Origin of the sequence: Kitasatospora sp. NPDC059327 (assembly GCF_042752535.1) — a bacterium.
Taxonomy (GTDB): domain Bacteria; phylum Actinomycetota; class Actinomycetes; order Streptomycetales; family Streptomycetaceae; genus Kitasatospora.
The window spans coordinates 57,672-99,557 of sequence record NZ_JBHYYB010000011.1 but is presented as its reverse complement, the minus strand read 5'-3'; the positions used below and the strand labels follow the sequence as shown (position 1 = coordinate 99,557).

The window sequence follows — 41,886 nt, the reverse complement described above, 5'->3', positions numbered from 1 at the left end:
AAAACCCCCGCCCCGGGGGGCCCCCCCCCCCCCGTCCCCCCCCCCCCCCCCGGGGGGGGGGGGCCCCCCCCCCCCCGCGGGCCCCCCCCGCCGCGTTCCTGTCGGCACCGACCCTTGAAGGTTGGATTATCAAACGCACTGACGCTAGGGTGAGTCGCGAAATCAAACCAACCCATTCGCCACCGCCCTGGAGTCCTCGTGCCCGTCCCCCGCCCCGCCGCGTCCCACACCCCGGAGGTGCCCGATGCCGCGCACTGACCGCAGCGGGACCGTCCTGCTCGCCGCCTGCCTCGGCCTGTTCACCGTGTTCGTCCAGACCACCCAGACCATCGGCACCCTGGGCGCGGTCCGTACGGATCTCGGCCTCGACTCCGCCGACCTGGTCTGGGTCCCGAGCATGTACACCCTGGTGGTGGCCTCCGTCGTGCTCGGCGCCGGCGCGTTCGCCGACCGCTGGGGGCGGCGCCGGATCTTCCTGCTGGGCACCCTCGCGATGGCCGCCGGCGGCGTGGTCCTGGTGTTCGCCGGGAGCCTGTCCACCGTCCTGGCCGGGCAGGCGGTCGCGGGCCTCGGCGGCGCGCTGATCACCCCCAGCTCGCTCGCCCTGGTGACCGACGCCTTCCCCGACCCGCGGCGGCGGGCCGGTGCGATCTCCGCCTGGGCCGCCGCCTCCGGCCTGGGCCTCGCCCTCGGGCCGCTCACGGCCGGGCTGGCGCTGCGCTGGTCGAGCTGGCACACCGCGTTCTGGCTGGGCCCGGTGATCGCGGCGCTCGCCGCCACCGCCGCGCTGTTCGGCGTGCCCGAGTCCCGGGCCGAGGGCGTCCGGCTCGACTGGGCCGGGCAGATCCTCGCCACCGCCGGACTCGCCCTGCTCATCTACTGGCTGATCGACGGCGGCCACCACAGCTACCTCGGCGGCGCTCCCCTGGCCGCCGCCCTCGGCGCGGCCGTGCTGCTCACCGTCTTCGCCGCAGTCGAACTCCGCCGCCGCCACCCACTGCTCGACCTGCGGCTGATGCGCGACCCCTCGTACAGCGCCGCGCTGCTGCTGGCCGGCACCGTCCTGTTCGGCTTCGTCGGCCTCTCCCTCCTCCAGGTGCTCTGGCTGCAGCAGGTACGCGGGCTGAGCGCGCTCCAGGTGGGCATCCAACTCCTCGCTGAGTTCGGCATGTTCATCCTCGCCTCGGTGGCCGCCGGGGTGCTCGGGCCACGCTTCGGGGCGGCGAAACTGATCGTCACCGGACTGCTGCTGGCGGCGGCGGGCGCCGCCCTGTTCGCCACCGTCGGGCCGTCCGACGGCTTCGGCGGCTACGCGCCGGCGCTGATGGCCTTCGGATTCGGCTGCGGCCTGGCCAACGCGCCCTCGACCGCCCTCGCGGTCGGCCATGTGCCGCGCGGCAAGGAGGGCGCGGCGGCCGGGACGGTCAACGCCGCCCGCCAGGTGGGCGCGGTGCTCGGCACCAGCATCCTCGGCACGCTGATGACCAGCCGCTTCGAGCAGCGCCTCGCCGCCCTCGGCCGCCCGCGACCGCAGGACGTGGCCCCGGCGTTCACCGACGCCGTCGGCCGCGCGGCCTCGGTGGGCGCGCTCGTCCTCCTCGTCGGCACGGCGACCGGCGGCCTGCTGCTCGCCCTCGCCCATCGACGCCGGGCCGAAGCCGTCGCACCGGGCACCACCCAGGGGGACGCGGAGGTCGTCACCCTGCCGGCCCGGACGCACTGATCATCTGACGCTCCCTCATTCGTCATTGCCCAGAACGCTGTTGTCGCCTCCGGTGCCACACCGGGCGCCGCACGCCGGCCGCCGCCCCCAGGGTGGCGACCGGCGTCAGGCCGGGACTACCGCAGGGCAGGCCGCAGGGTCCTCGCCCAGGCGAGCAGCGCGAGGAGGCTGAACGCGGCGCCGAGCAGGCAGACGGCGGACCAGCCGGCCGCCGCGTACACCGCCGTGGAGGTGATCGCGCCGAGCGCGCTGCCGAGCGAGTAGAACACCATGTAGCCGCCGATCAGCCGGCCGCCCGCGGTCGGATCCAGGGCCAGCACCACGCTCTGGTTGGTGACATGGACGGCCTGGACGGCGAAGTCCAACAGGACCGCGCCGAACCCGAGGGCCCAGAGCGACTGCCGGGTGAGCGCGAGCGGCAGCCAGGAGAGCGCCAGCAGGGCGAGGCCGGCGCCGACCGTCCACCGGCCGAACCCCCGGTCGAACAGCCGGCCGGCCGGAGCCGCGGCCGCCGCACCGGCCGCGCCGGCCAGACCGAACGCTCCGACGGCGGCGGACGGGAGCGACAGCGGCGCCTCGCTCAACGGGAGCGCGACACAGCTCCACAGCGTGCTGAAGGAGGCGAACACCAGTAGGGTGATCAACCCGCGCTGCCGGAAGACCGGCTCCCGCAGCGGCAACCGGGCGAGCGAACGCAGCGCCCGGCGGTAGTCGGCCGCCACCGAACGGCCCCCGGCCCAGGCTCCGCCGGTCCGGGGCGCAGCGACTCGGGGCGCAGCGGTCCGGGGCACATCGGCCCGGGGCGCAGCGGCCCCGGGAGTCGCCCGGGGCAGGGCGCGGCGCAGGGCCACCGCGAGGACCAGGGTGAGCACGGCCGACAGCGCGTACACGGCGCGCCACCCGGCGAGGCCGGCCAGTGCCCCGGCGACCGTCCGGGCCAGCAGGATGCCGAGGACGACGCCACTGGTCACCGTGCCGACCACCCGCCCGCGCTCACCGTCCGGGGCGAGGACGGAGGCGAACGCCACCAACGACTGGGTGAGCACCGCGAGCAGACCCACCCCCATCAGACCGGCCAGCAGGGCGGCCGCGCTGCCCGCCGTGGCCACCGCCGTCAGCGCGAGCGCCAGCAGCACGGCCTGCACGGTCACCAGCCGCCGCCGTTCCAGCAGGTCGCCGAGCGGCACCAGCAGGACCAGGCCCAGCCCGTACCCGATCTGCGTGCAGGTCACCACCGCGCCGACGGCGGCCCGGCCGATGTCGAGTTCGTCGGCGATCGCGTAGAGCAGGGGCTGGGCGGCGTAGACGTTCGCCACGGTGGCCCCACCGGCGAGGGCGAACAGCAGCGTGCGGGGACGGGTCAGGACCCGTGATGAATTCTGGTTGCATGATGCTACCGACATGGCAGCACGATAGGCTTGCGCGGTAGCATCATGCAACCAGCTACAACGGCGGTCGGTATCCAGGAGGCCGGAGATGGTGAAGCGAACCAGGTTGGACGACAGCTCCTGCCCCGTGGCGCGCTCGGTGGACGCGATCGGCGACTGGTGGTCGCTGCTGATCGTCCGCGACGCCTTCGACGGCAGTCGCCGGTTCGGCGAGTTCCAGCGCAGCCTCGGCGTCGCCAAGAACATCCTGAGCAATCGCCTGCGCGCCCTGGTCGACGCCGGGATCCTCGCCGTCGAACCGGCCTCCGACGGCAGCGCCTACCAGGCCTACGCGCTCACCCCGAAGGGCGAGGACCTCTTCCCCGTGATCGTGGCGCTCCGCCAGTGGGGCGAGCGGCACTTCTTCGACCCCGGCGAGCCGCACTCCGAACTCCTGGACCGGCGGGACGACCGACCGCTGCGGGACCTGGCCGTGCTGGCCGCCGACGGCCGACCGGTCCGGCCGGCGGACACCGCCGTGCACAAGGTGCCGGACTCCGAGAAGAACTGACGAGCGGTCAGCCGAGGTCGGGGCGGATCTTCGACAGCCCCCGGTACCGCTCCGGCTCGACGACGCCGGACAGGCCGTTGAGCAGCAGCCTGGTCCCGCCCCGGAGGTGGGCGGTGTCCTGGGTGCCGTCCCCGCTCAGCACCAGGTACGCGAACTGCTCGTTCCAGTCGAGCCGCGATCCGCCGCCCTCGGCGGCGAGTTCGACCGTCACCAGGGAGACCCAGCGGCGCAGGCCGTCCACATGGGCCTCGTAGACGTAGACGATGCGCTCGTCGGGAACGATGTCGTGGAACCGGGAGCGGTATTCGAGCCGCTCCTCGATGTCCCCGGAGACGAACAGGTTGGCCGCCACCTCGCTGCCGCCGACCCGGAAGTCCAGCGCGTGGGTGGCGTTCTTCGAGGAGCCGGGGAGGCGGAACCAACGGGTGCGCAGCGCGGGCTCGGCGAAGGCGGCGAAGACCCGCTCCGGGGGTGCCGAGAAGTCGACCCGCAAGGCGAACGAACCGTGGACGACCTGCGATGTTCCGCCGGTCGGGGAAGTGCCTTCACTGGTGTGATCAAGGCGGCCAGAGCTCACTCGGCGACACTACCACGCAGGCCGATCACCACTCGGCCGGTCGGCCGGGGACCACCTCGGGTCGCCGCCCGACCGACCTGAATGACCGTCAACTGCCTTCGTCCACCGACTCAGAGCCAGCCGTCGAGCGACGCCAGGAAGCCGTCCAGGTCGTCCCGGTGGATGCAGTGACCGGTGTCCGGGACGTACCGCACCTCGAACCCGCTCGCGCGCAGCGTCGCGGCCAGTTCGTCCGGGACGAGGTGGTGGTCGCCGGCGCCCTGGACCAACGACGGCACGAGCGGCCGGTCGGGGACGTAGTCGTGCGTGCTCTCCAGCCAGTCCACCGCCGTGACGTCCCAGCGCGCGTACCCGGCCAGCTCGGCCTCGATGTCCTCGGGCGCCCAGCGGGGGAACATCGGACGGATGGCGTCGGCGGTCGCCACCTTGGTGAACTTCGCGAACTCCCGGATCTCGCCCACCGCCTTCTCGGTGAACCGCCAGGCGGGGTCGCTGTAGACGACCTTGGCCGGGCGCAACCCCTCCACCGCCAGCGAGAGCACCGAGGCGCCGAACGAGTGACCGATCGCCAGGTCGGCACCGGCCGGCAGCGACTCCACCAGGTCGGCGGCGAGCACCTCCGGCGTGTAGGTGTCGGCGTGCGGGCTGTCGCCGTGGCCGCGCAGGTCCGGCATGATCACCCGGTAGCCGAGGTCGGCCAGCCGGGGGGCCACCCGGCTCCAGGTGTCCGCGGAGGAGATGATGCTGTGGACGAGCAGCGCGACCTTGTCGCCGTCGCCGACTTCGTGGAGCTTGAGCCTCATGGGCCGGGTCTTCCTCTCGACGCGTGGGATGCGGACGGGCCGGACGGGCCGGGCCTTCCTCGCAAGGCGTGGGACGCGGACGGGCCGGGCGGGCCCGCCCGGCCGTCACCGGTCGGCGGCGGTCAGGTGCATCAGGGCCTGGGCCGCCAGGCGGTAGCCGAACGCGCCGAGGCCGACCACCACACCACCGGCCAGCGGGGCGATCACCGACTCGTGCCGGAACTGCTCGCGGGCCCACACATTGCTCAGGTGCACCTCGACCCAGGGCCGCGGGTAGGCCGCCAGTGCGTCGCGCAGGCTCCAGCCCGCGATCATCAGGGCCCCGGGGTTGACGACCGCGCCGACGCTGCTGTCGCTGTGCTCGTGGATGGCCCGGACGAGGTCGCCCTCCGAGTCGTGCTGGATGGAGCGGACGTCCCAGCCCCGGCCGCTCACCTCCTCGGCGACGGCCTTCTCGATGTCGGCCAGCGTGTCGGTGCCGTAGATCTCCGGCTCGCGCCGGCCGAGGATGCCGAGGTTGGGGCCGTTCAGGAGAAGCATGGTGGTACTCATGAGTCACCTCGCTGGTCGGAGACGCGGACAGCGCGGGGCGCCCGGTCGGGGGACTGCGCCGGGCCGGGGGTCTGGGCCCGGTCGGGGGACTGCGCCCGGTCGGGGGACTGCGCCGGGTCGGACGCCCCTGCCGGGTCGGCCTGCTTGTCGCCCAGGCCGAGTTCGGCCCCGGCGACCTCCTCGGCGCGGGTCATCGCGTACCGCAGGATGGGCGGCGCCATCAGCGAGGTCACGATCGCGACGAGGACGATGATGGTGTAGGTCTCGGTGTTCAGGACGCCGAGCCGCAGGCCGGTCATCGCCACGATCACCTCGACGACGCCGCGGGAGTTCATCCCGGCGCCGAGCGCCAGCGCCTCCCACCGGTTCAGCCGGCTGAGCCGGGCCCCGATGAAGGCGCCCGCGAACTTGCCGAAGATCGCCACCGCGAGCACCGCGACGGCGGCGCCCAGCACGACCGGACGGCCCAGTGCGGTGAGGTCCATCCGCAGACCGGCGGTCGCGAAGAAGAGCGGGGCCAGGAAGGCCAGCACCGTGGTGCGCAGCGGAGCGAGCTTCTCGTGGTCCAACTGGCCGCTGGTGCCGATCAGGACACCGCAGACGAAGGCGCCGAAGATGGCCTCCAGGTGCATCGCCTGCGTCGCGGCCGCGCTGAACAGCACCAGCACCACGGCGGTGGCGATGGTGGGCGCCGGGCTCTCCGACCGCCCGGCCGCCCGCAGCGCCGCACCGACCAGCGGACGGCCGATCAGGAAGGCGAAGACCACCACCCCGATCGGGTACAGGATCGAGGTGGTGACGACACCGGCGGTCAGCCCGGCGGTGGCCATCGCCGAGACCACCGACAGCAGGAACCAGCCGACCACGTCGTCGACCACCCCGGCGGCGAGGATCAGTTGGCCGATGTCGCGGTGCAGCAGCTTCATGTCCAGCAGGGTCTTGGCGATCACGGGGATCGCGGTGACACACATCGCCACGCCGAGGAAGAGCGCGAAGACCGCCGGGTTCGCGCCGGCCGGCAGGAACGAGCGGGGCAGCAGGTAGCCGGTGCCGATCCCGAGGCCCAGCGGCAGCAGCAGACCGGCGATGCTGACCCGGGCGGCGGTGAGACCGCGCCGCCGCACCAGGCCGAACTTCAGCTCGGCGCCGGTGACGCCGACCAGCAGCAGCACGCCGAGCTGGCCGGCGGCGTCCAGCAGGTGCATCTGGTCGGGCTTCTGCGGCAGCAGCCAGTCGGAGAAGCCGGGCAGCAGGGGTTCGAGGATCGACGGCCCGAGGATCACCCCCGCGGACAGCTCGCCGGCGACCGCGGGCAGGTTGAAGCGCTGTGCCAGCCGTCCGAGGACGAGCGCCAGCAGCAGCAGGGCGGCTATTTGGAGCAGGAACACCAGGAGCGAATGCTGGCCGATCGTCGGCACGGGTGCGGCGGTTCGCATGTCGACCTATTCCGGGAGATGGTTCAGCGGTTGGTTGCGACGCCCTGCCCGGTCAGTCTCCGGGCCACGATCTCGATCACCTGGACGCTCCGGTCGGCGAGGAAGAAGTGCCCGCCGGGGAGGACCTCCAGCTCGGTCGGCCCGGTGGTGTGCTCCTCCCAGGCCCGCGCCTCCTCAAGCGACACCCGGGGGTCGGCGTCGCCGGTGAGCACCGTCACCGGGCAGTCCAACTCCTGGTCGGGGTCGTGCCGGTAGCGCTCGACGGCGGTGTAGTCGCTGCGGATCGCCGGCAGGATCATCGCCAGGATCTCCGGGTCGGCCAGCACCACCTGGCTGGTGCCGCTCAGCGTCTTCAGCTCGGCCACCACGTCCTCGTCCGAGCCGGTGTGGACCTTCTCGTCGCGGTAGCGGGACGGCGCGCGCCGGCCGGAGGCGAACAGCCGGACCGGCGTCGGCAGGCCGGCCTGCCGCATCCGCAGGGCCACCTCGTAGGCGAGCACCGCGCCCATGCTGTGGCCGAACAGCGCGAGCGGCTTGTCGTCCAGGTGCCGCAGTGCCGCGAAGATCTGGTCGGCGAAGTCGGGGATGTTGTCGATGCCCGGCTCCTGGTGCCGGGTCTGACGGCCCGGGTACTGGACGGCCAGCACCTCGATCCCCTTCGGGGCGAGCGCCCGCGACACCGGGAAGAAGAAGCTCGCCGACCCGCCGGCGTAGGGCAGGCAGACGAGCCGGACGGCGCTGTTCGGCGCCGGATGGAAGACACTGACCCACTTGTCGTACTGGGCCGTCGCTTGCGCCATGCCGGGAGGTTCCCTTCGGGCATCGGTCCGTGGCACGTTCCCCAGCACAGGCCGATCGGCGATGGTGGGCGGACTCCGCACGGGTCCTCGGTTTGTTCGGGACGTGGGCAGACTAAGCCGGTCCGGGCCCGTCCCGGTATCCCCCGATCTGGTGGCCCGGGGCGGACGTTGACGCTTTCCGCAGGCCGCGATAGTAGTCTTCCGATACTCCTGTCCGATGTTCCTGTCAGGGCTGTCGCGCCCCGTTGCCGCGCACAGCCGCCACGGCGTCCGGGCCGAGCACCTCCCCCGCTTCCGCGCCGTGTTCCCGCCGCCGTGCCCACCCGCCGTGCACCGGTCCGCACCGGTCCGCCGCCTCCCTGCGATGAGGGGTCCCTATGCCCAAGGTGTCACCGCACGAGCCCTCGACCGGCCCGACGGACGCGGACGTGGTCGTCGTCGGCAACGGACCGGTCGGGGCCGCGCTCGCCGTCCTGCTGGCCCGGCGCGGCTGGCGGACGACGGTGCTGGAGCGCCGCCGCCGCCCGTACACGCTGCCCCGGGCCACCAGCTTCGACGGGGAGACCGCCCGGCTGCTCGCCGTCTGCGGCATCGGCCCCGACCTGGACCGGATCACCGAACCGGCCTCCGGCTACCAGTGGCGCACGGCGAGCGGCGAGACCCTGCTGGACATCGAGTTCCGGCCGCGCGGCCCGTACGGCTGGCCGGATGCCAACACCATGCACCAGCCCGCCCTGGAGGAGCTGCTCGCCGCCCGGGCGGCGCAGCTGCCCGAGGTCACCGTGGAGCGCGGCCGGCAGGTCGTCGGCATCGCCGAGCAGGGCGACCGGGTCGTGGTGACGGCCGAGGACGAGGACGGCGCGGTGCGGAGCGTCTCGGCCCGCTGGGTGGTGGGGTGCGACGGCGCCAACAGCTTCGTCCGGGAGCACCTCGACGTGCCCGTCACCGACCTCGGGTTCTCCTACGAGTGGTTGCTGTGCGACGTCGAGCTGCGCGAGCCGCGGGCCTTCGTGCCGACCAACGTGCAGATCTGCGACCCGGCCCGGCCCACCACCCTGGTGGGCAGCGGCCCCGGCCACCGGCGCTGGGAGTTCATGCGGCTGCCGGGCGAGCGCGCCGCCGAGCTGAACCGCGAGGAGACGGCGTGGCGGCTGCTGGCCCCGTTCGGGGTCACCCCCGAGACCGCCACCCTGCTGCGCAGCACCACGTACATGTTCCAGGCCAGGTGGGCCGACCAGTGGCGGGTGGGGCGCGTGCTGCTGGCCGGTGACGCGGCCCACCTGATGCCGCCGTTCGCCGGGCAGGGCATGTGCTCGGGCATCCGGGACGTGGTCAACCTGTCCTGGAAGCTGGACCTGGTCCTGCGCGGCCTCGCCGACGACTCGGTGCTGGACAGCTACACCGAGGAGCGCCGGGCGCAGGTCAAGGAGTCGATCCTGGGCTCGGTCCAGCTGGGCCGGGTGATCTGCGTGACGGACCCGGCGGCCGCCGCCGAGCGGGATGCCACGGTGCTGGCCAACCGGCGCGGCCGGGGGCCGACCCGGCCGGAGCCGGCCAAGCCGCTCGGCGAGGGCCTGCTGTACCGCGCCGGCGGGGCCGGACCGGCCGCACCGGCCGGCGAGGTGGTACCGCAGGGGGCGGTGGCGGGCCCCGACGGCAGCGGCCTGTTCGACGAGGTGGTCGGGCGCGGCTTCGTGCTGCTCCTCGCGGCCGGGGCGGATGCCCGACTCGGGGCGGAGCGGCTGTCCTTCCTGGCCGGCCTGGAGGCACACGTGGTGCGCCTGCTGCCGGGCGGCCCGGCTCCCGACGGAGTCGCCGCGACGGGCCCCGGGCGGGCGGCCGGTGACGCCGGGGCGGTCGAGGTGGTGGACGTGGACGGCGTCTACGGGGCGTATCTGGCGCGGTACGGGGCGAGTGCGCTGCTGGTGCGCCCGGACTACCACGTGTTCGGCACGGCCGGGGGCCCGGAGGGCGCGGCGGCCCTGGTGGACGAGCTGCGGGCCCGGCTGGAGGCGGCCGTCCCGGCCGGCCACGGGGGCTGACGCGACGAAGGCCCGTCCGGACCGGGGTGGTCCGGGCGGGCCGTGGGACCGGTCGTGGCCGTGGCGTCAGGCGCGGCCGTGCCGTCGGGCGCGGCCGTGTGGCGTGGCCGTGGTGTCGGGCGTGACCGTGCTGCCGTCGCGGCGGTGCCGGACGGGCCGTCAGCGGCCGGACACCGTCCCGCCGGCCCTACTGCCGGCGCGCGAGCAGCACGGCGCCGCGCAGCGAGGAGAGGCCGCCCAGGCGGGCCGCGGCGAGCGGCAGCGGGGGCAGACCCGGCCGGGCGAACCCGGCGAGGTGGTCGGCCACCCGGTCGAGCAGTTCGGGGACACCGGCCGCGAAGCCGCCGCCGAGGACGGCGAGCCGGGGGTGGAGCAGTTCGGTGACGCCGGTGGCGGCGGCGGCCAGGGCGTAGCCGGTCCGGTCGAGCGCCGTGACGGCCCAGCTCTGCCCGTCGCGCAGCCCGGCCCGCAGCTCGTCGAAGCTGACGGGCGCGCCGCGCAGCAGCGCCGCGCGCCCGAGGGTGGCGGGCCCGGAGGCGGTCGCCTGGAGGCACCCCCGGCGACCGCAGACACAGGTGGGACCGTCGAGTTGGACGACCAGGTGGCCGAGCTCGAAGGAGCCCCGGTCCGGCCCGGGGCAGAGCCGGCCGCCGAGCACGAGGCCACCGCCGATGCCGGTGCCGACACCCAGGTAGAGCAGGTCCGCGCAGTCCGCCGCCTCGGCCTCGGCGAGGGCCGCCAGGTCGCCGTCGTCCGCCCAGGCGACGGCCGCCCCGGGGAAGAGCGCGCGCAGCGCCGGGCCCAGCGGCAGGCCGGTCCACTCCGACCGGCTGGGCCAGGCGGTGACCCGCTCGTCCGGGCCGACGGTGGCGGGCATCGCGACGCCGACGGCCCGGAACGGCTCTCCCGTCCGGGCCGTCAGCGCGCCCACGCACTCGGCGAGTCGGGCCAGGTCGTGCTCGGCGCCGCGGCGCGGGCCCCAGGCGAAGGCGGTCTCCTCGGCCGGGCCGGTCGCCGACTCCGTCCGGAGGGCGACCTTGGTCCCGCCGATGTCGATGCCGAGGTAGCGGGGCGCGCCGTCGGCGCGCCCCGCGGCGGGCTGCCCGGTGCCGTGGCCCGGTCCGACGTCGCGGGTCCGCATGGTGTGTGCCGCCTCCGGTGCGGGGGGGTCAGCGCCCGGTCAGGGCCGGGCAGAGGGCGAGCAGCTCGGCCGGGCGGCGCAGCACCACGTCGGGGCCGGCCGCGAGCAGCTCCGCCTCGTCGGGCCCGGCCCAGAGGGCGGCGGCCGAGGCGACGCCGGCGCCGCGGGCGCTGGCCAGGTCGGTCGGCGCGTCACCGATCATGATGGCCTGCTCGGCGGGCACGTCCAGGAGTTCCAGCGCGCGCAGCACGATGTCGGGGGCGGGCTTGGGCCGGGCCACCTCGTCGGAGCCGATCACATGGTCGAAGTACGGGAGCAGGCCCAGGCCGTCGAGCAGCGAGCGGGCCCGGTCACCGGCCTTGCCGGTGGCGATGGCCAGCCGCAGCCCCCGGTCGCGGAGCTCCTGGAGCAGCTCGCGGACGCCGTCGAAGACCTGCACCTGGTGCGCGAGCCGGTAGCTCTCGCGAACGAAGGGCGCCTCCATCTCCAGCGGCAGCCCCATGATCCGCATGATGTCGGGGAAGTAGCGGCCCTGGTGGCGCTGGTACTCCTCGAACGGCGCCGGGCCGTCCCCGACCACCTCGGCGTAGGCGATGGCGAAGGCCTGGCCCATCACCGCGAAACTGTCGACGATGACCCCGTCCAGGTCGAAGACGACCGCCTGCCGGGGCTGTGCTGCTCTGTCCGTGGTCGTGGCGGACCCGGGTGCCGATGTGGCGGTCATGAGGTCCTCACCTCCTCGTGGGTGGTCGCCGGGCGGGCGGATCGCGCCCGGCCGGCGACGCGGGCCGACTCGTAGAAACTCTCGATGAGCTGGACCGTGCCACGCGCCTGCGCGATGGCCCGGCCGCGGTTGGCGGGGTCGGCCAGCAGCGCCGCGAGGCCGTCCAGTTGACGCCGGTACTCGGCCCCGATCGGCTCGGCGGGCACCGGGATGCGACGGGTGGTGCCCTCCTGCGTCAGGGTCAGGACGGGCTCCGGCTGCCGGTTGGGGCTGAAGCCGAAGGTGCAGCGCAGCTCCGCGCTGCCGGCACTGCCCTCGACCAGGATCCGCGAGACGTCCAGCGCCTCGTGCGAGGCCCAACTGGCCCGCAGCGCGACGGAGATGCCGTCCTCGCGGATCAGGAAGCCGCGGGCGGTGTCCTCCACGTCGCCCGCGAGCGCGTCGGCCGGCCGGTCCTGGCGCCAGGCGGCGGACCACGCACCGACGTTGACGAAGTCGTCGGAGGTCGAGCCGACCACCTGGGCGAACTCGGCCGGGCCGACCAGGGAGGCCAGCGCGTCCAGCAGGTGCCAGCCGAGGTCGACCAGCACGCCGCCGCCGGACTTGCTGCGCTGGGTGAACCAGCCGCCGGCCTTCGGCACGCCGCGCGCCCGCACCCAGGCCAGGTCGACATGCCGTACCCGCCCCAGCTCGGGGACGAGCGTGGCCAGTTCACGGACATCGGCGCGGTGCCGGGCGGCGCTGCCGGCCAGCAGCATGCCGCCGCCGCGCTCGGCCCGCGCCAGGGTGTCGGCCTCGGCGCCGGTCAGGCAGACCGGCTTCTCCAGGAAGACCGAGAGGCCGCGCCGCAGCAGCGCCGCGGCCACCTCGGCGTGCAGGTGGTTGGGCACCGCGACGACCGCGACGTCGACGTCGCGGCTGTCGAGGGCGTCCACCGCCGCGTGGGCGGGGATGCCCGTCGCCTCGCCGACCGCCGCCCGCAGCGCCGGGTCGGGGTCGACGACGGCGACGACGTCGAAGTCCTCGTGTGTCCTGAGCCGCGAGAGCCAGAGCTCCCGACCGGCCCAGCCGAGCCCGACGACAGCGGTGCGAAGCCTCACAGGGCTGCCACTGCGTCGGCGATGATCCCGGCCGTGGTGTGCAGGGCGTCCTCCGAGGCGAGCAGGACGCGGTGGTGCAGCCAGACGCAGTCCGCGCTGATGGCCTCGGTGTTGGGGCAGCGCTCGGCGACCGCCTCCGGGCTCTCGTCGGGGGCGGCGGTCTCCCAGAACGCGTCGGTGCGGTAGATCGCGCGGAACGCGGCGAAGGCCGGCAGGCCGGCGTCGACCAGGCGGTCCACCAGCTCGTTGCGGCCCTCCTCGGAGATGCCGGGGACGCGGAACATCGCCATGTAGTGCGAGTTGCGGTCGGCCCTCGGGTCGGTGCCCTGGGGGACGATGCCGTCGATCGCGCCGAGCAGGCCGGACAGCAGGTTCCAGCGCCGCTCGCGCAGCTCCGTCTGGGCGTCCAGGCGGCGCAGCTGGGCGCGGAGCACGGACGCCGAGAACTCGTTGAGCCGCATGTTGGTGCCGGCGATCTGGTGGAAGTACCGGCGGTCGGTGCGCGGCCGGCCGCAGCTGTGGCGCAGGAAGGCGGCCTCGTACAGCTCCGACTCGGGGAACAGCAGGGCGCCGCCCTCGCCGGCGGTCATCAGCTTGCCGTTCTGGAAGCTGAAGGCGGACACCGAGCCGAGCTCGCCGACCCGCTTGCCCTGCCAGCGCGCGCCGTGGGCGTGTGCGGCGTCCTGGAGCAGCGGCACCCCGGTGTCCTCGGAGAGCTTGCCCAGGGCGTCCATGTCGGCGATGAGCCCGGCCATGTGGACGGGCATGATCACCCGGGTCCGCGGGGTGACGGCGGCGGCCGCGGCGGCCACGTCGATGTTGTAGGTGACGGGGTCGACGTCGACGGGGACGGCGACCGCGCCGAGCCGCTGGGCGGCCTGGGAGGAGGAGATGAAGGTGAAGCCCGGCACGATGACCTCGGTACCGGGACCGGCCCCCAGACACTGCAGCGCCAGCTCCAGGGCGTGCGTGCCGTTGGTGACCGCCAGGGCGTGCGGCGAACCGTGGTAGTCGGCGAACTCGCGCTCGAAGGAGTTCACCTCGTCCCCGCCCATGCGCCACCACTGGCCCTGCTCCAGAGCGCGTATCAGGCCGCTCCGCTCGTCGTCGTCGTACTGCGGCCAGGAGGGGAATTCCGGTGCCGGTCGCGCGTTCATGTCTCTCCAAATCTCCGCTGCGAACTGGTCTCCGCTTTTGGACTGCCGGGCGGATTGAGCGGGCGGGGCGCGTGGCCGACGGAAAGCGGAACAATGGCCCCTGGGATTTCACGCAAGGTATTGCGGCCTCACAGTAGGCGCCATCCTCGGCGCCCCACATCCCTCGGTCTGGTAGTCGTCGGCCCCGACCTGCTGATCACCGGTCAGCGCAGTCCGAAGAATGCGCGGTACTCGTCCACTTGACCGTTCAGCATGTGGATTCCGTGATGGACGTCGAACCCCAGGGCGGCCGCCTGCCGCAGCAGTGGCGTCTCCCTCGGTTTCATGATGATGTCCGCCACCACGCCGCCGGGCGCGAGGGCGTCCGGGCGGAACGGCAACGGGTCGCCGGAGCGCAGGCCCAGCGGGCTGGCGTTCACCGCGATGTCGCTGTCGTGCAAGGGCGGTTCGGCCGCGGCCCGGACCCGGCCGGGCCAGTGCTCGGCCAGCCGGGCCACCAGCGCGGCCAGCCGGGGCCCGTCCGGGTCGGTGACGGCGAGCCGCTCGGCGCCGGCCGCGAGCACGGCGGCGGCGATGGCGCTGCCCGCCCCGCCGGCGCCGGCCAGTGCGACCCGGCGGCCGCGGACGTCGTGGCCGGCCAGGGCCAGGCCCGCGACGAAGCCGGAGCCGTCGAAGTTCTCCGCGAGCCAGCCGCCGTCCGGTTCGCGGCGCAGGACGTTGGCGGTGCCGGTGATCTCCACGGTGCGGCTGCGCCGGTCGGCGAGGCCGGCGGCGGCGGCCTTGTGCGGCACGGTGACGAACAGGCCGTCCAGGTTGCCGATGTGCTGCAGACCGCGGACCACCGTCGCCAGGTCGCCGGGCCGGGCGTGCACCGGGACGAGCACCGCGTCGATGCCCAGCCGCGCGAACAGCGGGTTCAGCAGGCCGGGCGACTGGACCTGGGCGACCGGGTCGCCGAGTACCGCGTACAGGCGGGTGGCACCGCTGACGGGCACGCCCTGCGGCGTGTCGGCGGACGGCGGCGTGTCGGCGGACGGCGGGGCCGGGGTGCGCCGCGGGGTGTCGGTCATCGGAGCCTCTCGGGGCCGGGCGCGATGCCCGACGGGAACAGGTCGGCGAACGACTCGGCGACGGTGAAGGCGACTTCCATCGACTGCTCGGCGTTGAGGCGCGGGTCGCAGGCGGTCCGGTAGCGGGCGGGCAGATCGTGCTCGGCGATCCCCCGGGCCCCGCCGAGGCACTCGGTGACGTCCTCGCCGGTCGCCTCCAGGTGGAGGCCGCCGGGGTGGGTGCCGAGCGCCCGGTGCACGTCGAGGAAGCCGGCGATCTCCGCGACGACGTGGTCGACGTGGCGGGTCTTGTACCCGTTGTCCGCCGTGCGGGTGTTGCCGTGCATCGGGTCGCACTGCCAGACCACCTGGTGACCGGAGGCGGTGACCTTCTCGACGATCGGCGGGAGCGCCTCGCGCACCCGCGCGTGTCCCATCCGGCTGATCAGCGTCAGCCGGCCGGGCGTGCCGTGCGGGTCGAGCCGGCGCACGTACTCGACCGCCTGCTCGGGTGTGGTCCCCGGGCCGATCTTCACCCCGATCGGGTTGGCCAGCAGCTCCGCGAAGGCGATGTGGGCGTCCTGCGGCCCGCGGGTCCGCTCCCCGATCCAGAGGAAGTGCGCCAGTCCGCTGGAGAACAGCGGCTCCGGTCCGTCCTCGGCCACCTGGAGCACGGCACTCTCGTAGTCCAGCAGCAGGGCCTCGTGGCTGACGTAGATCTCGCTCTGCCGCGCCGTCCGCCCGCGGGCCCCGAGGGCCGACATGAGGCGCAGGCCGCGGCCGATCTCCTCGACCGCCGGCGCGTACCGGGCGCCTGCGGGCGAGTTCCGGACGAAGCGGAGGTTCTCGGCGTGCAGCGCGTGCGGGTCGCCCAGGTCCTCGCGGCACAGCCGGCGGGCGGTGGCCATCGTGCGGGCGGCCTCGGTGTGGGCCCGCAGCATCCGCTCCGGGTCCGGCGTACGGGCGGCGAGGGTGGGTTCGACGCCGTTGACGATGTCGCCGCGGTAGACCGGCAGGCCCTGGGCGTCGACCTGCTGGGAGCGCGGCTTGGCGTACTGGCCGGCGGCCCGGGCGACCGGCACCACCGGCAGCCCGGTGGCGTGGGTGAACACCAGGGCCATCCGCTTCAGCAGGCCCAGGTTGGCGCGCAGGTGCGGCTCGGTGTTGTCGGCGAAGGTCTCCGCGCAGTCCCCGCTCTGGAGCAGGAACGCCTCGCCCCGGGCGACGGCCGCGAGCCGTTCGGACAGCAGCGCGGTCTCGGCGGGCGTCACGATCGGGGCGGCGGCGCGCAGCCGGGCGAGCACCTCCCGGGCCCGGTCCTCGTCCGGCCAGCGGGGCTGCTGCGCCGCGGGGCGGGCCAGTGCGGCGGCGAGGCGGTCGGCCGGCGACCGGCGCACCGGGGGGCCGGTCCGCTCCGGGGCCCGGCCGGCGGGCGGCTGTGGTGAGTGCCTCATGTCACCGGTGCTCCCGTTCCGGCGGATCCGTCGCGGTCGTGCCCGTCGCCGCCCCGCCCGTCGCCGCCCCGCCCGTCGCCGTCCTGCCCGATCAGGCGGGCGAGCGGCTGCCGCTCCATCCGCGCCAGGGCCTCCTCGACGGCCCACTCGGGCACGTCGTGGACCAGTGCCGCGCCCCCGGGACCGTCCAGGACGAAGGCCAGCCCGCTCAGGGCCTTCTTGTCCCGGCGCATCAGCCGGACCAGGTCGGCCGGGTCCACGCCCTCGGGCAGCGCGCCCGGCAGGCCGTAGGAGGCGACGACCTCCCGGTGCTCGTCCACCCGGGCCGGGTCGATCCGGTCCAGCACGCCGGCGAGCAGGCCCGCGAAGACGGTGCCGACGGCGACCGCCTCACCGTGGCGCAGCGCGAAGTCGGTGGCCACCTCCAGGGCGTGGCCCAGGGTGTGGCCGTAGTTGAGCAGGTGCCGCGGCCCGGTGTCGCGCTCGTCGGCCGAGACGATGCCGGCCTTGAGGGTCACGCTGGCCGCGATCCGGTCCGCCAGCCCGAGGGGACGCAGGTCACCGGCGCCGATGAAGTGGCAGCGGGCGATCTCGCCCAGCCCGTTGAGCAGTTCGCGGCGCGGCAGCGTCGACAGGTAGTCGGTGTCGCAGAGCACCGCGGCGGGCTGCCAGTAGGCGCCCACCAGGTTCTTGCCGGACGGCAGGTTGACCGCCGTCTTGCCGCCGACGCTGGCGTCCACCTGGGCGAGCAGCGTGGTCGGCAGGTGCACGACGGGTACGCCGCGGTGGTAGAGCGCCGCCGCCAGGCCGACCACGTCGGTGGTGGTGCCGCCGCCGCAGGAGACCACGGCGTCGGACCGGGTGAGACCGAACCGCACGAACTCCGCGCAGAGCGCCTCGACGGTGGCCAGGTTCTTGTCCGGCTCACCGTCCCGGGCGGGCAGCAGCAGGGTCTCGACGCCGGTCTCGGGGACCCACTCCGCGGGCCGCGCCGACACCACCGCCACCCGCCGGGCGCCCAGGCCGCGGATCACCTCGGCCAAGGAGGAGCGCACTCCGGGGCCGATGAGCACGTCGTACGAACGGTCGCCGATGCGCACCGGAACTTGTTCTCTCACGCCGCTTCAACCTGTTCTGTAGACCTGGCACGCCGACTGTTCGGTGGTGCGCGCCCGCTCGGCGGCGCGCGTGCTGCTCGGTACCGCTCCTGCTGTCCGTTGGTGTGCGCGCCCGGGGCCGCGCCCGGGGCCCCGGCGGCGGTCGGCCGCCGGGATCCCGGGCGTGCGGGAGCGTGCCGGCCGCTACTGGCCGGTGGTCACCCGCAGGATCCGGGCCTCGGCCCGCTCCTTGCGGTCGTGCTCGTCCAGCTGCGGGTAGGACGGGCAGCCGAAGACCCGCTGGAACGGCGCGAAGGTGTCCCACTCCGGCCGACGGCGCATCTCCTGCGCCACCGCGTTGTGCTCGCTCCAGAAGTCGCCGCCGATCAGGCGGATCAGGTAGCGCTCCAGCGCGTCGCGCGAGGTGGTCCGGCCGGCGTCGGCGGCCACCGAGACCAGCTCGCCGTCGTAGAAGGCGTGGATGAGCCGGATGTAGGTGTCGTACCCGGTCTTGAAGTAGTTCGAGTACTCGTCGATCAGCGCGTCGGCGTCGGCCGGGGCCTTCAGCGCCGCGTCGATCGTCTCGGCGGCGCGGGTGGCGGTGGCCGTCGCGACGAGCACCCCGCCGGAGAACATCGGGTCGCCGAAGCAGCCCGCGTCGCCGACCATGACCCAGCCGGGGCCGGTGACGGTGTCCGCGTGGTAGCAGTAGTCCGTCTCGATCTTGAGGTCCATGCTGGGGCGGGTGCCGGTCAGTCGCGCGGTGATCCGCGGCACCCGGTTCAGGTGCTCGTCGAACGCCGCCTCCGGCGTGGTCGCGCGGAACACGTCGCGCGGCATCACGGTGCCGACGCTGATGACCTCCTTGGAGATCGGGATCGCCCACACCCAGCCGTCGTTGTGCGCGCCGACCTGGATGTCGCCCTCGGCGCCGAGGTTGTGCTTCTCGTCGAGGCCCTCGTAGTGCCGGAACACCCCGACCATCCGGAGCTTCTCCAGCGTCTTGCGGAGCCCGAACTTGTTGGCGATGCGGCCGGACCGGCCGCTGGCGTCGATCACGTAGGACGCCCGGACCTCGTGCTCCTCGCCGTCCTTCTCGTAGCTGACGCCGACCATCCGGTCGCCCTCCATCAGCAGGTCCTTGACGCCGGCGCCGAGGTGGACCTCCGCACCGGCCTTGCCCGCCTCCTCGACGAGCATCGCGTCGAACCGGGCGCGCTCGACCTGGAAGGCGCGGTCGAAGCGCCCCTCGCCCTGCTTGCTGAAGTCCGCGCGGAAGACCCCGGAGAAGAACTTCTTCTCCGTCGGGTCGATGAATTCGCCACCGAACTTCGGGACGTAGCCCCTGGTCTCCAGCGCCTCCCGCAGACCGATCCGGTCGAAAAGGCCCATCATGTAGGGCAGCAGGGACTCGCCTATGTGAAAGCGCGGAAACTCGTCGCGCTCCAGGAGCACCACGGAATGGCCCTGCTTCGCCAGGACAAAGGCGCTGACCGCGCCGGCCGGGCCACCGCCGATGACAACCACATCAGCCGACTTCTTCGCCATTGGTTTTCCTTCCAGAATGTGTCGTACATCGTCTGCGGATGGTGCTGCTGCGCGTCAGGGGAGTTCCCCGGACACGATCGTGCCGACGAGCACCCGGTGCTCGCCGTCGTCGACGACGGTGCGGACCCGCTCCCGGCCGTCCCGGACCGTCAGATGGCGCCGGCCCTTCAGGACGGCCTGGCCGTCCTCGAACGCCCGGCCGTAGAGCACGCCCTGCATGTCCCCCTCCGGGGGCGGGGCCGGGTTCTCCCGGGCGCGGTCCTCCAGCTCCTTCCAGTCGCTCCACCGGCGGGGCAGCAGCTTGAAGGTGTAGACGACGCTCCAGCGGGTCACCCGCCCCCGGCGCTGCAGCGCGAAGTCGCCGTCGCCCTTGTCCACCAGCCGGTACTGGCAGCCGAACTGGGTCTGCACCGCGTCGGTGACCAGCAGCGGTTCGAGGTAGGAGGGCCCCGGGTAGCCGACGTCGACCAGCCACTCCTCGCCGTCCAGCGTCACCCGGACGAACATGTGCTCGATCTCGGTACCGAAGTTCTCCCTGCCCTCGGCGGTACTGGCCGCCATCAGGGAGACCTGGTAGCCCAGGACGCCGAGCAGCCGGAAGAACAGCCGGTTCAGCTGGAAGCAGGTGCCGCCCCGCCCCTGGACGACGGCCGTCTCGAACACGGCGTCCTCGTCGAGATCGACGAGGTTGACGCCGTCGGTGAAGTCCTGGGCGGCGATGTTGTACGGGATCGCCATCAGATGCCGCTTGTGCAGCGTCCGCAGCGTCTCGATGTCCACGCCCGTCCGCCCGGCGCAACCGATGCGCCGGAGGTAGGCGTCCGCGTCGAACATGTCGTCATCTCCTCTCGTGTTCGCGGGCCGGCTCGGGGCCGGTCCGGTGTCCCGGCTCGGGGCCGGTCGGGGGCCGGACCCGGTCCGGCTCGGGGCCGCGCGGGCCCCCTGGGCCGGGCCGCGTCGGCGGCCCGGCCGGAACGGCTCAGACCGAGATCGCCGCGACGCCCCCCGCCCCCTCGCCGAACATGCGCTCTTGCATGTGCGCGACAATCCTCCCCGGCGTCGGGTGATCGAAAACAAGGCCGGCCGAGAGCTTCGCCCCCATCAGTTCGCCCAGCCGGTTGCGCAGTTCGAGCGCGGTCAGCGAGTCGAAGCCGATCTCGAACAGGCCCTGGTCCACGTCGATGTGGTGCGACGCGCTGTAGCCGAGGACCACCGCCACCTGGGCGCGGACCACGTCCAGCAGGAGCGTCGTCCGCTCCGCGCCGGGCAGTCCGGCCAGTCGCTCGGCCAGCCGGCGGCGCTCGTCACCGGAGACGGCCGCCCGGGCCGACTGCCGGCTCGCCCGCACCAGCCCGCGCAGCAGCGGTGGCGCCTCGCGCCCGGCCGCGGCGTCGGCGCGCAGGGCCCGCAGGTCCAGCTTGGCCGGCACCAGCAGCGCCCGGTCGGCGCGCAGCGCGGTGTCGAACAGCTCCATGCCCTCGGCCGGCGTCATCCCCAGCAGACCGCCGCGCCGGTTCAGCCGGCTGCGGGTGAGGTCGTCGGTGTTGGCCGCCATGCCCGAGTCCTGCTCCCACAGGCCCCAGGCCAGCGAGAGCGCCGGCAGCCCGGCCGCCCGGCGCCGGGCCATCAGCCCGTCCATGAACGCGTTCGCCGCCGCGTAGGCGCCCGTGCCCGCGCCCAGGAACACCGCCGAGACCGAGGAGTAGACCACGAACGCGTCCAACTCCGGTGCCAGCTTGCGGGTCAGCTCGTCCAGGTGCTGCGTCGCGGTCACCTTCGCGCCGAACACCCGCTCCAGCCGCTCCCGGTCGACCTCCCCGATCACCCCCGCGTCGAACAGACCCGCGGCGTGCAGGACGGCGGTCAGCCGGCGCCCGTCGCGCTGGACGGTGGCCAGCAGCTCGGCCACCGCGTCCCGGTCGGTCACGTCACAGGCCGGCACCGTCACCGACTCGGCGCCCAGCTCGACCAGCTCGGCCACCAACTCCCGCGCGCCCTCGGCCTCCAGACCACGCCGGCTGGTCAGCACCAGCTGCCGGACCCCGTGCCGGGTGACCAGGTGCCGCGCCAGCACCGCGCCCAGCGAACCCGTCCCACCGGTGATCAGCACCGTCCCCGCCGGATCCAGGACCGGCTCCGCGCGGTCGGCGGCGACGGCCCGGGCCAGCCGGGGCACGTACAGGGCCGAACCGCGCACCGCGACCTGCGGCTCGCCGACGGCCAGCACCCGGCCGAGCACCGACCCGGGCAGCGACTCGACGTCCACCGGGTCGGCCGCGTCGGTGTCCAGCAGCACGATCCGGTCCGGGTTCTCCGCCTGCGCGGCCCGGACCAGGCCCCAGACGGCGGCGCCGGCCGGGTCCACCACCGTGGCGTCGCCGCCGGCCGGCACCGCGCCCCTGGTCACCACCACCAGCCGGGTGTCCTCCAGCCCGGTACCGGCCAGCCAGGTCTGGACGACCTCCAGCACGCGGTCCGTCACCTCCAGCGGGCTGTCAGCGTCGCCGCCGGTGACCGCTTCCAGGAGCGCCGTCGCCGGGACCGCCGCCCCGGACAGCGCGTCCTCCGCGAGCGTCGCGACCTCCTCGGCGGTGGACAGCCGCAGCCAGGACGGCGCCCCGGCGGGCTCGGCCGGCCGCACCTCCGTCCAGTCCACCGCGAACAGCGAGTCGCCGCCCGTACGCCCGGCCGCCGCGCCCAACTGCTCGGCGGACACCGGACGGAACACCAGCGAGTCCGCCGTCAGCACCGGGCCGCCGGCCTCGTCGACCGCCTCCAGCGAGAGCGCGTCCGGTGCCGGCTGGGCGACCCGCACCCGCAGCGACGAGGCGCCCGCGGCGTGCAGGGCCAGCCCGTTCCAGGCGAACGGCAGCATCGTGCGCCCGTCGCCCGCGCTCAGGAACGCCTTGGCGTGCAGCGCCGCGTCCAGCAGCGCCGGGTGGATGCCGTACCCGGCGGCGCCGGCCCGGTCCTCCTCCGGCAGCGCGATCTCGGCGAAGACCTCGTCGCCGCGCCGCCAGGCCGCCCGCAGGCCGCGGAACACCGGCCCGTAGACGTAGTCGTGCTCCAGCAGACCGGCGTAGAACTCCTCGGGGGAGATCTCCACCCGCTCCGCGCCGGGCGGCGGCCAGGCGGTGAAGTCGAACCCGGAGCCGGCCGGCCGCGCCGCGGCCGTGAGCACCCCGGTGGCGTGCCGGGTCCACGGCTCGCCGACGCTCTCCTCGCGGGTCGAGTAGACGGCCACCGGACGGGCGCCGTTCTCGTCCGGGCCGCCGACGGTGACCTGCACCCGGACGCCGCCCTGGGCGGGCAGGATCAGCGGGGCCTCGATCACCAGCTCGTCCAGCGTGCCGCAGCCGACCTCGTCACCGGCCCGCACCGCCAGCTCCACCAGACCGGTGCCGGGCAGCAGGACCACGTCACCGACGGCGTGGTCGGCCAGCCACGGGTGGGTGCGCAGCGACAGCCGCGAGGTGCACAGCACCCCGCCCGTCTCGGGAACCTCCACCACCGCGCCCAGCAGCGGATGGTCCACCCCCGCCAGGCCCAGCGAGGTCGCGTCGGTGGCGGCCCTGGCCATCTGCAGCCAGTAGTGCTGGTGGTCGAAGGCGTAGGTCGGCAGCTCCACCCCGGCGCCCTCGGCGCCGGCGGGCAACACCCCGGTCCAGTCCACGGCCACGCCCCGGACGAAGAGTTCGGCCATCGAGGCCAGCAGCCGGCGCGGGCCGCCCTCGTCGCGGCGCAGCGAGCCGACCACCAGGGCCTCGGCCCCGGTCTGTTCCGCCACCTCGGTGATCGGCTGGGCCAGCACCGGGTGGGTACTGGCCTCCACGAAGACGGTGTGCCCCTCGCTCAGCAGCGTGGCCACGGCCGGCCCGAACCGCACCTGGCCGCGCAGGTTCCGGTACACGTAGCCGCCGTCGATGACACCGGCCTCGCGGACCCACTCACCGGTCACCGTCGAGAAGAACGGGACCAGCGGCGCCCGGCCGCGGATGTCCGCGAACGCCTCCGCCAGGGTCTGCTCCAGCGCCTCGGCGTGCCGGGTGTGGGAGGCGAAGTCCACCGCGACCCGGCGCACCCGGACCCCGTCGGCGGTCATCGCCTCGACGGCCTCGTCCAGCACGTCGAGGTCACCGGCGACGACGACCGACGAGGGGCCGTTGACCACCGCGACCTCCAGCCGGCCCGACCAGCGCTCCAGCCGGGCCGCCGCCTCCGCCTCGGGGAGGGCCACCGAGGCCATGCCGCCGAGGCCGGCCAGCTGACCGGCGATCACCTGGCTGCGCACCGCCACGATCCGGGCGGCGTCCTCCAGGGACAGCGCGCCCGCCACGCAGGCGGCCGCGATCTCGCCCTGCGAGTGGCCCAGGACCGCGTCCGGCACCACGCCCACCGACGCCCAGACGGACGCCAGCCCGAGCATCACGGCGAAGCTCGCCGGCTGCACCACATCGCCCCGGTCCAGGACCTCGGCGGGGGCCTCACCGCGCAGCACCTCCTCCAGCGACCAGTCCACCCACGGCTCCAGGGCCCGGGCGCACTCCGCGACGCGCTCGGCGAACACCGGCGAGGAGTCGAGCAGTTCACGGCCCATGCCGACCCACTGCGCCCCCTGGCCGGGGAACACCAGCACCGTCCGGCCCGCCGCGGCCGAGGAGCCGGCGCTGCCGGTCACCACCGCCGGGTCGCTCCCGCCGGCCGCCAGCGCGGCCAGCCCGTCCAGTGCCTCCCGCGAGGAGCCGGCCACCAGCACGGCGCGCTCCGGGAGCAACGCCCGCCGGGAGACCAGCGCACCGGCCAGCGCCGCCGTGTCGACCGCCCCCGCGAGGGCCGTCAGCCGCTCGGCCTGGCCCGCCAGCGACACGGCGCTCCTCGCCGAGAGCACCAGGGGCACCACCGTGTCGGGAGCGGCCTCCGCCGGGGCCGGCGCCGGCTCCTCCGGCGGGGCCTGCTCCAGGATCACGTGCGCGTTCGTCCCGCTCAGCCCGAAGGAGGAGACCCCGGCCCGGCGCGGCCGGTCCGTCTCCGGCCACTGCCGCGCCTCGGTCAGCAGCTCGACGGCGCCCGCCGTCCAGTCCACCTGCGAGGACGGCGCGTCCACGTGCAGGGTCGCCGGCATCACGCCGTGCCGCAGCGCCTGCACCATCTTGATCACACCCGACACACCGGCCGCCGCCTGGGCGTGGCCGATGTTGGACTTCAGCGAACCCAGCCAGAGCGGCCGCCGCGGGTCGCGGCCGCGCCCGTAGGTGGCCAGCAGGGCCTGCGCCTCGATCGGGTCGCCCAGCACCGTCCCGGTTCCGTGTCCCTCCACCAGGTCGACATCGGCGGTCGACAGACCGGCCGCCGCGAGGGCCTTGCGGATCACCCGCTGCTGCGAGGGACCGTTCGGCGCGGTCAGACCGTTGGAGGCGCCGTCCTGGTTCACCGCGCTGCCGCGCACCACCGCCAGCACCCGGTGGCCGTTGCGCCGGGCCTCGGACAGCCGCTCCAGCACCACCACACCCGCGCCCTCGGCCCAGCCGGTGCCGTCCGCCGCGTCCGCGTAGGACTTGCACCGGCCGTCCGTCGCCAGCGCCTTCTGCCGCGAGAACTCCATGAACATGCTCGGGCTGGACATCACCGTCGAGCCGCCGGCCAGCGCCAGCGAGCACTCGCCCTGCCGCAGCGCCTGCGCGGCCAGGTGGATCGCCACCAGCGACGAGGAACAGGCGGTGTCCACCGTGACCGCCGGGCCCTCGAAGCCGAACACGTAGGACACCCGGCCCGAGGCCACGCTCGCCCCGGCGCCGGTCAGGGCGAACCCGCCCAGCTCGGCCGGCACCGTGCCGCCGGCGTAGTAGTCGACGCCCATGATGCCGTTGAACACCCCGACGTCGGTGCCCTTCAGCGCCCCCGGGTCGATGCCGGCCCGCTCCATGGCCTCCCACGAGGTCTCCAGCAGCAGGCGCTGCTGCGGGTCCATCGCGAGTGCCTCGCGCGGCGAGATCCCGAAGAAGGCCGGGTCGAACAGGGGTGCCTCGTGCAGGAACCCGCCCTGGCTGACGTAGGAGGTGCCCTCGCTCTCCGGGTCGGCGTCGAACAGCTCGTCCAGGCCCCAGCCGCGGTCGGAGGGGAACAGCGACACGCCGTCCCGCCCCTCGGCCACCAGCTGCCACAGGTCCTCCGGGGTGGCCACCCCGCCGGGCAGCCGGCAGGCCATCCCGACGATCGCCACCGGATCGTCCGGGTCGTGCACCGCCGTCGCCGGCACGACCGGGCCCGCCGGGGCCACCGTGCCGTCGAACTCGCCGTCCAGGAAGCGGGCCAGGGCGAGCGGGGTCGGGTAGTCGAAGACCGCCGTGGCAGGCAGGCCGAGACCGGTCGCCTCGCGCAGCCGGTTGCGCAGCTCGACGGAGGTCAGCGAGTCGAACCCGGCGTCCTTGAAGGCCCGTTCGGCGGCGACGTGCGCCGCACCCGCGTGGCCGAGCACCGAGGCGACGTGCGTACGGACCAGCTCCAGCAGCAGCGCCTCGCGCTCGGCCGCCGCCAGCCCGGCCAGCCGGCCGGCCAGCCCGCCGGCGCCGCCGCCGAGCGCGGTGGAACGCGCCGTCTGCCGCCCCGGGCGGACCAGCCCCTGCAGCAGGGTCGGCACCCCGGCACCGGCCGCGGCGGCCGTGCGCAGGGCCCGCAGATCGAGCTTGACCGGCACCAGCAGCGCCTCGGCGCTGTGCAGCGCGGTGTCGAACAGCGTCATGCCCTCCGCCGCCGTCAGCGGCTGTGCGCCGCCGCGCCGGTTCATCCGGCTCCTGGACAGCTCGTCCAGGTCGGCGCCCATCCCGTCGTTCTGCTCCCACGGGCCCCAGGCCAGTGAGAGCGCCGGCAGGCCGTCCGCCCGGCGCCGGGCCATCAGCCCGTCCATGAACGCGTTCGCGGCGGCGTAGCTGCCGGTGCCCGCGCCCAGGAAGACCGCCGAGACCGACGAGTAGGTGATGAACGCGTCCAGATCGGGGGCGAGTTCGCGGGTCAGCTCGTCCAGGTGCCGGGTCGCGGTCACCTTGGGCGCGAACACCCGCGCCAGCCGCTCCGGGTCGACCTCGCCGATCACACCACCGTCGAAGACCCCCGCCGCGTGGACCACGGCGGTCAGCCGGTGCCCGTCGCGCCGGACGGTGGTCAGCAGCTCGGCCACCGCGTCCCGGTCGGTCACGTCACAGGCCGGCACCGTCACCGACTCGGCGCCCAGCTCGACCAGCTCGGCCACCAACTCCCGGGCGCCCTCGGCCTCCAGGCCGCGCCGGCTGGTCAGCACCAGCTGCCGGACACCGTGGTCGGTGACCAGGTGCCGGGCCAGCACCGCGCCCAGCGAACCCGTCCCACCGGTGATCAGCACCGTCCCCGCCGGATCCAGGACCGGCTCCGGCCCCCGGACGACGGCCGCCCGGGCCAGCCGCGGCCCGTACAGCGCCGCACCGCGCACCGCGACCTGCGGCTCGCCGAGCGCGAGCACCTCGGCGAGCACCGCCCCGGGGCCGCCCTCGGGATCGCTGTCGGGATCGGTGTCGGGATCGGTGTCGAGCAGGATGATCCGGTCGGGGTTCTCCGCCTGGGCCGCGCGGAGCAGGCCCCAGAGGGCGGCGGCGGCCGGGTCGGTCACCGCGGCGTCACCACCGGCGGCCACCGCGCCCCGGGTGGCCACGACCAGCCGGGCGTCCTCCGGGCCCGGTCCGGCCAGCCAGGCCTGGACCACGGCCAGCACCCGCCGGGTCAGGGCGAGCGGGGAGTCGTCGGCGCCCTCCGTGCCGGCCGCCAGCAGCACGGCCGTCGGCGCCGCACCGGCGTCCGTCCCGTCGAACACGGCCGCGAGATCCGCCGGGGTGGCGATCCGGGCCCACTCCGGGGCCGCTCCGGCCGAGTCGCCGGGAAGGGCTGCCAGTTCCGTCCACTCCACCCGGAACAGCGCGTCGGTGCCCGGCGCCCCGGCCGCCGCCTCCAACTGCTCGGCGGAGACGGCCCGGGAGACCAGCGAGTCCAGCGTCAGGACGAGGCCACCGGCGTCGTCGACCGCCTCCAGCGACAACGCGTCCGGCGCCGGCCGGGCCACCCGTACGCGCACCGAGGAGGCGCCCGCCGCGTGCAGCACCAGGCCGTTCCAGGCGAACGGCAGCCGCACCACCGGCTCTTCGTCCGGCGCGGCCCCGTCCAACTCGGCCGCCGCGTCCAGCATGCTGGAGTGCAGGGCGGCGTCGAGCAGGCCGGGGTGGATGCCGAACCGGGCCCCCTGCTCGCGCAGTTCGTCCGGCAGGGCGACCTCGGCGAAGATCTCCTCGCCGCGCCGCCAGACCGTGCGCACGCACTGGAACGACCGGCCGTAGGCGTAACCCGCCCGGTCGAGCAGGTCGTAGCCGCCGGTGATGTCCACCGGCCGAGCGCCGGGCGGGGGCCAGGCGGTGAAGTCGAACGTCGGCGCGGTGGCACCGGCCGTGGTCGGCAGCAGCGTGCCGGTGGCGTGCCGGGTCCACGCGTCCGCGGCGTCCTCGCGGGAGGAGTGGACCTCCACCGTCCGGGCGCCGCGCTCGTCGGGGCCGCCGACGGCCACCTGGACGCGCAGACCGCCCTGCTGGGGCACCACCAGCGGTGCCTCGATGACCAGTTCGTCCAGCACGCCGCAGCCGACCTCGTCACCGGCCCGCACCGCCAGCTCCACCAGCCCGGTGCCGGGGACCAGGACCACTCCCCCGACGGCGTGGTCGGCCAGCCAGGTGTGCGTCCGCAGGGAGAGCCGGGAGGTGAACACCAGCCCGTCGGAATGCGGGAGTTGGACCACGGCGCCGAGCAGCGGGTGATCCGCCGCGCCCTGGCCGAGTGAGGCCGCGTCGGTGATCCGGGTGGCGGGGAGCCAGTAGTGCTCGTGGTCGAAGGCGTAGGTGGGCAGGTCCAGATGGGCGGTCGTGAGTCCGGCGGGCAGGGTCTTGGCCCAGTCCACCTCGGCGCCCCGGACGAAGAGTTCGGCCACCGAGGCGAGCAGGGTGTGCGCCTCGGGGCGGCCGTCGCGCAGCGCGGCCACCGACACGGCACGGCCGTCGACCGTCTCGTCCACCACGCCGCTCAGCGCGGCGCCCGGGCCCAGCTCGACGAAGACCGCGTCATCGAGCCCGGCCGCCGTGGCGATCCCGTCGGCGAACCGGACCGGCTTCCTGACGTGGTCCACCCAGTAGGCCGGGTCGGCCAGTTCAGCCGCCCCGGCCACCTGGCCGGTCACGTTGGACACGATCGGGAACCGCGCCTCGCCCCAGCTCACCCCGGCCAGCACCGTGGCGAACTCCGCCAGCATCGGCTCCATCAACGCCGAGTGGAAGGCGTGCGAGACCGTCAGCCGCTTGACCTTGCGGCCCTGCGCCTTCAGACTCTCGGCCGCCTTCAGCACGGCCGCCTCCTCACCGGAGAGCACCACCGACGACGGACCGTTCACCGCCGCCAAGTCCACCCCGCCACCCAGGAACTCGGCGACCTCGGCCTCCGTCGCCGCGACCGCCACCATCGCACCGCCCGACGGCAACGCCTGCATCAACCGACCCCGCGCCGCCACCACCGCCGCCGCGTCCTCCAGCGACAACACACCCGCCACATGCGCGGCCGTGATCTCACCGATCGAATGACCCAACACCGCATCCGGCCGAACACCCCACGACTCCACCAGCCGGAACAACGCCGTCTCCACCGCGAACAGACCCGCCTGGGTGAACACCGTCTGATCGAGCGAACCCGCCGTCCCGTCCACGACGTCCTTGACCGCGTGCTCCACCCGGCCCGCCAAGTGCGCGTCCAACGCCGCACACGCCGCGTCGAAGGCCTCCGCGAACACCGGGTACCGCGCCGCCAACTCCCGGCCCATCCCCACCCGCTGGGAACCCTGACCCGGGAAGACGAGCACCGTGCGAACCGAACCGCCCGACGGCGACGCGCTGCCGGTCGCCCCGGCGGGCACGGACTCACCGCGGGCCAACGCGGCCAGCCCGGCCAGCGCCTCCTCCCGCGAACCGGCCACCAGGACCGCGCGCTCGGCCAGGACCGCACGCTGGGCGATCAGCGCACCCGCCACCGCGACCGACGAGCCCGCCCCGGAAGGGTCGGCGCCCTCGACGAAGGCGGCCAGCCGGCCGGCCTGACCGGCCAGCGCGGCGGTCGAGGCGGCCGACAGCACCAGCGGGACCACGCCGTCGGGCACGACCGTCGGCGCCGTCTCCTCCTCGGGGGCCTGCTCCAGGATCAGGTGCGCGTTGGTGCCGCTGACACCGAAGCCGGACACACCGGCCCGGCGGGGGCGGCCAGTCTCCGGCCACGCCCGCGCCTCGGTCAGCAGCTCCACCGCTCCGGCGGACCAGTCCACCTGAGAGGACGGCGCGTCCACGTGCAGGGTGGGCGGCATCACGCCGTGCCGCAGGGCCTGCACCATCTTGATGACGCCCGACACGCCGGCGGCGGCCTGGGTGTGGCCGATGTTCGACTTCAGCGACCCGAGCCGCAACGGCCGGTCGGCGGGCCGGTCCTGGCCGTAGGTCGCCAGCAGCGCCTGCGCCTCGATCGGGTCGCCCAGTACCGTCCCGGTTCCGTGTCCCTCCACCAGGTCGACATCGGCGGTGGTCAGGCCCGCGTTGGCCAGGGCCTTGCGGATCACCCGCTGCTGCGAGGGACCGTTCGGCGCGGTCAGCCCGTTGGACGCGCCGTCCTGGTTCACCGCGCTGCCGCGCACCACCGCCAGGACGTGATGCCCCTTGCGGCGCGCCTCGGAGAGCCGCTCCAGCACCACCACACCCGCGCCCTCGGCCCAGCCGGTGCCGTCCGCCGCGTCCGCGTACGCCTTGCACCGGCCGTCGGCGGCCAGACCGCGCTGCCGCGAGAAGTCGATGAAGAGACCGGGCGTCGCCATCACGGTCGCACCGCCGGCCAGCGCCATCGAGCACTCGCCCCGGCGCAGCGCCTGGGCTGCCAGGTGGATCGCCACCAGCGAGGACGAGCAGGCGGTGTCGAGCGTGACGGCCGGGCCCTCGAAGCCGAACACGTACGAGATCCGGCCGGACGCCACGCTGGCGGCCGCTCCCGTCCCGGTGAAGCCCTCCAGCTCGGGCGGCACGCTCCCGCCGGCGAAGTAGTCGACGCCCATGATGCCGTTGAACACCCCGACGTCGCTGCCCTTCAGCGTGGCCGGGTCGATGCCGGCCCGCTCCAGGGCCTCCCACGAGGTCTCCAGCAGCAGCCGCTGCTGCGGGTCCATCGCGAGCGCCTCACGCGGCGAGATCCCGAAGAAACCCCCGTCGAAGAAGCCGGCCCGGTGCAGGAAGCCGCCCTGGTCCACATAGGAGGTGCCGCGGTTCTCCGGGTCCTCGTCGAACAGGCCGTCCAGGTCCCAGCCCCGGTCGGTGGGGAAGCCCGAGACGCCGTCCCGACCCTCGCTGACCAGGTTCCAGAGCCCCTCGGGGCTGTCGACACCGCCGGGCAGTCGGCACGCCATACCCACGATCGCCACCGGCTCGCTGGAGGCGCTGACGAGTTGCCGGTTCCGCTTCTTCAGCGAGCCGACCTCTTCGAGCGACTTCCGCAGCGCCTCGACAAGCTTCTCGTATGAAGTACTCACTTCACTGCCCCCATCACGTTGTACCGCATCAGCTTTCGAGGCCCTCGTCGTCGCCGCCGAGCGCCAGTTGAACGAGGTCGTCGACGTCCAGATCGGCGAGCGTGCCCAGCCGGTCGTCCTCGTCCGCCTCGCCGGCCACCGGGCCGCCGGTGTCGAGCGCGGCCAGCGCGACCAGGGCGTCGAGCAGGCCGGCCTCCCGGAACCGGGCCATCGGAAGGGAGACCAGGGCGTGCCGCAGCCGGTCCTCGTCCACTTCCGGCCCGCTCGCCGCACCGTCCGGGAGCAGTTCGCCGTGCACGTGGCGGGCCAGCGCCAACGGGGTCGGGTAGTCGAAGACCACGGTGGCGGACAGGTTGAGGCCGGTGGCCTCGCGGAGCCGGTTGCGCAGTTCGACGGAGGTGAGCGAGTCGAACCCGGCGTCCTTGAACGACGTCCCGGCCACCACCCCGTCCGGTCCGGTGTGTCCGAGCACCAGCGCGACCTGGGTCCGCAGCAGGTCCACCAGCAGGCCCTCCTGGTCGGCGCGGGCGAGCCCGGCCAGCCGACGGACCAGGCCGTCACCGCCGTCGCCCGACGCGGCCCGGGCCGTCTGCCGGCCGACGCGGACCAGCCCCCGCAGCAGGGGCGGTGCTCCCGCCCCGGTCGCGGCGTCGGCCCTGATCGCGCGGAGGTCCAGCTTGATCGGCACCAGTAGCGCCTCGTCGGCGGCCAGCGCGGCGTCGAACAGGGCGGTCCCCTCGTCCGGCGCGAGTGCCAGGATGCCGCCGCGGCGGTTCGTCCGGGTGCGGCCGGCCGCCTCGGCGCCGGTGGTCATCCCGGTGGCGGTCTGCTCCCAGGGGCCCCAGGCCAGGGAGAGCGCCGGCAGACCGGCCGCCCGGCGCCGGGCCATCAGCCCGTCCAGATAGGCGTTGGCCGCCGCGTAGTTGCCCTGGCCGGCCGAGCCGAACAGGCCGGAGGCGGACGAGAAGACGACGAACGCGTCCAGGTCGGGGGCGAGTTCACGGGTCAGCCGGTCCAGGTGGCCGACGGCGGTCACCTTCGGGGCGAACACCTTCGCCAGCCGCTCCCCGGTCAGCGCCCCGATCACCCCGTCGTCCAGGACGCCCGCGGTGTGCACGACGGCCGTCAGCGGCCGCTCCCGGCCGACCGCGGCGAGCAACGCCGCCAGCGCGTCGCGGTCGGCGACGTCGCAGGTCGGCACGGTCACCGACTCGGCGCCCAGCTCGGCCAGCTCGGCCACCAACTCCCGGGCGCCCTCGGCCTCCAGGCCGCGCCGGCTGGTCAGCACCAGATGCCGGACCCCGTGCCGGGTGACCAGGTGCCGGGCCAGCACCGCGCCCAGCGAACCCGTCCCACCCGTCACCAGGACGGTGCCGTCCGGGCGGAACACCGGCTCGCCGCCGGGGGCGTCACCGCCGGCGGCCCGGACCAGCCGCGGTGCGGACAGCACCGCCCCGCGCACCGCGACCTGCGGCTCGCCGAGCGCGAGCACCTCGGCGAGCACCGCCTCGGGGTCGGCGTACGGGTCGCTGTCGCGATCGCTGTCGGGATCGGTGTCGAGCAGGACGATCCGGTCGGGGTTCTCCACCTGGGCGGCCCGGACGAGGCCCCAGACGGCGCTGCCGGCCGGGTCGGTCAGCGCGGCGTCGCCGCCGGCCGGCACCGCGCCCCGGGTGGCCACGACCAGCCGGGACCGCTCCGGGCCCGGCACGGCCAGCCAGGCCTGCAGCACGTCGAGCACCCGGGAGCTCAGCTCCAGCGCGTCCTCACCGCCGGCCGTCAGCACGACGGCGTCCGGCACCGCGCCCTGCTCGGCCAGCGCGGCCACCTCGGCGGCGGTGGCCACCGACACCCGGCTCGGCGCCGGTGCGAGGGCCGGCGCCACCGACGGCAGCGCGGTCCACTCCACCCGGAACAGCGAGTCGCCGCCCGGCGCGCCGGCCGCCGCCTCCAACTGCTCGGCGGAGACGGCCCGGAACACCAGGGAGTCCAGCGTCAGGACCGGCCCGCCCGTCTCGTCGGCGGCCTGGAGCGACACCGCGTCCGGGCCGGACGGCGCCACCCGCACCCGCAGCGCCGAGGCGCCGACGGCGTGCAGGGCCAGCCCGTTCCAGGCGAACGGCAGGACCGTCCGGGGCTCGTCCGTCCCCGAGGGGGCACCGGCCGGCTGGACGAACCCGTTGGCGTGCAGGGCCGCGTCGAGCAACGCGGGGTGGATGCCGAAGCGGTCCGCGTCCTCGCGGAAGCCGTCCGGCAGCGCGATCTCGGCGAAGACCTCCTCGCCCCGCCGCCAGACCGCCCGCAGACCCTGGAAGGCCGGGCCGTAGGTGTAGCCGAGCCGGATCAGATCGGCGTAGAAGCCGTCGACGTCGACCTCGACCGGCTGCGCGCCGGGTGGCGGCCAGGCGGTGAGGTCGACCGGCGGTGAGGCGGAGGCCGCCTTCGCGGGCACCACGGTGCCGGTGGCGTGCCGGGTCCAGGTGTCCGCGGTGTCCTCGCGGGAGGAGTACACCTCCACGGTGCGCCTGCCGTTGTCGTCCGGACCGCCGAGGGCGACCTGGACGCGGACGCCGCCGTGCTCGGGCACCACCAGCGGGGCCTCGACGACCAGTTCGGCCAGGGTGCCGCAGCCTGCCTCGTCACCGGCCCGCACGGCCAGCTCCACCAGTCCGGTGCCGGGGACCAGGACGACGCCGCCGACGGCGTGGTCGGCCAGCCAAGGATGGGTGCGCAGGGAGAGCCGGGAGGTGAACAGCAGGCCGTCGTTCTGCGGGAGTGGGACGACCGCGCCGAGCAACGGGTGATCCGTCCCGGTCAGCCCCAGGAAGGCGGCATCGGTGGCCGGGGCGGTCTGCAGCCAGTAGTGCCGGTGGTCGAAGGCGTAGGTGGGCAGGTCCAGATGGGCGGTCGTGAGTCCGGCGGGCAGGGTCTTGGCCCAGTCCACCTCGGCGCCCCGAACGAAGAGTTCGGCCACCGAGGCGAGCAGGGTGTGCGCCTCGGGGCGGCCGTCGCGCAGCGCGGCCACCGCGACCGCGCCCTCGCCGGCGGACTCCGCCACGACACCGCTCAACGCGGCACCCGGGCCCAGCTCGACGAAGACCGCGTCACCGAGCCCGGCCGCCGCGGCGATCCCGTCCGCGAACCGAACCGGCTGCCGCACATGATCCACCCAGTAGGCAGGATCGGTGAGTCGACCCGGTTCGGCCGGACGGCCGGTGAGGTTGGAGATCACCGGCAGCCTCGGCTCGCGCCAGGTGACCTCGGCGAGCACCGTGGCGAACTCCGCCAGCATCGGCTCCATCAACGCCGAGTGGAAGGCGTGCGAGACCGTCAGCCGCTTGACCTTCCGACCCTGCGCCTTCAGACTCTCCGCCGCCTTCAGCACGGCCGCCTCCTCACCGGAGAGCACCACCGACGACGGACCGTTCACCGCCGCCAAGTCCACCCCGCCACCAAGGAACTCGGCGACCTCGGCCTCCGTCGCCGCGACCGCCACCATCGCGCCACCCGACGGCAACGCCTGCATCAACCGACCCCGCGCCGCCACCACCGCCGCCGCGTCCTCCAGCGACAACACACCCGCCACATGCGCGGCCGTGATCTCACCGATCGAATGACCCAACACCGCATCCGGCCTGATGCCCCACGACTCCACCAGCCGGAACAACGCCGTCTCCACCGCGAACAGACCCGCCTGGGTGAACACCGTCTGATCGAGCGAACCCGCCCTACCGTCCACCACGTCCTTGACCGCGTGCTCCACCCGGCCCGCCAAGTACGCGTCCAACGCCACACACGCCGCGTCGAACGCCTCCGCGAACACCGGGTACCGCGCCGCCAACTCCCGACCCATCCCCACCCGCTGGGAACCCTGACCCGGGAACACCAACACCATGCGAGCCGTGTCCGAGGCGGTCCCGGTCACCACACCGGGCGCGGACTCCCCGCCCGCCAGCGCGGCCAGACCCGCCAGCGCCTCCTGCGACGAACCCGCCACCACCACCGCACGCTCGGACAGCAGCGCCCGGCGCGAGACCAGCGCACCGGCCAGCGCCGCCGTGTCGACCGCACCCGCCAGGGCGGTCAGCCGCCCGGCTTGGCCCGCCAGCGACTTCGCGCTCTTCGCGGACACCACCAACGGGACCACGCCCACGGGCGGAACCTGCTCCGCGACCGGCGCCGGCTCCGGCTCCAGCTCCTCCTCGGGGGCCTGCTCCAGGATCAGGTGCGCGTTCGTCCCGCTGACACCGAAGCCGGACACGCCCACTCGGCGGGGGCGGCCGGTCTCCGGCCAGGCCCGCGCCTCGGTCAGCAGCTCCACCGCACCGACCGACCAGTCCACCTGGGACGACGGCGCGTCCACGTGCAGCGTCGGCGGCAGCACCCCGTGCCGCAGCGCCTCCACCATCTTGATCACCCCGGCGACACCCGCCGCCATCTGGGTGTGGCCGATGTTGGACTTCAGCGACCCGAGCCAGAGCGGTCGGTCGGCCGGCCGGTCCTGGCCGTAGGTGGCCAGCAGCGCCTGCGCCTCGATCGGGTCACCCAACACCGTGCCGGTGCCGTGACCCTCCACCACGTCCACCTCGGCCGGGGTCAGGCCCGCGTTGGCCAGGGCCTTGCGGATCACCCGCTGCTGGGAGAGCCCGTTGGGCGCGGTCAGCCCGTTCGACGCGCCGTCCTGGTTCACCGCGCTGCCGCGCACCACCGCCAGGACGTGATGCCCGTTGCGGCGCGCCTCGGACAGCCGCTCCAGCACCACCACACCCGCGCCCTCGGCCCAGCCGGTGCCGTCCGCCGCGTCCGCGTAGGACTTGCACCGCCCGTCCGTCGCCAGACCCCGCTGCCGCGAGAACTCCACGAAGGTGCCCGGCGTCGCCATCACGGTCGCGCCACCGGCGAGTGCCATCGAGCACTCGCCCTGCCGCAGCGCCTGCGCGGCCAGGTGCATCGCCACCAGCGAGGACGAACACGCCGTGTCGACCGTCACCGCCGGGCCCTCGAAGCCGAACACGTAGGCGACCCGGCCGGAGGCCACGCTGCCCATCCCGCCGGTGCCGGTGAAGCCCTCCAGTTCGGCGGGTACGGCTCCGCCGGCCCCGTAGCCCTGGCCCATGACGCCGGAGAAGACGCCGGTGTCCGTGCCCTTCAGCGAGAGCGGGTCGATGCCCGCGCGCTCCATCGCCTCCCAGGACGTCTCCAGCAACAGCCGCTGCTGCGGGTCCATCGCCAGCGCCTCACGCGGCGAGATCCCGAAGAAGCCGGCGTCGAACTGACCGGCCTCGTAGAGGAAGCCGCCCTGGCTCACATAGGAGGTGCCCGCCTTTCCGGGGTCCGCGTCGAACAGGCCCTCCACGTCCCAGCCGCGGTCCTCGGGGAAGCCGGACATCGCGTCCCGGCCCTCGCTGACCAGCCGCCACAGGTCCGCCGGGCTCGCCACACCGCCGGGCAGCCGGCAGGCCATCCCGACGATCGCGATCGGCTCGTCCGGGTCGGCGAGCGCGACCGTCGGCGCCGCCGCGGCGCTCTCGGCGGCCACGTGGCCGAACTCGGCGTGCAGGTAGCGGGCGAACGCGAGCGGGGTCGGGTGGTCGAAGACCACGGTCGCGGCCAGCTTCAGGCCGGTCGCCTCGCGGAGCCGGTTGCGCAGCTCGACGGAGGTCAGCGAGTCGAAGCCGGAGTCACGGAACGCCGTCCCGCTCTTGACCGCCTCCGGGCCGCCGTGGCCGAGTACCGTCGCCGCGTGCGTGCGGACCAGCTCCAGCAGCAGCGCCTCCTGCTCGGCCGCCGACAGCCCGGCCAACCGGCCGGCCAGCCCGCCGCCGCCGTCGCCCGAGGCCGCCCGCACCAGCTGCCGCCCGGTCCGGACCAGGCCGCGCAGCAGGGTCGGGATGTCCCGGCCGGCCGCGGCGCCGGCCCGCAGCGCCCGCAGGTCCAGCTTGGCCGGGACGAGCAGCGGCCGGCCGGTGCGCAGCGCCGCGTCGAAGAGCGCCATGCCCTCCTCGGCGGTCATCGCCAGCACACCGCCTCGCCGGTTCATCCGGCTCCGCGTGAGGTCGTCCATGCCGGCCGCCATCCCGCCGGCGGTCTGGTTCCACAGGCCCCAGGCCAGCGAGGTGGCGGCCAGTCCGGCGGCCCGGCGCTGGTAGGCCAGCGCGTCCAGGAAGGCGTTGGCGGCCGCGTAGCTCCCGGTACCCGCGCCGAGGAACACCGAGGAGACCGAGGAGAAGACGACGAACGCGTCCAGGTCGGGGGCCAGTTCGCGGGTCAGCGCGTCCAGGTGCTGCGCGGCGGTCACCTTCGGGGCGAAGACCTGCGCGACCCGCTCGGGGTCCAGCGTCCCGATGACGCCGGCGTCGGCGATGCCCGCGGTGTGCACGACGGCGGTCAGCCGGCGACCGTCCCGCCGCACGGCGGTCAGCAGGGCCGCCACCGCCTCCCGGTCGGTCACGTCGCAGGACTCCACCGAGACCTCGGCGGCACCGAGCCCGGTCAGTTCGGCGACCAGCTCCGCCGCGCCCTCCGCCGCCGGGCCGCGCCGGCTGACCAGCGCCAGCCGGCGGACGCCGTGGTGGGTGACCAGGTGCCGGGCGAGGATCCCGCCCAGCGAGCCGGTGCCACCGGTGATCAGGACGGTGCCCTCGGGGTCGAGGCCCGCCCAGTCCGCGCCGTCGGCCGAGCCGGCCCGGACCAGCCGCGGGAGGGACAGTGCCGTTCCCCGCAGGGCCAGTTCGGGCTCCTCTGCGGCGAGCACCGCGCCCAGGACCGGGGCGAGTTCGCCGTCGGTGACGCGGCCGCCGTCGGGATCGAGGTCGAGCAGGACGATCCGGTCGGGGTTCTCGGTCTGGGCGGCGCGGATCAGACCCCACACCGCGCCTCCGGCCGGGTCGGTGACCGCGCCGTCCGCGCCCGCGCCCACCGCGCCCCGGGTGGCCACGACGAGCCGGACCGTCTCCAGGCCCGGAGCGGCCAGCCAGGCCTGCACGGCCGCCAGCACCCGGTTGGTGAGCACGAGCGCCGTGTCGACACCGTGCCCGCCGTCCTCCTCCACGGCGGCGTCCAGGACCACCACGGTGGGCAGCGCCGCCTCCGGGGTCGCGCCGTCGGCCAGCGCGGTGATCCCCGCCGCGTCGGACACCGTGACCCAGGCCGGCGGCTCGGCCGCCGGCCCCGAGGTCGAGGTCGGCCCCGAGGTCGGGGCCGCGGGAAGCTCGCTCCACTCGACCCGGAACAGGGCGTCGTCACCCGTCGTCGCCGTCGCGGCCGTCAACTGCTCGGCGGTCAGCGGGCGCAGCTCCACCGAGTCCGCCGTCAGGACCAGACCGCCGGCCTGGTCGACCGCCTCCAGGGTGAGGGCCTCGCCGCCCTGCCGACCGATCCGCAGCCGCAGCACGGAGGCGCCGACGGCGTGCAGGGCGAGGCCCTGCCAGCCGAGCGGCTGCCAGACCCGGCCGCCGGTCGCGGCACCGTCGGCCGCGGCGGCGTCCCGCAGCGCCGGGTGCAGGGCGGCGTCGAGCAGGGCGGGGTGCAGGCCGAACCGGCCGGCCTCCTCGCGGCTGTCCTCGTCCACCGCCACCTCGGCGAAGGTCTCCTCGCCGCGCTGCCAGAGCCCGCGCACCGCCCGGAAGGCCGGGCCGTGCTCGTAGCCGTGCCCGCCGAGAGCGGCGTAGAGCGCGTCGAGGTCGACGGGCCGCGCCCCGGCGGGCGGCCAGACGGTGAAGTCGGTCTGCGGGCTGCCGGTCTTCGTCGTCGCGGTGAGCGTGCCGGTGGCGTGGCGGGTCCAGGTGTCACCACCGGTGTCGCCGGCGGCGTCCTCGCGGGTCGCGTAGACGGCGACGGGGCGGGCGCCGGTCTCGTCGGGGCCGCCGACGGTGACCTGGACCCGGACGCCGCCCTGTTCGGGGAGCAGCAGCGGGGCCTTGACCACCAGCTCGTCGAGGGTGCCGCAGCCGAGTTCGTCGCCGGCCCGCACGGCCAGCTCCACCAGGGCGCTGCTCGGGAGCAGGACGGCTCCCCCGACGACGTGGTCGGCCAGCCAGGGGTGGGTCCGGAGCGACAGCCGGGAGGTGCCGAGCAGGCCGCCCGTCTCGGGCACCTCCACCACCGCACCCATCAGCGGGTGGTCGGCGGAGGCCTGACCGAGCGAGGCCGCGTCGGCCGCCGGGCCGAGCTGGAGCCAGTAGTGCCGGTGGTCGAAGGCGTAGGTGGGGAGCTCGACGCGACCGGTGCCGGTGGGCAGCACGCCCGTCCAGTCCACGGTGACGCCCCGGACGAACAGTTCGGCGATCGAGGTGAGCAGCCGTCGCGGGCCGCCCTCGTCGCGGCGCAGCGAGCCGGTGACCACGGCCGACACCTCGGCCTCGTCCACGATCTCGTTGATCGGCTGCACCAGCACCGGGTGGGCGCTGGACTCGACGAAGACGGTGTGACCCTCGCCGAGCAGTGCGGCGGCCGCCGGGCCGAAGCGGACCTGGCCACGCAGGTTGCGGTACCAGTAGTCGCCGTCGAGCCGGCCGTCCTCGCCGATCCACTCACTCGTGACGGTGGAGTAGAAGGGGATCCGCGGGGCCTGACTGCGGATGTCCGCGAACGCCTGGGTGAGGGTTTCCTCGATCGCCTCCACGTGCCGGGTGTGGGAGGCGTAGTCCACCGCCACCCGGCGCACCCGGACCCCGTCGGCCTTCAGCACCGCCAGGGCCTCGTCCAGCGCCTCGGCGTCACCGGCCACCACCACCGACGCGGGGCCGTTGACGGCCGCCACCTCCACCCGGTCCGCCCACGGCTCCAGCCTGGTCAGCGCCTCGGCCTCGGACAGCGCCACCGACGCCATCCCACCACGCCCCGCGAGGCTGCCGGCGATCACCTGGCTGCGCACCGCCACGATCCGCGCCGCGTCCTCCAAGGACAGCGCGCCCGACACACAGGCCGCCGCGATCTCGCCCTGCGAGTGGCCCAGCACGGCGTCCGGAACGACACCCACCGAGGCCCAGACGGCGGCCAGACCGACCATCACCGCGAAACTCGCCGGCTGCAGCACATCGACGCGCTCCAGCAGCTCGGCCGGCGCCTCCCCCCGCAGCACCTCGACCAGCGACCAGTCCACCCAGCGCTCCAGCGCCGCCGCACACGCCGCCACCCGCTCGGCGAACACCGGCGAGGACTCCAGCAGCTCACGACCCATCCCGACCCACTGCGAACCCTGCCCCGGGAACACCAGGACGAGCTTGCCCGCCCCACCCGCCGTCCCCGTCACCAGACCGGGAGCCGACTCACCCCGCGCCAGCGCGGCCAGCCCCGCCAGCACCTCCTCCGACGAACCCGCCACCACCACCGCACGCTCACCCAGCACCGCGCGCCCGGTGGCCAGGGCCGCGGCGACGTCCGCCGGCGGCACCCCGTCGCCGCTCCCGACGAACGCGGCCAGCCGCTCCGCCTGGCCGGCCAGCGAAGCGGCCGAGGCCGCCGACACGACCAACGGCAGCACACCGGCGGGCGCCGCGACCGCTTCGGCGGCCGGTTCCGCGGGGGGCTCCTCCAGCACGACATGCGCGTTGGTCCCGCTGACGCCGAAGGAGGACACCCCCGCCCGGCGGGGGCGGCCGGTCTCCGGCCAGGCCCGCGCCTCGGTCAGCAGCTCCACCGCACCGGCGGACCAGTCCACCTCGGAGGAGGGCGCGTCCACGTGCAGGGTCGCGGGCAGGACGCCGTGCCGCATCGCCTGCACCATCTTGATCACACCCGCGACACCCGCCGCCGCCTGGGTGTGGCCGATGTTCGACTTCAGCGAACCCAGCCACAGCGGGCGCCCCGGCTCGCGCTCCTGGCCGTAGGTGGCCAGCAGCGCCTGCGCCTCGATCGGGTCGCCCAGTACCGTGCCGGTGCCGTGCCCCTCCACCACGTCCACGTCGGCCGGGGTGAGCCCGGCCGCCGCCAGGGCCTTGCGGATCACCCGCTGCTGCGAGGGACCGTTCGGCGCGGTCAGACCGTTGGACGCGCCGTCCTGGTTCACGGCGCTGCCGCGCAGCACCGCCAGGACGTGGTGCCCGTTGGCCCGCGCCTCGGAGAGCCGCTCCAGCACGACCATGCCCGCGCCCTCGGCCCAGCCGGTGCCGTCCGCCGCGTCCGCGTAGGACTTGCACCGGCCGTCGGCGGCCAGCGCCCGCTGGCGCGAGAACTCCATGAACATGCCCGGCCCGGCCATCACGGTCGCGCCGCCGGCGAGCGCCATCGAGCACTCACCGCGTCGCAGTGACTGGGCGGCCAGGTGCATCGCCACCAGCGAGGACGAGCACGCCGTGTCCACCGTCACCGCCGGGCCCTCGAACCCGAACACGTACGAGATCCGGCCCGACGCCACACTGCCGGTGGTCCCCGTCCCCGTGAAGCCCTCCAGCTCCGGGGGGACCGGACCGCCGGTCGCGTAGCCCTCGTTGATCACTCCGACGAAGACGCCGACGTCCGAGCCCTTGAGCCCCGCCGCGTCGACGCCGGCCCGCTCCAGCGCCTCCCACGAGGTCTCCAGCAGCAGGCGCTGCTGCGGGTCCATCGCCACCGCCTCGCGCGGCGAGATCCCGAAGAACCCGGCGTCGAACAGCCCGGCCTCGTGCAGGAAGCCACCACGGCTCACGTAGGAGGTGCCGCTCTTCTCCGGGTCCTCGTCGAACAGCCCGTCGAGGTCCCAGCCGCGGTCGGTCGGGAAGCCCGACACGCCGTCCCCGCGCTCGGTGACCAGCCGCCAGAGGTCGTCCGGACCCTGCACCGCACCCGGCAGCCGGCAGGCCATGCCCACGATCGCGATCGGCTCGGACTTCTCGGCCTCCAGCTCCAGCACGCGTTGCTGGGACCGGCGTGCCTCCGCGAGGACACGCTTGAGATAGTCGCGAAGCTTGCTTTCATCCGCCATCGAAGTTCGGCTCCTAGAGGGCTGTGGCGTCGGGTGGTGTGCGGGGGTACCGGTGGCGGTCAGCTGCCGAACTCGGTGTCGATGAGGTCGAAGAGCTCGTCGTCGGAGGCGGTGTCGTAGTCGATCTGTTCCTCGGCGGGCCCGCCGCCGTTCGCCGTCGACCAGGTGGCCAGCAGGCCCTGGAGCCGGGTGGCCACCTGGGCGCGGGCCGCGTCGCCGGCCGGG

The 41,886-nt window shown here is 74.9% G+C and carries 20 protein-coding genes and 1 pseudogene (1 of these 21 cut by a window edge); 3 read left to right on the top strand and 18 right to left on the bottom strand.

The genetic code is table 11. The features are described 5' to 3' along the window. Positions 1–244: 244 nt before the first annotated feature. Positions 245–1,723, top strand: a complete 1,479-nt coding sequence (locus ACFXHB_RS09795; RefSeq protein WP_380573367.1) for an MFS transporter — start codon at positions 245–247, stop codon at positions 1,721–1,723. Between the two features lie 116 nt (positions 1,724–1,839). Here ACFXHB_RS09795 and ACFXHB_RS09790 read toward each other — a convergent pair whose 3' ends face one another. Further along, positions 1,840–3,126 (bottom strand): MFS transporter, encoded by a 1,287-nt coding sequence (locus ACFXHB_RS09790; protein WP_380573366.1) that lies wholly within the window; start codon positions 3,124–3,126, stop codon positions 1,840–1,842. Positions 3,127–3,199: 73 nt separating this feature from the next. Between ACFXHB_RS09790 and ACFXHB_RS09785 the strand changes: the two genes are divergently transcribed. Then, positions 3,200–3,661: a winged helix-turn-helix transcriptional regulator gene (locus ACFXHB_RS09785; protein WP_380573365.1), complete on the top strand. Its 462-nt coding sequence runs from the start codon at positions 3,200–3,202 to the stop codon at positions 3,659–3,661. Between the two features lie 7 nt (positions 3,662–3,668). On the opposite strand, the gene ACFXHB_RS09780 is transcribed toward ACFXHB_RS09785, so the two are convergent. From ACFXHB_RS09780 to ACFXHB_RS09760, 5 genes are all read right to left on the bottom strand, one after another. After that, on the bottom strand, positions 3,669–4,238 hold the full coding sequence (locus ACFXHB_RS09780) for an SRPBCC domain-containing protein (protein ID WP_380573364.1): 570 nt from the start codon (positions 4,236–4,238) through the stop codon (positions 3,669–3,671). A gap of 110 nt (positions 4,239–4,348) precedes the next feature. Further along, positions 4,349–5,041: an alpha/beta fold hydrolase gene (locus ACFXHB_RS09775; RefSeq protein WP_380573363.1), complete on the bottom strand. Its 693-nt coding sequence runs from the start codon at positions 5,039–5,041 to the stop codon at positions 4,349–4,351. A gap of 105 nt (positions 5,042–5,146) precedes the next feature. Continuing rightward, a complete protein-coding gene (locus ACFXHB_RS09770) occupies positions 5,147–5,593 on the bottom strand; it encodes a type II 3-dehydroquinate dehydratase (protein ID WP_380573362.1) in 447 nt (148 codons plus the stop codon). Further along, positions 5,590–7,029, bottom strand: coding sequence for a cation:proton antiporter (locus ACFXHB_RS09765; RefSeq protein ID WP_380573361.1), 1,440 nt, complete (start codon positions 7,027–7,029; stop codon positions 5,590–5,592). Before ACFXHB_RS09765 ends, ACFXHB_RS09770 begins: the two co-directional genes overlap by 4 nt. Before the next feature lie 23 nt (positions 7,030–7,052). Further along, the gene (locus ACFXHB_RS09760; protein ID WP_380573360.1) at positions 7,053–7,829 is read right to left on the bottom strand and encodes a thioesterase II family protein; all 777 of its coding nucleotides are present in this window, start codon (positions 7,827–7,829) and stop codon (positions 7,053–7,055) included. Positions 7,830–8,206: 377 nt separating this feature from the next. On the opposite strand from ACFXHB_RS09760, the gene ACFXHB_RS09755 reads away from it, so the two are divergent. Then, complete coding sequence (locus tag ACFXHB_RS09755; protein WP_380573358.1) at positions 8,207–9,871, top strand: bifunctional 3-(3-hydroxy-phenyl)propionate/3-hydroxycinnamic acid hydroxylase; 1,665 nt, start codon at positions 8,207–8,209, stop codon at positions 9,869–9,871. 187 nt (positions 9,872–10,058) lie between these two features. Here ACFXHB_RS09755 and ACFXHB_RS09750 read toward each other — a convergent pair whose 3' ends face one another. From ACFXHB_RS09750 to ACFXHB_RS09695, 12 genes and pseudogenes are all read right to left on the bottom strand, one after another. Then, entirely contained in the window at positions 10,059–11,012 is a 954-nt protein-coding gene (locus ACFXHB_RS09750; protein WP_380573357.1) for an ROK family protein, read from the bottom strand. A 28-nt stretch (positions 11,013–11,040) separates the two neighbouring features. Continuing rightward, positions 11,041–11,736 (bottom strand): HAD-IA family hydrolase, encoded by a 696-nt coding sequence (locus ACFXHB_RS09745; protein ID WP_380573356.1) that lies wholly within the window; start codon positions 11,734–11,736, stop codon positions 11,041–11,043. Further along, positions 11,733–12,836 carry a Gfo/Idh/MocA family protein gene (locus tag ACFXHB_RS09740; protein WP_380573355.1) on the bottom strand — a complete coding sequence of 368 codons (1,104 nt, stop codon included), beginning with the start codon at positions 12,834–12,836 and terminating at the stop codon, positions 11,733–11,735. Before ACFXHB_RS09740 ends, ACFXHB_RS09745 begins: the two co-directional genes overlap by 4 nt. Beyond that, complete coding sequence (rifK, locus tag ACFXHB_RS09735; protein WP_380573354.1) at positions 12,833–13,993, bottom strand: 3-amino-5-hydroxybenzoate synthase; 1,161 nt, start codon at positions 13,991–13,993, stop codon at positions 12,833–12,835. The genes ACFXHB_RS09740 and rifK overlap by 4 nt, the downstream gene beginning before the upstream one ends. Positions 13,994–14,196: 203 nt before the next feature. Next, positions 14,197–15,063, bottom strand: a complete 867-nt coding sequence (locus ACFXHB_RS09730) for a shikimate dehydrogenase family protein (RefSeq protein ID WP_380573352.1) — start codon at positions 15,061–15,063, stop codon at positions 14,197–14,199. Further along, a complete protein-coding gene (locus ACFXHB_RS09725) occupies positions 15,060–16,496 on the bottom strand; it encodes a 3-deoxy-7-phosphoheptulonate synthase (RefSeq protein ID WP_380573351.1) in 1,437 nt (478 codons plus the stop codon). Before ACFXHB_RS09725 ends, ACFXHB_RS09730 begins: the two co-directional genes overlap by 4 nt. Further along, positions 16,493–17,614, bottom strand: coding sequence for a 3-dehydroquinate synthase family protein (locus tag ACFXHB_RS09720; protein WP_380573350.1), 1,122 nt, complete (start codon positions 17,612–17,614; stop codon positions 16,493–16,495). The genes ACFXHB_RS09725 and ACFXHB_RS09720 overlap by 4 nt, the downstream gene beginning before the upstream one ends. Positions 17,615–17,797: 183 nt before the next feature. Continuing rightward, entirely contained in the window at positions 17,798–19,141 is a 1,344-nt protein-coding gene (locus ACFXHB_RS09715; protein WP_380573349.1) for an NAD(P)/FAD-dependent oxidoreductase, read from the bottom strand. A gap of 54 nt (positions 19,142–19,195) precedes the next feature. Continuing rightward, positions 19,196–19,975, bottom strand: a complete 780-nt coding sequence (locus ACFXHB_RS09710) for an arylamine N-acetyltransferase (RefSeq protein ID WP_380573348.1) — start codon at positions 19,973–19,975, stop codon at positions 19,196–19,198. Between the two features lie 145 nt (positions 19,976–20,120). Then, positions 20,121–30,758, bottom strand: a complete 10,638-nt coding sequence (locus tag ACFXHB_RS09705) for a type I polyketide synthase (protein ID WP_380573347.1) — start codon at positions 30,756–30,758, stop codon at positions 20,121–20,123. Between the two features lie 28 nt (positions 30,759–30,786). Beyond that, positions 30,787–41,661, bottom strand: a pseudogene (locus ACFXHB_RS09700) (type I polyketide synthase); the annotation flags it as partial. 59 nt (positions 41,662–41,720) lie between these two features. Further along, on the bottom strand, positions 41,721–41,886 hold the final stretch of the coding sequence (locus tag ACFXHB_RS09695; RefSeq protein ID WP_380573346.1) for an SDR family NAD(P)-dependent oxidoreductase. The gene runs 15,848 nt beyond the window's last position; only the last 166 of its 16,014 coding nucleotides appear in the window; its start codon lies off the right edge, out of view; the stop codon is at positions 41,721–41,723.

Excerpts from the sequence above, each read along its gene's own strand:
- ACFXHB_RS09795 (WP_380573367.1), top strand. The coding sequence starts at position 245 with ATGCCGCGCACTGACCGCAGCGGGACCGTCCTGCTCGCCGCCTGCCTC.
- ACFXHB_RS09790 (WP_380573366.1), bottom strand. The coding sequence starts at position 3,126 with ATGTCGGTAGCATCATGCAACCAGAATTCATCACGGGTCCTGACCCGT.
- ACFXHB_RS09785 (WP_380573365.1), top strand. The coding sequence starts at position 3,200 with ATGGTGAAGCGAACCAGGTTGGACGACAGCTCCTGCCCCGTGGCGCGC.
- ACFXHB_RS09775 (WP_380573363.1), bottom strand. The coding sequence starts at position 5,041 with ATGAGGCTCAAGCTCCACGAAGTCGGCGACGGCGACAAGGTCGCGCTG.
- ACFXHB_RS09770 (WP_380573362.1), bottom strand. The coding sequence starts at position 5,593 with ATGAGTACCACCATGCTTCTCCTGAACGGCCCCAACCTCGGCATCCTC.
- ACFXHB_RS09765 (WP_380573361.1), bottom strand. The coding sequence starts at position 7,029 with ATGCGAACCGCCGCACCCGTGCCGACGATCGGCCAGCATTCGCTCCTG.
- ACFXHB_RS09760 (WP_380573360.1), bottom strand. The coding sequence starts at position 7,829 with ATGGCGCAAGCGACGGCCCAGTACGACAAGTGGGTCAGTGTCTTCCAT.
- ACFXHB_RS09755 (WP_380573358.1), top strand. The coding sequence starts at position 8,207 with ATGCCCAAGGTGTCACCGCACGAGCCCTCGACCGGCCCGACGGACGCG.
- ACFXHB_RS09750 (WP_380573357.1), bottom strand. The coding sequence starts at position 11,012 with ATGCGGACCCGCGACGTCGGACCGGGCCACGGCACCGGGCAGCCCGCC.
- ACFXHB_RS09745 (WP_380573356.1), bottom strand. The coding sequence starts at position 11,736 with ATGACCGCCACATCGGCACCCGGGTCCGCCACGACCACGGACAGAGCA.
- rifK (WP_380573354.1), bottom strand. The coding sequence starts at position 13,993 with ATGAACGCGCGACCGGCACCGGAATTCCCCTCCTGGCCGCAGTACGAC.
- ACFXHB_RS09730 (WP_380573352.1), bottom strand. The coding sequence starts at position 15,063 with ATGACCGACACCCCGCGGCGCACCCCGGCCCCGCCGTCCGCCGACACG.
- ACFXHB_RS09725 (WP_380573351.1), bottom strand. The coding sequence starts at position 16,496 with ATGAGGCACTCACCACAGCCGCCCGCCGGCCGGGCCCCGGAGCGGACC.
- ACFXHB_RS09715 (WP_380573349.1), bottom strand. The coding sequence starts at position 19,141 with ATGGCGAAGAAGTCGGCTGATGTGGTTGTCATCGGCGGTGGCCCGGCC.
- ACFXHB_RS09710 (WP_380573348.1), bottom strand. The coding sequence starts at position 19,975 with ATGTTCGACGCGGACGCCTACCTCCGGCGCATCGGTTGCGCCGGGCGG.